This window comes from Gordonia sp. IITR100, from assembly GCF_002009645.1.
Taxonomy (GTDB): domain Bacteria; phylum Actinomycetota; class Actinomycetes; order Mycobacteriales; family Mycobacteriaceae; genus Gordonia; species Gordonia hongkongensis.
In genome coordinates this window covers 114,288-171,958 of sequence record NZ_MVKV01000002.1, presented here as the reverse complement: position 1 = coordinate 171,958, position 57,671 = coordinate 114,288, and the positions used below count along the sequence as shown (strand labels likewise).

Below are 57,671 nucleotides of genomic sequence, written 5' to 3'. Positions count from 1 at the left end.
CCGGTCGTCGAAGATGTTCCACGGTGGCCTCCGCTATCTCGAGCAGCTCGAATTCGGCCTCGTGCGTGAGGCTCTACGCGAACGCGAGTTGTCGCTCCGGTTCCTCGCGCCACATCTGGTCAAGCCGTTGCCGTTCCTGTATCCGCTCACGCAACGGGTGTGGGAGCGGCCGTATGTCGGAGCCGGCATCTTCCTCTACGACCGGATGGGCGGCGCCAAGTCCGTTCCCGGACAGCGTCATGTCACCCGATCGGGTGCCCTGCGCGTGGCCCCGGCACTCAAGCGCAGCTCGCTCATCGGCGGGATCCGGTACTACGACACCGTCGTCGACGACGCGCGGCACAGCCTCACGGTCGCCCGCACAGCGGCCAATTACGGTGCGGTCATCCGGACCTCGACCCAGGTCACCGGATTCCTGCGCGAATCCGACCGGGTGCTCGGAGTCCGGGTCCGCGACACCGAGAACGGCGACGTGACCGAGATCCGAGCCCACTGCGTGATCAACGCCGCGGGCGTGTGGACCGACGAGGTGCAGGCACTGTCCAAGCAGCGCGGGCACTTCAAGGTCCGGGCGTCGAAGGGGGTGCACATCGTGGTGCCGCGCGACCGGATCGTCAGCGAGACCGCGATCATCCTGCGCACCGCCAACTCGGTGCTGTTCGTCATCCCGTGGGAGACGCACTGGATCATCGGCACCACCGACACCGACTGGAACCTCGACCTCGCGCATCCGGCCGCCACCCGCGCCGACATCGACTACATCCTCGAACGCGTCAATGAGGTCCTGGTCACCAAGCTCAACCACGACGACATCGAAGGCGTCTACGCCGGCCTCCGGCCGCTGTTGGCCGGGGAGGACGACGACACCTCGAAGCTGTCCCGGGAACACGCGGTCGCGACCGTCGCGCCCGGACTCGTGTCGATCGCCGGCGGCAAGTACACCACCTACCGGGTGATGGCCGCCGACGCCGTCGACGCGTGCGACGACTTCATTCCCACCCGGGTGGCGCCGTCGATCACCGAACGCGTCCCGCTGCTCGGGGCGGACGGTTACTTCGCGCTCATCAACCAGTGCGAGCACCTCGGACGCCGATACGGGTTGCACCCGTACCGGATTCGCCGGTTGCTGAACCGCTACGGCTCGCTGATCGACGACGTGCTGTACTACGCCGACGGCGACAAGAGCCTGCTGCAACCGCTGGCCGCGGCGCCGCAGTATCTGCGCGTGGAGGTGGTGTACGCCGCGGTCGACGAGGCGGCGCTGCACCTCGAGGACGTCCTCGCCCGGCGGACCCGCATCGCCATCGAATACTCCCATCGTGGCGTCGACTGCGCCGACGAGGTCGCCGACCTGCTGGCGCCCCTCCTCGGCTGGACCACCGAGCAACGCGACTTCGAGGTGGCGACCTACGTCGCGCGCGTGGAGGCCGAGGTGGCCTCGCAGCAGCAACCCGACGACGACTCCGCCGACGCCCTGCGCGCCGCGGCCCCCGAGGCCCGGGCCGAGATCCTGGAGCCGGTGCCCGTTCCGAAATGACGGTGGCTCCGGTCGAGTCGGGACGTTGGCCTCTGTCTCCGCCCCCTGATGCCGCGGCACGATCGGGGTGGGGGAAGAAGGAGACGAGATCATGGTCGACGAATCGGTACGGGTACTCACCACCGACCAGGCCTGGGACCTGTTGGGAGGAACCGAGCTCGGTCGGATCGCATTGGCCGTCAACGGTCAACCCGACATCTTCCCGGTGAACTTCCATGCGCACGACGGCCGCATCCTGCTGCGGTCCGGCGAGGGCACGAAATTGTCGGAGCTGGCTGTGAATTCCCGGGTGGCGTTCGAGGCCGACGGACACACCGAGACCGACGGGTGGAGTGTCGTTGCCAAGGGGACGGCGCGGATCCTGGTGTCGCTCCACGAGATCGAGGCGGCCGACCAGCTGCCGCTGCGCCCGTGGATCGCCACGATGAAGTACAACTACGTGGAGATCGCGGTCGACTCGATCACCGCCCGCCGCTTCGAGTTCGGGCCCGAACCGGAGCGCTACCCCGTGTGAGGGGGCCTCGGTCGGATCACACCTGGCACCGTGGACACCAGTAGACGGATCGTTCGCCGCCGGGGGATTCGAGTTCGCCCCGCTTCACCGGGGTGGCGCAGCGCCGGCACAGCCGCCCGTGGCGTCCATAGACCCACATCCGCGCATTCGGCGACGTGTTGCCCGTGGTGGTACGAGCCCACCGCATCCGGTTCGCCCACAGCAGGCGTCGGCTGAGGTCCACGACCGGCCCGAGGTCGACCTCGCCGACCGGCCGGGTCGGCAGGACTCGCCGCAGGAAACAGATCTCGCTGCGGAAGACGTTGCCGATTCCCGCGATCAGCCGCTGGTCGAGCAAGGCCGCACCGATCGTCGCGTCCGGGTCGGAACCGAGGCGTCGGATCGCCTCCTCCCGATCGAAGTCGTCGGCGAGCAGGTCGGGGCCGAGGTAGGCGAGCGCGGCGTCGGGGTCGGCGAGCAGTTCCAGTACGCCGAGGTCGAAACCGACCGCCTCATGGTCGGCGGTGCGCAAGACGACGCGGGCCTGGTAGGCCGGGCGGCGCCACCGTTGCCCCCGCGGGTGCACGTGCCAGGCGCCCTCCATCTTCAGATGCGAGTGGATGCTCAGGGTGTCGCCGACACCCGGACCGCTCTCGGCGACGTCGATCAGCAGGTGCTTGCCCACCGATCGCACCGCGAGGACCTCGCGTCCGGAGAGGTCCGCGGTGGCCAGCGACGGGATGCGGAAGTCCGACGACTCGAGCACCCGTCCCGCGAGCCCCGCCCGCAGTCGTGCGGCGGCGGCGAAGACGGTGTCGCCCTCAGGCATGGTCCGCCTCAGGCATGATCACCGAAACGCAGCCGGATGCCGCGCGGGGTCGTCGAGAATCCCGCTTCGACGAGCACCCTGCCGAAGTCGGTGGCGCGCACGGGTTCCGAGTCGATGTGGTCGATCGTCAGACGTGCGATCCGGCCCTTCCGGACCAGTGCGACCAGCGCGCCCGCGGCCGACTCCAGCCGCGGGATCGAGTCGCTGAACGTCAGCAGCGTCTTGCCGCCGCGTTCGACGAAACACACCACGTCACCGTCGACGATGACCACGAGCGCCCCCGGTTTGCGGCCCGGGCGGTGACCGGCCTCGGTGTCGCGAGACGCCGGCCACTCGAGCGCCGCCCCGTAGGGATTGGCCGGGTCCGTCGCGGCCAGCACGGTTGCCTCGCGGGGCGCTTTGCGATCGGGCAGCGCGTGCCGGCGCAATTCGTCGACCGTGGCCGGCGAGGCGAACTGCGCCCCGCCGAGGCCGTCGACGTAATAACCGCGACGAACGTGTCCGTTGTCCTCGAAGACGGTGAGCGCCTTGTAGACCCGCGCGAAGCCGCCGGTGACCTCCTCCGAGACGACGCTGCCGCGCGTGATCACGCCGTATCGGGTGAGCAACTGATCGCAGAGGCCCTGTGTGGCGATGGTCGGCTCGGTGGATGGGTGGTCGAGGGCGAACCAGCGGCCACTCGCCGTCGGCGACACCGGGGGAGCGACGGAGTGTTCGGTGAGGTACCGGGCCGACAGGCGGCCGGCCCGGAGCCGGGGTGCGCGTCCGCGTGCCCGATGCGCGGGCGCCGAGCGCGGTGCGGACGGGCTGCGCCGCGGTTGCAGCAGGGCTCGGACGGGCGCGAAGCTGTCGTTGCTGACCCGCCCCGCCCACACGAGGTCCCACAGGGCGCTCTCGATGTCGGCGGCCGGCGTGGTGGTGCCGGTGCTGATGTCGGCGGCGATCTGTGGGAACCGCAGGGCACCACCGGGTTCGAGTGCGGCGGTGACCCCGTCGTGGACCGGGGTGGTGTCGATCTCGTCGGGGTCGGGCAGCGTCAGGACGGCGACGTCCGCGGGATGCAGCGCCACCCAGCCGTCGGAGTTCCCGATGCGGCCGTGTCCGGACCAGATGACCTCACCGGCGCTGAGAAGTTCGTCGAGCATCGGCGCTGCGTAATCGGACACCCGGGCCGGCAGTACTAGGGACTCCCACGCGGACGCCGGCAGCGGGAACCCGGCCAGCTGGTCGATGACCGTCGCCACTCCGTCGACACCCCGGAGCTGGGTGCCCGACGACGCGTGCTGCCAGTCGAGGAGGAATCGGGTGAGGACGTCGGTACCGACGGGAGCCACCTCGGCGCGGCTCGCCGCCAGGGAACCGCGTCGGATCTGACCCAGCACGTCGCTGTGACACCACTGGCCCTCGCGAGGTGTGGCCTCGCCGCTCTCCGGCAGGAAATCACCCTCGACGACGCGTCGCTCCGATGCGAGACGGTTGAGGGTGTCGCGCACGACCCCGGTCGCGATACCCAGAGCCGCGGAGGCCTCGGGCACGGTGAACGGGCCATGGGTGCGGGCGTACCGGCCGATGAGGTCTCCGACGGGGTCGGGCACCTCCTCGAGATAGGCCGCCGGGATGCCGAGAGGTGCGGGCACCCCGAGGGCGTCACGGAGGCGGGCGGTGTCGTCGATGGCCGCCCACAGCGCACGTGCGTTGTGGTTGACCGAGATGATCTGCCCGACCCGGTGCAACTCGGTGAGCAGGTCGGCGGCCGGCTCGTCGCCGCGATACCGGGCCGCGACCTCCTCGGTGGTGAGCGGGCCCAGCCATCGCAGCAGGTCGACGATGTCCTCGGCGTCGCGCGCCTGACGCTCGGGGGACAGGCGTTGGAGCCGGGCGATCACGTCGGCGATGACCGCCGGATCGAGGAGCTCGCGCAGGTCGACGCGCCCGAGCAACTGGGCCAGCAGGCTGGTGTCGAGGGAGAGGGCGGCCGCGCGGCGCTCGGCGAGCGGCGCGTCGTCGGCGTACATGAAGGCTCCCACGTACCCGAACAGCAGCGACGCGGCGAAGGGAGACGGGCTCTGGGTCTCGGTCTCCACCACCCGGATCCGGCGCGTGCGGATGCGGGTCAGCAGATCGAGCAGGGCGGGGAGGTCGTAGACGTCCTGCAGGCATTCGCGGACGGCTTCGAGCACGATCGGGAAGTCGGGGAATTTGGATGCGACGGAGAGCAGTTGGGCGCTGCGCTGGCGCTGTTGCCACAACGGGGCGCGCCGGCCCGGATCTCGGCGCGGCAAGAGCAGGGCGCGGGCGGCGCATTCGCGGAAACGGGACGCGAACATCGACGAGTCGGCCAGACCGTCGGTCACGAGTTGCTCGACCTCATCGGGGTCGAGGAGGAACACATCGGCTCCGGGTGGGGCGTCGTCGGTGTCGGGCATTCGCAGGATGATGCCGTCGTCGGAGGCGGTGGTGGCGCCCTCGATGCCGAGGGTCTCCAGCAGGCGCTGCGAGATGGCACTCGCCCAGGGGGCGTGCACACGTAAGCCGTAGGGGGAGTGGAGGATCACCCGCCAGTCGCCGAGTTCGTCGCGGAACCTCTCGACGACCAGCGTGCGGTCGGTGGGCAGGTGTCCGGTCGCCTCGCGCTGCTCGGCGATGAGTGTCGCGAGGTTGCTGCGGGCGTTGTCGGTGAGGCCGAGCCGGTCTGCCTGGTCGTCGAGCTTCCCGGGATCGGCGATCGACTGGGTGAAGGCGCCGATCGCGGCGCCCAGTTCGGCGGGGCGTCCGATCGCGTCACCGATCCAGAACGGCAGCCGGCCCGGTTGACCGAACGCGGGGGAGACGAGTACGCGGTCGTGGGTGATGTCCTCGATCCGCCAGCTGGTGGCGCCCAGCGCGAACACGTCGCCGACCCGGGACTCGTAGACCATCTCCTCGTCGAGTTCGCCTACGCGAGTGGCCTTCTCGCCGACCATGAACACGCCGAAGAGGCCGCGGTCGGGTATGGACCCGCCCGAGGTGACGGCGAGCCGCTGGGCGCCGCGCCGGCCGGTGATGACTCCGGCGTCGCGGTCCCAGTTCACCCGGGGGCGCAGTTCGGCGAACTCGTCGGACGGGAAGCGGCCCGCGATCAGGTCGAGGGTCGCGTCGAAGACGCCCCGGCCCAGTTCGCGGTAGGGCGCCGCGCGCCGGACGACCTCGTACCAGTGATCGACCTCGAGGTCGTCGACCGCGGCCGCCGCGATGGTCTGCTGGGCGAGGATGTCGAGCGGATTCTGCGGGACCTTGATCTCCTCGATCGCGCCGTCGAGCATCCGGCCCACCGTCACCGTGCAGTGCAGCAGATCGGTGCGGTGCTTGGGGTAGAGGATGCCCTGGCTGATCTCGCCGACCTGGTGCCCGGCGCGGCCGATCCGCTGCAGTCCACTCGCCACCGACGGCGGGGACTCCACCTGGATGACGAGATCGACCGCACCCATGTCGATGCCGAGTTCGAGTGAGCTGGTGGCCACCACACACGAGAGGCGGCCGGCCTTCAGGTCGTCCTCGATCTGGGCGCGCTGCTCCTTGCTGACCGAGCCGTGATGGGCGCGGGCGAGAACCGGCTCGGCGCCGGAGCTCGCGCCGCTGCCCATCACGAACGCCGGGGCGCCGCCCGCGACCGACGGATTGCCGGTCGGTTCGGCAGGCTCGCCGTGGCGCTCGGCGTGGATCTCGTTGAGCCGAGCGGTGAGTTTCTCGGCGAGGCGTCGGGAGTTGGCGAAGACGATCGTCGCGCGGTTCGCCTCGATCTGGTCGACGATCGAGGCCTCGACGTACGGCCACAACGAGCCGGCAGTCGGCGAGAATGCGTCGTCCAGCGCCGCGGGATCGGCATCGGACACCGGCGGCGGGATGTTGGCCATGTCCTCGACGGGGACGTCGACGCGCAGGTCGAATGTCTTGTCGGCCTTGGGTTTGACCACCTGGCACGGCGCGGCGCCGGACAGGAACCCCGCGACCACCTCGGGCGGGCGGACTGTCGCCGAGAGGCCGATCCGCTGGGCGGGTTTGTCCAGCAGTTCGTCGAGGCGCTCGAGGGTCAGCGCGAGATGGGTACCTCGTTTGGTCGCGGCGACCGCGTGGACCTCGTCGACGATGATCGCCTCCACGCCGGTGAGACTCTCCCGCGCGGCCGAGGTGAGCATCAGGTACAGCGACTCGGGGGTCGTGATGAGGATGTCGGGTGGGGTTTTGACCAGCGCACGCCGATCGGCGGCGGAGGTGTCGCCCGACCGCACGCCCACGGTGATGTTGGGCTCCGGAAGGTTCAGTTCCTGGGCCGCCCGGGTGATGCCGGTCAGCGGTGCGCGCAGGTTGCGCTCGACGTCGACGGCCAGCGCCTTCAACGGCGAGATGTAGACGACCTTGGTGCCCGCGGGACGGTTGCCGGCGTCGGCGGCGAGGCGGTCGAGGGCCCACAGGAACGCGGCGAGGGTCTTGCCCGATCCGGTGGGGGCGATGACCAAGGTGTGCGAGCCGTCGGCGATCGACGTCCACGCACCCTTCTGCGCGGCGGTGGGAGCGGTGAAGGCGCCGGAGAACCACCGTCGGGTGGGGGCGGTGAAGCGGTCGAGCACCGAAGCGCGGGGCATCTCTCCACTATGTCTCACGCGTACGACAGAACGCGGTATAGAGTCATCCCACGCCTGTGCGGGGAATCCGGTGAGAGTCCGGAACGGTCGCGCCACTGTGAACGCAGCCCAGATCGACACGGTCGACGTGACGGGGCATGCGTGAGTCAGGATGCCGTGCCGGCGTGCACCACCACCCGTGAACTCTCCGACGCGAGATCGGCGAAAGGACCCACCATGACAGCTCCCCGTACCGAGGCGGCATCACCGGTCGCCCCGGCCCGTGCCCTGGCCGTGCCGAACCTGTCGGTCGCCAGTGCCGCCCTCTGGCTCAGCCTGACCGTGCTCCTGGCCGGTCTCGCCTACTACTTCCTCGGCTACGACCAGGGCGTCGTGTCGGTCTTCGGCTCCGACACCCACGTGCACGAGTTCGTCCACGACGCCCGCCACTTCCTCGGCTTCCCCTGCCACTGAGTCGGCCTGAACCGACCACGTCCGACTCAGGAGTCAACTCCATATGGAGAAGAAGTTCATCGGCGCGGGCCTGCTGGCAGGACTGATCGCCGGCATCGTCTCGTTCGTGTTCGCCCGGTTCCACCTCGAACCCGTCGTCGGCAAGGCCATCGACTACGAGGGCCAGCGGTCCGAAGCCGAGGAGGCTCTCGCCCACGCTGCCGAACCCGGCGGTCACTCCCACGGCGAAGGTGGTGAGGTCGTCAGCCGCGCCATGCAGGAGAACCTCGGCGCCGGTGTCGGCAACCTCGTCTTCGCCCTGTGCATGGGCGCGTTCCTCGCGGTCGCCTTCACGGTGCTGTGGAGCTATCTCGGAAAGCGCTACCCGTTCATGGATCCTCGTTCGGTGGCGGGATCGCTCGGTGCGATCGGCTTCGTCGCGGTGTTCGGCGTGCCGTTCTTCGCCTATCCGGCGAATCCGCCCGCCGTGGGCGACGACGACACCATCGGTGAGCGGACCGGTGCCTTCCTGACGATCACCGTCGCCTCGGTGGTGCTCGCCATCGCGGCGGTGGTGTTGGCGTTGTGGCTGCGGCCGCGTATCGGTGGACTGGTGTCCTCGATCGCGGGAACGATCGCCTACCTCGTGGCGATCGCGATCACCATCGCCCTGCTGCCGTCGTACAGCGAGGTCCCCGAACCCGTCCGCAACGATGCGGGCCAGATCGTCTTCCCCGGCTTCCCGGGCGACGTGATTGGCGACTTCCGCGTCTACGCCATCACCAACCAGGTCATTTTGTGGACCGTTCTGACGGTCACCTTCGCGCTCCTGCTGGGCGCCCTGGCCCGGTCGTCGACATCCACCGACAACCGGTCGGTCGGCGCCGCGCAGGGCTGACGGCCCCGGCCGCATGCAGATCATCACCGCCGGTCGCACCGGCCCCAACCGGTCGGTGCGATTCGGCGGTGATGCTGTTCTGGGAGACCGTGGTCGCAGCTCCGTTCTCGGGCTCGCCGCGTCGATGACCCGGGCGGTCGACACCTGCGGACCGGAGACGGCAACCCGAGAGACCGCCGCGTTGCTGGGGGCGGCAGGAACAGTCGTCGTCGACGACGCGCTGCGGACGCTGGACGTCGGTGGGTGGGCGGGGTTGTCCCCAGAGGAGGTCGATCCCGTCGAACTCGGCGCGTGGTTCACCGACCCTCGTGCCCGGCCACACGGTGGCGAGAGCGTCGTGGATTTCGTCGACCGCGTCCACTCCTGGCGTAGCGGGCAGGCTGGGCCACGCGACCGCTGTCTGGTGGTGGCGATGCCGGTGGCGCAGGCTTTGCTGTGTTCCGACGCGAGCCGGTTCTTCGAGCATGACGTACGCCCGGCCACCCTCTACACCTGCACCGATGCTCGGTAGGAACAGATCCGCTACCACGTACCTAGACATCGGCAGTGACTCCTGACACAGTTGGGGGCGACAAAACTGAAACGTGTTCGCCGCTGCGCGGACACCGGTCTGGGAGTGTAACGATGTTCGAGTGGTCCGAAGAAGATCTGATGGTTCGGGACGCCCTGCGGGCGTTCATCGACAAGGAGATCCGGCCACATCTCGACGAACTCGAATCCGGCACGCTGCCGCCCTACGACATCACGCGCAAACTGCTGTCGAGCTTCGGTGTCGACGCGATGGCCAAGGACGCTCTCGAGAAGGAACTCGAGGCCGAGGCCAACGGGGAGAAGAAGAAGCCCTCGGGCGACGGCGGCGGTATGGGCGGCTCGATGTTCATGATGGTCAACATCGAACTGGCGGGGGTCTGTCTCGGTCTCGTCGCATCCCTGGGCGTGAGCATGGGCCTGACCGCCTCGACCATCCGCGGCAAGGGCACGCTCGCCCAGAAGAAGCGGTGGCTGCCCGAACTGGTCACGATGGAGAAGGTCGGCGCCTGGGCGATCACCGAACCCGACTCCGGATCGGACGCGCTGGGCGGCATGAAGACGACGGTCCGTCGCGATGGTGACGACTACATCCTCAACGGACAGAAGACCTTCATCACCAACGGTCCGTACGCCGACACCATCGTCGTGTTCGCCAAGCTCGACGACGGCAGCGGCACCCCGATGCGGGACCGCAAGGTCCTGTCGTTCGTCCTCGACAAGGGGATGCCGGGACTGACCCAGGGCAAGCCGTTCAAGAAGATGGGCATGATGAGTTCGCCGACGGGCGAGCTGTTCTTCGACAACGTGCGCGTCGGCAAGGACCGCCTGCTCGGCGAGACCGAGGACACCGGTTCGGACGCGCGCGGATCCGAAGGCGCCAAGGCCGGTTTCACCGCGGAGCGGGTCGGGATCGCCGCCCTCTCGCTGGGCATCATCAACGAGGCGCAACGGCTTTCGATCGACTATGCGAAGAACCGCAAGCTGTGGGGCCAGGAGATCGCACAGTTCCAGCTCATCCAGCTCAAGCTCGCCGAGATGGAGGTCGCGCGCATCAACGTCCAGAACATGCTCTTCAGTGCCCTCGAGCGGGGCAAGGCGGGCAAGCCGCTGAGCTTGTCCGAGGCGTCGGCGATGAAGCTCTACTCGTCGAAGGCGGCCACCGACGTCGCGATGGAGGCGGTGCAGTTGTTCGGCGGCAACGGCTACATGGCCGAGTATCGCGTGGAACAGCTTGCGCGCGACGCCAAGTCGCTGATGATCTACGCCGGCAGCAACGAGATCCAGGTGACCCACGTCGCCAAGGGCCTGCTGCGGGGCTGAGACTCGGCCGTCCGAGGCGTGGTCTACGAGGCCCGGTGTGGTTTCCACGCCAGGTACCACAGCTGGAGCCAGTCCAGTTGCGGTGGCGCGATCCGGGTCTCGGGGCGGTGCCGTGGGACGCGGACGCGCAGCGCACCGGGCGTGATCGTGCATAGCACCGGCGTCGTGAGCTGGAGCGATTCGCCGTCGACCCCGACCGGGATGACCTCGGCGTCGGCGTCGACGGTCACCTCGGTGGCGATGCGCTGGACGAGTCCGCGGTCGTGGGTGCGCCGCAGGAGGCCGACGGCCTGCCGGGTGTCGGACACCGAGACGGTGACGACCCCGAGCCGTCCCTCGTCGATGCGGGTGCGGCGACCGAGCCCGGCCACGTCGTTGGTGGCATAGGGGCCGTTGCTGACGAGGACGGCCTGTGGATCGGCGACGGTCTCGCTGCCGATGACGGCCCGCAGACCCGACCTCGTCCCTCTCCCCAGGAGGTCGGGAAGCATGCGTAACACCGTGCGTGTCTTGTCATCTCGATACTGCGGACTCTGGACCACCTCGGCGTAGATGCCGAACGACGCGTTGTTGACGAACGGCCGACCGTTGATGTGACAGAGGTCGACATGGAATTCGACGCCGTCGCGCAGCGCGTCGAGACACCGGGCGGGGTCCTGGCGGTCGAGCCCGAGATCGAGAGCGAAATGGTTTCGGGTGCCGGCACTGATGACCAGGAAGGGTACGCCCGCCTCGGCCGCGACTCCGGCGACGAGGGCCTGGGTGCCGTCACCTCCCGCGACACCGAGCAGGTCGGCCCCGCGCGCCACCGCGTCCCGTGCCAATTGCTCCACGTCGATCTCCACCGGCCCGTCCAGCAATACGACTTCGGCGCCGAGGGATTCGGCCTTGCGCTGCAGATCGAATCGGACGACCTTCCCGCCACCCGAACGCGGGTTCATGATGATGAACGGGCGGTGGACGTCCGGCGCCGGGTGTTCGGGCATCAGGGAGTCGATGCGCGACGGCCGCAGCGCGCGCCGACCGCATCCGACCGCGGCGGCCGCCAGCAGCGCGGCGGCGATCACGACCCAGAGCTGTCGCTCGCGAAGGAGGAACACCACGAGAACCGCCACCGGCAGGACCGCGAGAGCGGCCGAGACGATGCGGAGGACACCACGGCTGATGAGGAACCAGTACACCGCGGCGACGATGACGACGGCACAGACACCACAGATCGCCAGGAGGCCCAGCAGGCGGAGGAGGCCGGCGGCGGCCACCGGCAGCAGGATCGCGGCGACGGCCAGCGCCATGGCCGCGCGCGCCCACCATCTGCGTGTCGTGGGCGGCGCGACCTCGGCGGCGACCGACGCCTGACTCATACCGTCTCGACGGCCGGCGTCGCCGCGCCGGGCGTCTCCTGATCCGGCGGATCCGACTCCTCGTTCCGGTCCTTGGCGGCCCAGTCCTTCGCCGGCCTGATCACGAGTTCGAGGATCAGGAGTGCGAGGAGTCCGAAGACGGCGATGAGGAGGACCACCAGACCGGTCGGATAGCTCCAGAAGACGAGCAGCAGCGCCGCGATGCCGATGATCGCGCTGCGCAAGGCGATTCGCGTGCGGAACAGGCTCTCCTCGAAGGCATTCGGCGGCCGCGAGCGTCGTATCCGCTGTACCGAGTCGAGCCCTTGCCCGAATCCGCGCCGAACGGCCGTGGCCGAGGCGGACCCGCCCAACAGGTAGGCCCCGACGGCGACCACGAGCCCGAGGACCGCCACGGCACGTAGCGCCAACCGCAGCGGATCGAGCACCGTGTCGATGGTGGCGGCCGCGGCATCGGGGGCGAGGATGTCGGGCGGCATCGCGTCGAGATAGAGCGCTCGGCCGATCAGCAACGCGATGGCGAGGACGAGCATGGCGAGGACGAGTGACAGTCCGGCGAGCGAGAGGGCCCGCAGACGCCGACCGCGGGGTGCGACGGCCACGGCGGCGAAGGCGAGCGCGATCGTCAGCCAGGGCAGGACGTCGGCGGCGGTGTCGAGTGCCGAGACGGCACGCTGGGCGCGGACCAGTTCTGGTGAGCGGAACAGGACGAACTGCGTGTCGACGGCGGGGATCTTCTCGGCGAAGGTGAAGCCGCGGTCGAGGAGGCGTGCCTTGACGTTGTCGATCACGGTGCCGAGCGAGATGCTGACGGTGCCGGAGTCGTCTACGGTCACCGACGACGGTCCGACGTCGCCGGTCACGACCGCGACCAGGGCGGTGTGTGCGGACCGATTCGCCTGCAGCCACAGGGATTCGAACTGATCGCCGGCGACGAACGACGACACGGTCTGTTGCACGAAGCCGCGGGCCTGGCCGGCCAGGACGGGAGCGAGGCCCTCGACCGCCCGGTCGACGCGTGGTGCGTTCTCGGTGGCCGGAACCGCGTCGGTCAGGGTCGTCAGCGCCGCCGCGGTGAGTCCCTCGACGTCGATGCGACTGAAGATCTCACCGGTGATCGTGTTCGAGATCTCGGCTTGCACTGCGGGATCCGAGGCGAGCGGAGCGACGGTGCTGACGTAGCGGTCGGTGTCGAGGATCTCGCCACGGACGAATCGCGAAGTCACCGAGGTGATGGCGAGTACGGCGACGAGGATGCACAGGACCGCGACCGCGAACCAGCGCCACCGGGTCCGACGGGTCGGGTCGGGGGTCTTGGTGGCCGGCCCGGTGCCGGCCGCGTCGCGCAGGCGCGCGACCTCGGCTCGTAGTCGTTCGAGTTCGGCGCGCTCGGAGTCGGTGATGCATACGCTCGGCTCCGCGCTCTGTCCGTTGGTGTCCGTGGTCATCTCGACGCCGCCCTTCCGGCCGCTGATCGTCTGGGGTTCCGGTGCTGACAGAACGCGCTCCACCGCCGAGGGGTGCCTCGACGGTGCAGCGGGGGTCGGGATCTAGCGGTATTCGGCCTTCGGCGGCCAGGTCGAGACGGCCCAGATGACCACGATGTCGAGAGCGATGATCAGGATCGACCACCAGGGGTAGTAGGGCAACCACAGGAAGTTGGCGATGATCGACAGACCGGCGATCACGATCGCGGTGAACCGAGCCCAGGTCGCGCCGGTGACGAGTGCGATGCCGACGCCGGCCATCACGATCCCGAGGGCGATGTGAATCCAGCCCCACGTGGTGAAGTCGAGCTTGTAGACATACTCGACGCCGCGGACGAAGACCTCGTCTTCGGCGACCGCGGCGATGCCCTGGAAGAGTTGGATGACACCGAGGACGATGAGGATGATCGCGGCGCCGATGGAGGTCCCCGCGGCGATGTTCTGTGAGGTGGATGGACGGTTGTTCTCGTGGGTGGGTGCGGTGTGAGTCATGATGACGCCCTTCTCTGGACAACCTTGACTGTGGACTACACGTACAGGGGGAGTGTCCTCCGAGTCATGCCGCCCGGCAACCGTTTCGGCGAGAGCGGGCCCAGAATTGTGACCATGTGCGGGAACTCGATGCCGTTGCCGCGCAGAATCATTGCGCATTGCTAACGAAAAAAGGGTTCAGGTCTCTTGCCGAGCGAGTCGCCAGATGCGGTCGCGTGACATCGGCGTCTCACCGGGCCGGCTCCCGAGTGCGCGACGGATGGCGTTCGCGAGCGCCGGCGCCACCGGGTTGTACGGTGACTCGCTCATCGATTTGGCGCCGAACGGGCCGAGTTCGTCGCTGGTCTCGGCGAAGTAGACCTCCGTGACGGGGATGTCGGCCATCTGCGGGACGCGGTACACCCGGAAGACGTTCGTGATCGGCCGTCCGCCGTCGTCGATCATGATCTCCTCATAGAGCGCGGTGCCGATGCCTTGCGCGACACCGCCTTCCACCTGACCGCGGCATTGCTCGGGGTTCATCACGGTGCCCGCGTCGGCCGCGTGGACCGATTGCAGGATGCGGACGGTGCCGGTCTCGGTGTCGACCGCGACGCGGAAGGCCTGCACGTTGAACGCGATGGATCGCATCTCCCCGCGTTCGGCGCCCGCGGCGACGGCGCGCGGTCCCGCGGGGTGCTCGACCCGGTTCGGCGGATCGACAGCGCCGATGAGATCGGCGAACCCGACGATCCGGCCGTCGACGAGCGCGCCCTCCGCGCCGAGTCCGACCTGTGCCGGGTTCGTTCCGGTGAGCCGCGCCGCGGCATCGACAAGGGCGTCACGCAATGCGAGACATGCTGAGTGCAGCGCCTTCCCGGCCACGGTCGTGCCCGCCGAGGCGAACGCCCCGGTGTCGTGCACGACGGCATCGGTGTCGCCGTGCCACAGCGAGACCCGGTCGAGTCCGGTCGACAGCGCGGTGGCGACGATCTGGGCGTGGACCGTGGTCGTGCCGTTGCCGAACTCGGCGGTGCCCACGCCCACGTGGTACGTGCCGGCGGCGTCGACCGCGACGGTGACGTCGGCGAAGTGCCCGCGGGGGGCCATGGTGGCGATCGCGGCGATGGCCATGCCCTCGCCGACGCGCCAGCGGTCCCCCGACGGTGCCTCGACCCCGTTGCCGGCGTGCAATGCACGCTCGGCCAGATCGAGACACTGGTCGAGTCCATAGCTGCCGTAGACCAGGTCGACCTCGGGTTCGGCGCGTGCGATGAGGAGGGGATCGCCGTCGGCGACGGCGTTGCGGCGTCGGAACTCGAACGGGTTGATGCCGAGTTCGATCGCGAGTTCGTCCATCGCGCTCTCCACGGCGAAGACCACCTGGCCGAGGCCGTAACCCCGGAACGCGCCGGACGGCGGGTTGTTGGTGTAGACGACCTCCGCGTCGAGGCGCTTCACCGGGCAGTTGTACACCGACACCGATTCCGCGCACGCGTGGAACATCACGCCGATCGCGTGGTTGCCGTAGGCGCCGGTGTCCGACAACAGGTTCACGCGCAGGCCGGTGAGCCTGCCGTCCGCGTCGGCTCCGACATCGACGGTGACCCGCATCGGGTGCCGGTACGTGGTCCGGGTCAGTTCGTCGGTGCGGCTCATCTCGTAGGCGCAGGGTTTGCCGGTGCGGAGTACGGCCAGGGCGACGAGGTCCTCGGTCAGCATCTCCTGCTTGCCGCCGAACCCACCGCCCACCCGGGCGCTGAAGACCCGGATACGCTCCGGCGGCAGATCGAAGAGGAGCGCGAGCTCGTTGCGGACCAGGAACGGGACCTGGGTGCTGGTCCGGATGACGAGGCGCCCGTGTTCGTCGAACCACCCGATCGACCCGTGGGTTTCCAACTGGGCGTGGGAGACCCGCCCGCTGGACCAGGTGCCGTGCACAGTCGCCGACGATGCGGCGAGTGCGGCCTCGACGTCGCCGCCGAACCCCTCGTGAAAGGTGGCGATGACGTTGCGATGGGCCTCGGCGACCCGGTCGGCGGGAGTGCGATCGGGGTGCAGCAGTGGGGCTCCGGGGCTTCTGGCCGCTTCCGGGTCGAAGACCGCGGGCAGAACTTCGTAGGTGACGTCGATGAGCGCCAGGGCCTGGTCGGCGACGGCCGGGGACGACGCGACCACCGCGGCGACCCGCTGACCGACGAATCGCACCACCGGGTCGAAGACGAGTGTGTCGTCGGGATCCTCGAGGCGGCTCTCGTGGCGTCCCGTGGAAAACCGCGGAGTGGAGACGTTTTCGTGGGTGAGGATCAGCTCGACGCCGGGTAGCGCGGCGGCGTCGGTGGTGTCGATGGCGGTGATCCGTGCGTGCGCGTGCGGCGAACCGAGTACGTGGATGTGCAACGTCCCGGGCGTGGGGACGTCGAAGGTGTACGGCTCGGTTCCGGTCACCACGCGCCGGGCGGCGAGCGGAGCGACCGACTCGCCCACGAATGGCCGTTGCGCGGGCTCCGCGGGCGCAGCGGGGGACGCGGTGCCCGTGGCGGCCGCGGTGATCGCGTCCCGGATGGAGCGGTAACCGGTGCAGCGGCAGAGGTTTCCCTTCATCCGCCGCGGCAGGTCGGGGAGATGCTCGGCGGTGACGGTGGAGGCGGTCACGATCATTCCGGCGGTGCAGAAACCGCACTGGAATCCGAAGTTGTCGACGAAGGACTGCTGGACGGGGTGCAGGTCGTCGGGGGTGCCGAGCCCGGCCACCGTCGTCACCGACTTCCCGGCGGCGCGGTGAGCGGGATAGATGCAGGAGTGCACGGGCTGTCCGTCGACGAGCACCGAACACGCCCCGCAGTCGCCGGCGTCGCAGCCCTTCTTGACCTCGTAGTGTGCGTGTTCGCGGAGCAGCATCCGAAGGCACTGTCCCGCAGCGGGTTCGGCGTCGAGCGACTCTCCGTTGACCTCGAATCTCATGCGCCGGCTCCGAATCCCATGTCCTTGATTCCGTTCGTCGCCGACGACAACTCCGTGCGGATCTCCTCGCCCAGCACCGCCGAGACGCCGCGGCGCCAGTCGGCCGAACCCAGCGCGTCGGTGTAATAGCCACTTGCCGAGACGATGTCGTCGTGCAGCGCGTCGCGGGTCGGTAACCCGGTGTAGCGCAGAACGGTCGGCCATTCGGTGGCCGCGGTGATCCCGAAGGTGGCGGCGCCGTCGTCGTCGACCCGGCCGGTCACCACGGCCCCCGAGCGACCGAGCTCGGCGAGGGCGATCTTGCGCACGGAGGTGCGGGCGCGTAACGCGTGGGCGGGGAAGTCGATGGCGCGCAGGACTTCTCCCGGTGCCAGGAGGTTGATGCCGTTGCCGATGACCAGCTCGACGACGGGTAGATCGCGGTCGGTGCCATCGGGACTCCACACGTGGGCGGTCGCGTCGAGCCCGACCGCCAGCGAGACCATCGACGCCGCCGCGTACGACCGGCAGATGTTGCCGCCGACGGTCGCCATGTTCCAGATCTTGAACGACGCCAGCAGTGCGTTCGCGCACTGCGCGAACATCGGGTGGGCCACGAAGCCGGGGCGCGGGGGGAGTGCGACGAGTTCGGCGATCGTGCAGGTGGCCGCGATCCGGAGACCACCTCCCGGCAGGTCTTCGACAGGTGCCCAACCCATCTCGCTCAGGTCGACTAGTCCCGTGGTCGCCGGCTGCGGCTCGGAGAACACCCAGGTGCCACCGGCGACGATCTGTTCGCCGGGGGCGGGGAACGCCTCATCCCGCGTGCGCGCGAACCGGTAGTGGGAGACGGCGGTGAGGTCCATCAGCGTGCCTTGTCGAGGAGGCGGGATGCGGCGGTGGGTGGCTCCCACCGTACGAGGCCGATGCGCCCGTCGGAGCGGATCGCGGAGATCGACGTCGAGAGAAGCACGGCGTCACGCTACGTGCATCCGGTGCGGTCCGCATCTCGTGGGCCGGCGACCCGGCCCACAGGTGACCGGGTCGTCAGACCGGGGTCTCGGTGCTGCGGCCGTGCGCGGGAATCGCGAAGGCGACCACGGCGGCGATCGCACTCATGACGAGGGCGATGGCCGACGCCCACAGGTAGCCCTCGGCGGTCGGCACCTCGATCGCGGTGCCGTCGGCGACGGGAACCGAGATCATCGACCACGTCAGCAGCATGCCGACCGCGGCGGCGGCCGTCGAGGTGCCGATGATCCGCATGAGGGCGTTGACGCCGTTGGACTCGCCGGTCTGCTCGACGCTGACCGACTGCATGATGAGGGCCGGCATCGCCGAGTAGGCGATGCCGAGACCGGCGCCGATGCAGCAGGCGATGACCATCATGTGGATCCAGGTGAGGTCCCACGGGCCGGCGATGCCGACGATGAAGATCACGTAGCCGATGCCGATGATGACCGCGCCCAGGGCGAGGGAGATGCGGGCGCCGAAGACGGCGTTGATGCGACCGCTGATGTGTGAGAACACGAACATGACCAGACCGCTGGGCGCGAGGATGAGACTCGCGTGCACCATGTCGTACCCGAAGCCGTCCGGGCTGTCCGTCGGGGCCATCAGCAACTGGATCGGGATGAGTTGCATCGCGTAGAAGGCGAAACCGGTCGCGATCGAGGCCAGATTCGTCAACAGCAGCGGGCGCTTGCCCAGGATACGGAGATCGATCAACGGACTGTCGCGACGGAGTTCGACGAGGACCCACACGCCCAGCGACACGAGGAAGCCGGCGAACAGGCCGAGCGTCAGCGGAGCGGACCATCCCCACTCGGCGCCCTTGGACAACGGCAGCAGCAGACAGACGAGGAGCACCGTCAGACCGAGGGCGCCGAGCGCGTCGAACCGGCCGCCGGAGGGCTTGGCGGTGGAGCGGACCGTGAGGGCCACGCCGACACCGGCCAGCGTCGCGGCACCCGCACACGACCAGAACAGGGCGTGCCAGCTCACGTGTTGGGCGATGAGGGCGGCGACGGGGAGCCCGAGCGCACCGCCGATGCCGAGTGAGGCGCTCATCGTTCCCAGCGACGAGCCGAGGTGGCGGGGCGGGACGATGTCGCGCATGACGCTGATGCCGAGCGCGACGATGCCGAAACCCAGCCCCTGGAGACCGCGGCCGATGATGAACAGCGGGAGCGACGTCGCGACCGCGCAGGCCACGGAACCCGCTGCGACGAAGCCGAGACTGACCAGGATGGCGAGGCGTTTGCCGTACATGTCGCCGATCCGCCCGCCGATGGGGGTGGCGACCGCGCCGAGCAGCAGCGTGATCGTGATCGCCCACGTGGTGTCGGAGGCATCGGCGTGCAGCAGCGCGGGGAGCTGAGGGATGAGCGGCACGATGATCGTCTGCATCAACGCGACGACGATGCCGGCGAGGCAGAGCACGGCCACCGCGAGCCGCGGGTGGGGCTTCTCGGCGGTGGGATCGGGGGGCGGGAGGTCCGGAGTGCTGTCCGTCGTTCCGTCGGCGTCGGTGCGGCTGGTCACGCCGTCATCCCGCTGGTTCCGCTCATCGATTGTGCACACCTCCGAACGACCAGGATATCCGGCGGGCCGCGGGTGCAGACGTTCGCACCCGGCGGGAAGCCTCGGCGTCCGGGCTACGCGAGGTCTGCCAGGCCGACGGGACGGGGCCAGCGCGGGGTGAGTCCGTCGCCCGACGAGACGCCGCGGATGCGGCGCACCACCCAGGGGCCGAGAAAGGTCCGCGCCCACTCCGCGTTCTGACGCCGCTGCTCCCGCCGGGTGGCGACCGCGGCGGCGGCCATCGTCTCGGGCGTGATGTGGTGGTCGACGCCGAGCAGGTCGAGGACCCGGCCGGCCATCTGTGCGTGACCGAGCGGCGACATGTGCAGGCGATCGGCGTCCCACATGCGGTAGTCGTCATAACCGGCCATCCGCCAGAAGTCGCAGATCAGTGCACCGTGCTTCTCGGCGACCGCCCGGACGAGTTCGTTGTAGATGGCGACCCGTCCACGCAGCATCCGGAACACCGGAGCCCATCCGGTGTCGTAGGCGGTGAAGACGACGACGGTGGCGCCCGTCGCGGTCAGGTCGCGCAGGGCCTCGTCGTACCGCGCGATCATCGCGTCGAGGTCGAGGGACGGGCGCATGAGATCGTTGCCGCCGGCGTAGATGGTGACCAGGTCGGGCTCCAGGGCGATCGCCGGACCGATCTGCTGGGCGAGCACCTCGTCGAGCAACCGGCCGCGGATGGCCAGGTTCGCATAGCCGAAGCCCGCGCCGCCCTCGGCGGGCGCCGCGACGGCGAGTTGTTCGGCGACACGGTCGGCCCACCCGCGTACCCCGTTGGGTCGGGCCGGGTCCGGATCGCCGACTCCCTCGGTGAACGAGTCGCCCAAGGCGACGTAACGGGTGAAGCCCACGGCAACGCCTTCCGGTCGGATCGGAGTGGTTCCGACGACGCTAATCCCGTGCGCCGTCGGCCGACAAAGCGAGCCCGTGACAGAGCGATCGGTCGGCATTCCGACGGAGCGATCGATCGGCATTCGCGAATTCTCGACGCCGCGGATCTCTCATTGTCGAATCCTGCTGGAGAGTATTTCTCAACACTGCGGCAATGAGTGCCACGTACATTGCGCGGCAATTGTTTTCGATCACCTCTCCGGAGGCGTCACAGTGCCGTGCAGCCGCCTTTCCGACGCGGTGGACGGCGTCGGGGAGCACGGTTTCCGAGGGGGTCGAAGGCGGTGTGAGGGGGTGGCCGAACGGCCGGTCTCGGTGAGTAGGATCACGACGTGAACTGCCCGTGGAAACGGGTCGGCGTCGTCGGGACATTCGCGTCGATCCGTGCCCGCCGGGAGTTTGTTCGCGCGATCTCCACCGCGATTGTGCGAGTCGCTGAGCACGCGCCGGACCGGCGCAGGCGTGAGAGAAAGAGAACACCACGATGTTCGACAAGGTTCTGGTCGCCAACCGCGGCGAGATCGCCATCCGCGCATTCCGCGCCGCCTACGAACTGGGTGCGCGCACGGTCGCGATCTTCCCGTACGAGGATCGCAACTCCGTGCACCGGCTGAAGGCCGACGAGTCCTACCAGATCGGGGTGCCGGGACATCCGGTGCGGGCCTACCTGTCGGTCGACGAGGTCGTCGGCGCGGCGGTCCGGTGTGGCGCCGATGCGATCTACCCCGGTTACGGATTCCTGTCGGAGAACCAGGGTCTCGCCGCCGCGTGCGCGGCGGCGGGCATCACCTTCGTGGGCCCGAGCGCCGACATCCTGGAGATGACCGGCAACAAGGCGACCGCGGTGGCCGCGGCGAAGGCGGCGGGGATCCCCGTGCTCGCGAGCTCGGAGCCGTCGTCGGATCTCGACGAGTTGCTCGCCGCGGCGGAGGACATGCAGTTCCCGGTCTTCGTCAAGGCGGTCGCGGGTGGCGGCGGGCGGGGGATGCGCCGCGTCGACGAGCGTGCCGACCTCGCCGAGGCCATCGCGGCCGCGTCGCGCGAGGCCGAGGCCGCGTTCGGCGACGCGACGGTGTTCCTGGAGCAGGCCGTGGTCAACCCGCGGCACATCGAGGTGCAGATCCTCGCGGACACCTACGGCAACGTCATCCACCTCTACGAGCGCGACTGCAGCCTGCAGCGCCGCCACCAGAAGGTGATCGAGCTCGCGCCCGCACCGAACCTCTCCGACGAGTTGCGCGAGCAGATCTGCTCGGACGCAGTGGCTTTCGCGCGATCGATCGGCTACTCGTGCGCGGGCACGGTGGAGTTCCTGCTCGACGAACAGGGTCGCCACGTGTTCATCGAGATGAACCCGCGTATCCAGGTCGAGCACACGGTGACCGAGGAGATCACCGACGTCGACCTCGTCAGCGCGCAGCTGCGCATCGCATCGGGGGAGTCGCTGGCGGATCTCGGACTGACCCAGGACACGATCCGCATCCGCGGTGCCGCGCTGCAGTGCCGGATCACCACCGAGGACCCCGCCAACGGCTTCCGGCCCGATGTCGGGCGCATCACCGCCTACCGTAGCCCCGGCGGTGCCGGCGTCCGGCTCGACGGCGGTGCGAACCTCGGCGCCGAGGTGAGTGGCCACTTCGACTCGATGCTCGTCAAACTGACTTGTCGCGGACGGGATTTCCCGACCGCGGTGCGGCGTGCGCGCCGCGCCGTGGCCGAGTTCCGAATCCGTGGCGTCGCGACCAACATCCCGTTCCTGCAGGCGGTGCTCGACGATCCGGATTTCCGCGCCGGGCGCGTCACGACCTCGTTCATCGACGAGCGTCCCGGTCTGCTGACCTCGCGTTCGTCAGCCGACCGCGGTACCAAGATCCTGTCGTACCTGGCCGACGTCACCGTGAACAAGCCGCACGGTGAGCGGCCCACCACGGTGTACCCGCGCGACAAGCTGCCCACCGTCGAGCGGTCGGTGCTCGCCTCGCCGCCGAACGGCTCGCGGCAGCGTCTGCTGGAGCTCGGACCCGAGGGGTTCGCGCGCGACCTGCGCGAGAACCCGCGGCTGGGCATCACCGACACGACGTTCCGCGATGCGCACCAATCGCTGCTCGCGACTCGCGTGCGCACCAACGGGCTGCTCAACGTGGCGCCGTACGTGGCCGCGCTGACCCCCGAACTGCTGTCCGTCGAGTGCTGGGGCGGGGCGACCTACGATGTGGCGCTTCGCTTCCTGAAGGAAGACCCGTGGGATCGGCTGGCGCAGTTGCGGGAGGCGATCCCCAACATCTGTCTGCAGATGCTGTTGCGCGGCGCCAACACGGTCGGTTACACGCCGTATCCCACCAAGGTGACGACCGCGTTCGTGTCCGAGGCGACCGACGTCGGCATCGACATCTTCCGGATCTTCGACGCGCTCAACAACATCGACGCGATGCGACCCGCGATCGACGCGGTCCGCGAGACCGGTACGGCGGTGGCCGAGGTGGCGATGAGCTACACCGGCGATCTGTCCGACCCGGGCGAGGACCTCTACACGCTCGACTACTACTTGCGGCTGGCCGAACAGATCGTGGAGGCGGGCGCGCACGTCCTGGCGATCAAGGACATGGCGGGTCTGCTGCGCGCTCCCGCGGCGACCACCCTGGTGTCGGCGCTGCGGCGTGAGTTCGATCTGCCGATCCACGTGCACACCCACGACACCCCGGGCGGACAGCTGGCGACCTACATGGCCGCGTGGCAGGCGGGGGCCGACGCGGTCGACGGCGCCAGTGCCGCGCTGGCGGGCACCACGAGCCAGCCGCCGCTGTCGGCGATCGTCGCCGCGACCGCCCACACCGAGCGGGACAGCGGCATCGACCTCGCGCGGGTGTGTGACCTCGAGCCGTACTGGGAGGCGCTGCGAAAGGTGTACTCGCCGTTCGAGTCCGGTCTCCCGGCGCCGACCGGGCGGGTCTACTCGCACGAGATCCCGGGCGGGCAGCTGTCGAACCTGCGGCAGCAGGCCATCTCCCTCGGGCTGGGCAACCGGTTCGAGGCCGTCGAGCAGGCGTACGCCGCCGCTGATTCGATGCTCGGCCGACTGGTCAAGGTGACCCCGTCGTCGAAGGTCGTCGGCGACCTCGCGCTCGCGCTGGTCGGCCGCGGCATCACCGCCTCGGACTTCGCGGCCGACCCGGCGTCCTACGACATCCCGGACTCGGTGATCGGCTTCCTGCGCGGCGAGCTGGGCGACCCCCCCGGTGGCTGGCCCGAACCGCTGCGCACCCTCGCGCTGCAGGGTCGCGCGCCGGCCCCCGAGGTCACCCCACTGTCCGCCGACGACGAGGCCATCCTCGACAAGCCGGGTCGTGACCGTCAGGTCCGGCTCAACCACCTGCTCTTCCCCGGTCCGGCAAAGGAATTCGAGGAGCACTACGAGGCCTACGGTGACACGTCGAGGCTCTCGGCCAACCAGTTCTTCTACGGACTGCGCTACGGCGAGGAACACCGCGTCGAACTCGAACCCGGTGTCGATCTGCTCATCGGGCTGGAGGCGGTCAGCGAACCGGACGAGCAGGGCATGCGGACCGTCATGTGCGTCCTGAACGGTCAGCTGCGCCCGATCGCGGTGCGCGACCACTCCGTCGACTCGGCTGTCGCGTCGGCGGAGAAGGCGGACCGCTCCAACCCGCACCACATCGGTGCCCCGTTCGCGGGCGTCGTGTCGCTGTCGGTCGACGTCGGCGACGAGGTCGCCGCCGGCGCGACGATCGGCACCATCGAGGCGATGAAGATGGAGGCGGCGATCACCGCCCCGGTCGCGGGCACCGTGACCCGACTCGCCATCGGACAGGTGACGCAGGTCGCGCCGGGGGATCTGTTGATCGAGATCCGCTGAGCAGATCGGCGGCGGGGCGCCTGGCCCCGCCGCCGGTTCAGCTACCCCGGTACGTCGAGTAGGCGAAGGGGCTCAACAGGATCGGTACGTGGTGATGTCGCCCGGGATCGTCGATCTCGAAACAGACGTCGATCTCGGGATAGAAACCCTTGATGTCGTTGTCGGCGAACCAGTTACCGGTGTCGAAGACGAGATGGTAGATCCCGGGGACGAGCGCCTCGGTGTTCACTGCGGTGATGCGACCGTCCGAATCAGTGCTGCCGCTGGACAATTCGGTCCCCGACGCATCCTGGAGGGACACCTCGAGGCCGACGGCGGGTGAACCCGACACCGCGTCGAGGACGTGCGTGGACAGACCGGTCATCTCGAAATCCCTTCGTCGGCGGCGTGCTCGGTCGACAGCATACGGAGCAGGCGGGCGCGGTTGATCTTCGCCAGTTCCGCACGCAGTACCCGGCGTTCGGTGGAGGCGTCGTTGGTCATCCGCGTCCGGAGGATGGCGAGCAGCTCGTCGGCGGGCCGCCCGTTCGCGAAGACCAGGTAGACGTGCCCGAACCGCGCCTCGTAGGCGACATTAGCGTCTCTCAGCTCGGCGAGCACCGAGGCCGACGAGCCCGCCACCCCGGACTGTTCGCGCGCCGACGAGGCGTTGTCGGGCCGGTCGCCGATCCGCGGATGCCCGGCGAGCGCCTCGTCGAGGTCGTCCTCGCTGATCTCGGCCAGTGCTCGATCGGCGGCATCGGGCACAGCGGGTACATCGCCGAAGGGCCGCGCGAGCATCATGCGCTCGACCCAGGCCGTCGATGCGCAACAGCTGCGCAGCGCTGCACGGGCTTCGTCGTCGTCCATCTCGTTGAGCCGCATGATGACCAGCCTAGGAGGCGTGGTCGCTGACGGCGCGTGGAAGATGGGGCGATGGACGACGTCACCGGGACAGCGCCCCCGGACGACCCCGCGGGACGGGTGCTCGGTGTGGTACTCGCCGCCGGAGCCGGGACCAGGTACGGGATGCCGAAGATCCTCGCGCACGACGGCCGGTGGCTCGAGCGGGCGGTCGCGGCGTTGCGCGACGGCGGTTGCTCCGAGGTGACGGTCGCCATGGGCGCCGCGGTCGTCGAACCACCGGCCGGTGCCGAGACGCTGATCGTCGAGGACTGGGCCGACGGCGTCGGCGCCACGGTGGCGGCGGCCCTGCGGTGGGCGATGGCACGACCGGACGCGGCGGGGCTGACGGTGCACGTGGTCGACACCCCGGCCACGGGCGCCGACGTCGTAGCCCGCGTCCTGGGCGCGGCATCGGGTGACCGCGCACTTCTCGCGCGAGCGGTCTTCGACGGCAGTCCGGGGCACCCGGTGTACATCGGTGCCGACCATTTCGGACCGGCTCTGCGTGTGGTCGATGGTGACGTGGGTGCTCAGGTGTATCTCCGGTCCCGGGCGGTGACCCGCGTCGAGTGCGGGGATCTGGCGCCCGGCGTGGACACCGACGAGCGGCCCTGACCGGGGATCAGCGTGCCCATTTCGAGACCTTCTCGTCGCCGTTCCGGTGCACGGTGATCCCACGTGGGACGACGTCCATGTCTAGGGTGCAGACATAGCCGGGTAACGGAGCGCTATTCGTCGAAGCGGGTGATCACCGTGGCGCACGATCGTCGTCGACGCCTCACCGCGATTCTCGCCGCGCTCGTCGTGGGAGCCGGCCTCGCGGCATGCGCCACCGGGCCCGACGGACCGGAGCGGACACCGCCGGCCCACGCCGCGCAGGACGCGCATCTGCCGCCCGGATTCGACACCACCTTCCGCTGGACCGCGACCGGTGTCCTCGATCCACAGTCCGCCGAGGGCACCTTCGTCCGAGCCTTCACCGAGTCCTTCGAACTCGCCAACGCCGGACGGTCGGCGCGGTGGGGCTACCCCGGTTTCGCCGACGCCGCGCCGTCGAACATCGACCAGATGGTGACGGCGTACCCCCCGATCCAGTCGACCTCGGGCCGCGAGGTCGGCACCGCCTTCTATCAGGGGTTGCGCCGCGTCGACGACAACGGCTGGGCGCGAATCGTGATGTGCCGTCACGGGTATCGGTCGGTGCAGCAGAACGGCGAGTGGACCGTCGGGTACGACACCCCGCGGCCGGTGGAGATCGACATCCGCCGCGTGGGAACCGATCCCGCGGCCGCACCACGCGGGGGCGAGCGGACCCCCGGCGCCGACGTGTTCGGCGGCTGGTACACCTCCCGCTACGACTTCGCGGCCCTGTATCCGACGCCGACCCCGGATCAGAAAGCGTGCGCCGCAATGACTCCGGACGGTATGCCGCATTGGCTGCCGATGGCCGACACCGAGCCGTGGCCGGCCCAGCAGCCGGTACCGGGGTGGTCGAGCTATCCGGGCGCGGCCTGACTCCGCACCGCTGGGGCAGCGACTACTGGTCGGGCAGTCCGCCGAGCAGATCGTCGAGGTGCGCCGGCAGGTTCCGGGCCCGTACCCCGGTGGCGTTGTAGATCGCGTTGACCACCGCGGCGGCACTGCCGACGATCCCGATCTCGCCCGCACCGCGCGAACCCATCGGGGTGGCGTGCTCGTCGCGGTCGTCGAGGCAGATCGCGTCGACGTCGGCGATGTCGGCGTGCACGGGGATGTGGTACTCGGCGAGATCCTGCGTGACCACGTGTCCGAACCGGTGATCGCGGACGCTCTCCTCATGCAACGCCATCGAGATACCGAAGGTCATGCCGCCGATGAGTTGCGAACGGACGGTGCGCGGGTTGATGGCGCGGCCGATGGAGAACACCCCGAGCATGCGCGGGATGCGGATCTCCCCGGTGTCGATGTCGACGCCGACCTCGACGAAGTGCGCGCCGAACGAGGCCACGGTGAACTTCTCGAGATCGGGGTTGTCCGCCGCCTCCGCGCTGAGTTCGGCGTCCGGAGGCGGATCGTCGCCGAAACGTGCACGGAACTGATGCGCGGCGGTGACGATGGCCGATCCCCAGGACGAGGTGCCCGACGAACCGCCGGCGACGGTCGCGCTGGGCAGCGCGCTGTCGCCGATCTCGATGTCGACGACGTCGGTGGGTACGTCGAGCGCGTCGGCGGCGATGATCTTCAGGGTCGTCCACGCACCGGTGCCGATGTCGGTGGCGGCGATCCGGACCGTGTACCGGCCGTCGCGATGGGTGATTGACGCCGCGTTGCCCGGCTGCACCATGTGGGGATAGGTCGACGACGCGACCCCCAGGCCGACCAGCTGCCGACCGTTCCGGCGGGCCGCCGGCTCGGCCACACGCCGCTCCCAGCCGAATCGTCGGGCTCCCTCGCGGAAACAGTCGAGCAGCCGCCGCGACGACCACGGGTTGCCCGTCTCGGGGTCCTCGGGCGGTTCGTTGCGCACTCGCAACTCGATCGGATCGAGGTCGAGGGCATGTGCAAGTTCGTCCATGGCGACCTCGCCGGCGAACATCCCCGGAGCCTCGCCGGGCGCACGCATCCAGAACGGGACCGGGACATCGAGGGGGACGACGTGGTGATCGGTCCGCCGATGGTCGGCCGAGTACATCGATCGTGAGGTGACCGCGGCCTGCTCGGCGAACTCCCCGGCGTGTGCGCTGTGGGTGAATGCCTCGTGCACCATCGCGGTGATGTGGCCGTCCCGATCGGCGGCCAGCCGCAGACGGGATCGGGTGGGCGCGCGGTGTCCGACGTAGACGAACATGTGCTGCCGGGTCACCGCGAACTTCACCGGACGACCGGGCAGGCGCATGGCCGCCATGGCCGCGAGCACGTCGTGCGAGTGCGGCGAGCCCTTCGACCCGAATCCACCGCCGACGTGCGGCGCCATCACCCTCATCTGCTCGGGTTCGAGACCCAGCACCGGCGCCAGCGAGGACACCACGCCCTGGGTCGACTGGGTCGAGTCGTAGAGCGTGAGGACAGCGGCATCCGCATCCCAGGTGGCCACCACGGTGTGCGGCTCCATCGGGTTGTTGTGCTCCTCCGGGGTGGAGTACCACTGGTCGACCGTGACCGTGTCCCCGCCGGTGGTACTGGCCGCTTCGTCCAGGATTCGATCGGGGTCGCCGTCCTGTGAGGTGGGCTCGAACCCGCCGTTGACCTGTTCGGGCCGGTAGCTGTCGGGGTGATCGACGCGGAACTCGGTGTCGTGGGCGTCCTCGTCGTAGGTGACGGTCACCGCCGAGGCGGCTTCGCGTGCCGTCTCGGGACTCTCCGCGACGACGGCGCCGATCAGCTGCCCGCGGTAGGCGATTTCGGGCGACTGCAGGATCGTGAGGTCGCCGCTGGAGGTGTCGGCCAGTTCCGGTGCATTCTCGGGTGTGAGTACGTACAGCACACCGGGCGTCGATTCGGCTGCGGCCGTGTCGAATCCGGTGATGCGTCCGCGCGCGATGGTCGCGGTGATCGGCCACAGGTACGCGGCCTCGGTGAGGTGCTCGTAGGCATACGGCGCGGTGCCGCGCACCTTGTCGGCGCCGTCGATGCGGGCGTGGGAGGTACCGATCGCGGTCATCGAGTGCTCAGCTCCCGCAGGGTGGCGATCAGGGTGCGGCGGGCGAGGGGCACCTTGAACTCGTTGCCCTCGAGTGCACGGGCCTCGCCGAGTTCGGCATCGGCTGCCGCGGCGAACAATTCGGTCGACGGTCGCTGACCACGCAGCACCTCTTCGGCCCGCGCGGCCCGCCAGGGCTTGTGCGCGACACCGCCGAACGCGATCCGCGTTTCGCCGATGGCGTCACCGTCCATGCTCACCTCGGCCCCGACGGACACGAGCGCGAAGGCGTACGACGCACGGTCGCGCACCTTGCGGTAGGTCGACGACGAGTCCGGCAGGGGCGGTGGCACGTCGATGGCCACGATGACATCGTGCGGCTCGAGCACCGTGTCGCGCTCGGGATGCTCACCCGGGAGCCGGTAGAAGTCACCGATGTCCACCACGCGCTCGCCGTCGGGGCCTTGCACGACGATGCGCGCGTCGAGGGCGGTGAGGGCCACCGCCATGTCGGAGGGGTGGGTCGCGACGCAGGTCTCGGATGCACCCAGGATGGCGTGATACCGCGTGTATCCGCCGACGGCCGAGCAGCCCGAGCCCGGCGTCCGCTTGTTGCACGGGGTCGTGACGTCCTGGAAGTAGACGCATCTGGTGCGCTGCAACAGGTTTCCCGCATTGGTCGCGAGGTTGCGCAACTGCGCCGAGGCGCCCGAGAGCAGGGCGCGGGCCAGGACGGGGTAGCGGCGCCGGACGAGGGGATGGGCGGCGGTGTCGGCGTTGCGGGCGGTGGCGCCGAGCCGGAGCGAGCCGTCGGGGCGTTCGGTGATGTCGTCGAGCGGCAGGCGTGAGATGTCGAGCAGCGCCGGCGGGTCGGCGACGCCCAGCTTCATGTGGTCGACCAGGTTGGTGCCGCCGGCGATCAGCTTCGCGCCGTCGTGATCCCGCAGGAAGTCCACGGCGGTGGGGACGTCGGTCGCGCGCTCGTAGGTGAACGGGATCATCGATCGGCCGCCTGTCGGATCGCCGCGAGGATGTTCGGGTACGCCGCGCATCGGCAGAGGTTGCCGCTCATCCGTTCCCGGATCTCGTCGTCGGCCAGCGGACTCGCGTCGCCGCTCGACGACGGGTCGAGGTCCTCGGTGACGTGGCTGGGATACCCCTGTTTCGCCTCGTCGAGCATCCCGATGGCCGAGCACAACTGGCCGGGGGTGCAGTAGCCGCACTGGAAGGCGTCCTCGTCGATGAACGCCTGCTGCATGTCGTGTAGCTCGTCACCGTCGCCCAGGCCCTCGGCGGTGACGATGTCGCTGCCTTCGTAGGAGACGGCGAAGGACAGGCAACTGACGATGCGCCTGCCGTCGACCAGCACGGTGCACGAACCGCACTGGCCGTGATCGCATCCCTTCTTGGGCGAGAAGATGCCCAGCCGGTCACGCAGACCGTCGAGCAGTGTTGTTCGCGTGTCCACGACGACGTCGTGTTCGGCACCGTTCACGGTCAAGGAGACTTTGGCTTCCACGTCGCGAGGCATACCCGTCCGTAGAGGCGGTAAACACCCGCCGAGAACCGCGAAATGTCTGGAACAATCGGTCGAATGGCCCCCTCGAGACCCAGAGTTGTTGTGATCGGTGCCGGATTCGCGGGTATGCACTGCGCCCGCAGGCTCAAGAACGAGCCGGTCGACGTCACCATCGTCGACCGCGGGACCAGCCATCTGTTCCAGCCGCTGCTGTACCAGTGCGCCACCGGTCTGTTGTCCGAGGGCGCGATCTCCAGCCCGGTTCGGCATCTGACCCGTCGGCACAAGAACCTCGACGTCGTCCTCGGCGAGGCGTCGGCCATCGACGTCGAGGGTCACGAGCTGACGGTCGACCGCATCGACGGGTCGTCGTTCCGTCTCGGCTACGACTACCTCGTGGTCGGCGCCGGCATGCGCACCGCCTACCGCGGCAACGAGACGTTCGCGGAGTTCGCGCCCGGGATGAAGACGCTCGATGACGCGCTGTCGATCCGCCGCAAGATCATGGCCGCGTTCGAGATGGCCGAGACGATCACCGACCCGGAGGAGCAGCGGTCGTGGCTCACCTTCGCGGTGGCGGGCGGCGGCCCGACCGGCGTCGAGCTCGCCGGACAGATCCGGGAGGTCGCGACCCTGGCGCTCGAGCGCGAGTTCGACGCGATCGATCCGGCGCAGGCGCGGGTGCTGCTGCTCCACGGCGGCGACCGCGTGCTGCCGTCGTTCTCGACGCGGCTCTCGGCCAGCGCCCAGCGCACGCTCGACAACCTCGGCGTCGAGACCCACCTCGGCGTGCACGTCACCGGGGTCGGAGAGGACCACGTCGAGACGACCCGCAAGGCCGACGGGACCAAGAACGTCTACCCGGCGCGCACGACGCTGTGGACGACGGGCGTCGAGGCCGTCCCCTTCGCCACCACACTCGCCCGGTCGCTGGGTGTCGAACAGGACCACGGCGGGCGGATACCGGTCGAGGACGATCTCTCGGTCCCGGGCCATCCCGACATCTTCGTCTGCGGCGACATGAGTTCCTACCGAGACCTGCCCGGGGTCGCCGAGGTGGCGATGCAGGGCGGCCGGCACGCCGGGGCGGTGATCGCGGAAACCGTTGCAGGGCAACAGGAAAGAAGTCCGTTCAGATACCGCGATCTGGGTACCGCGGCCTACATCGCCCGCCGCCACGCGATCGTCCAGTCCGGCCCGCTCCAGCTGTCGGGGTTCCTCGGCTGGGTGGCCTGGGGCGTCATCCACATCGCCTTCCTGGCGGGTGTCCGCAACCGGATGGGGACCGTCATGACGTGGGGCGCAACGCTGCTCACCGACACTCGGCGGGAGCGCGCCATCACCTACGGCAGCCCGGAGACGGCGAGGCAGCCCTACGGGCAGTGACCGGGTAGATTCGGCCCGCTCGCTTCGCTCCCGGCGCCGGGTCGATTCGGCCCGCTCGCTTCGCTCCCGGCGCCGGGACCCGAGTTCTCCCCGATTGCTTGTCCGTGACCGCCTCGCCTGGTATTGAGAGTAGAACACGTTCTAATTTTGGTTGTTCTTCTGACGGGCGAGGAGTCCTCCATGCACACCCCGATCTGCGACGAGCTCGGTATCGAGTTCCCGATCTTCGCGTTCACCCACTGCCGGGACGTGGTGGTCGCGGTGAGCAAGGCGGGCGGTTTCGGAGTGCTCGGCGCGGTTGGCTTCACCCCCGAGGAGCTCGAGATCGAGCTCAAGTGGATCGACGAGCACATCGGCGACCGTCCCTACGGCGTCGACATCGTCATCCCGAACAAGTACGAGGGCATGGACTCGAACATGTCGGGCGAGGAACTCACCAAGATGTTGCAGTCGATGGTGCCGGCGGAGACCCTCGACTTCGGACGCAAGCTCCTGCGTGACCACGGCGTGCCGCTCAACGAGGACAGTGACAACTCCCTGCAGCTTCTCGGTTGGACCGAGGCCACTGCCACGCCGCAGGTCGAGATCGCGCTCCAGCACCCCAAGGTCACCCTGATCGCGAACGCCCTCGGGACGCCACCCGCCGACATGATCGAGAAGATCCAGTCCGCCGGCCGCAAGGTCGCCGCGCTGTGCGGATCGCCGAAGCAGGCCCGCAAGCACGCCGATGCGGGTGTCGACATCATCATCGCCCAGGGCGGCGAGGGCGGCGGTCACTGCGGCGAGGTCGGCTCCATCGTGCTCTGGCCGCAGGTCGTCAAAGAGGTTGCGTCGGTTCCGGTTCTGGCCGCCGGTGGCATCGGCAGCGGTGAGCAGATCGCGGCGGCGCTGGCCCTCGGGGCGCAGGGCGCGTGGACCGGATCGCAGTGGCTGATGGTCGAGGAGGCCGAGAACACCCCGGTCCAGCAGCAGACCTACATCGACGCCTCCAGCCGGGACACCGTACGGAGCCGATCGTTCACCGGCAAGCCGTGCCGCATGCTGCGCAACGACTGGACCGAGGCCTGGGAGGATCCGAAGAATCCCGATCCGCTGGGGATGCCGTTGCAGTACATGGTCTCCGGGATGGCGGTGGCCGCGACGCACAAGTACCCCGACGAGAGCATCGACGTCGCCTTCAACCCGGTCGGGCAGGTGGTCGGGCAGTTCCGCAAGGTCGAGAAGACCTCTGCGGTGATCGAGCGGTGGGTGACCGAGTACATCGACGCCACGAGCAGCCTGGACTCGTTCGCCAACGCGAACGCCTAGCCGGGGCTAATTCGCGCGGCCTCGTTTCCGTCCCGCTGATTGGATTCAATCAGCGGGACGGAAACGGCGACGCGGGAGCCGGGGAGTGGCCGGCGCCGTCCTCGGCGATCGTCGCGAGAGGGAGCGTCACCTGGACGGTGGTTCCCGACGGTTCGTTCGGCAGGTACCGGATCGTCCCGCCGTGGCGTTCGACGATGTGCTCGGAGATGATCAGCCCGATTCCCGAACCGTCCTGCTTGGACGAGAACGCCCCGGACGCGAGGCGGTCCGCCGGTACGCCGCCGGTCATGCCGCGTCCCTGATCGCGGATCCACACCGAGGCCAGTCCGTCGGCTTCACCGGTCTGGATCGTCAGTTCCTTCACCTCGGTTGTCGGACGGACGATCTCGTCGAGTGCATTGACGCACAGGTTGATGATGACCTGTCCGATGAGCACGTTCTCGCCCTGGATCGGCAGGTCGCGGTCGGGGATCTCGGCGTACACGCGCACGCCCTGCTCGGCCGCGCGTAGTCGCACGAAATACAGGCTCTCCTCGACGGTCTCGTTGAGATCCATGAGCGTCGAGGTGCTCTCGATGCGTCGTACGTAGCGGCGGACCGATGCCACGATGTCGGCGGCGCGGCGGAGTTGCTTCTCGATCTGGTCGATGCCGTAGGCGAGGCTGCGGGCGTCGACGGTCTCGGCGGAGACGCGGGCCTTGAGTCCGCTCAGGTAGTTCGTCGACGCCGCGAGCGGCTGCCCGAGCTCGTGGGCCAGGATCATCGCCATGTCACCCATCGCGTGGTAACGGCTCAGATATTGGAGGTTGGCCTCCTGGTAGGCGTTGCGGCGTTCCCATTCGACGCGGTCGGTCACGTCGCGCACGGTCAGGACCCGCGAGGAGATGCCGTCGTGGGCGACGATCTCGAGTTCGCCGGCCAGCCACACGGTGCTGCCGTCGTCCTTGATGATCTCCTGTTGGATCTCGACCGAGCCCGCTCCGTCCGTCAGCCGTTCGACGACGGGGTCACTGGTCAGCCGGGGCTCACACCGGCCGAGGTCTTCCAGATGGACGCCCGACAGCTCCGCGGGGGTGCGGCCGAACAGCTTGGCGGCCAGTGGGGAGATGTCGTCGATGCAGTTGTCGTCGTCGAGCACGACGATCCCGGCCGACGTGTGGGTCATGATGCGCTGCAACGACTCCGACACCCAGGTCAGTTCTTCCTGCAACTCGACCTCGTCGGAGATGTTGCGGAACTCGACCATCACGACCGGCCCGTCCTCGCAGCGCACCAGGGTCGCGCGGGCATCGGTGAGGAACTCGGTGCCGTCCTTGGCGCGGTACTTCCACTGTTTGCGGCTCGACCCGTGCACCACCGCGGACTGGAGCCATGCCACGCCGACCTCGCGGCGGTACTGACGCTCCTGGGCGCTCATGTGGTGTGCCTTGAGGGGCTTGAGTTCCTCCAGGGTGAACCCGAAGATCCGGCACGCGGCCGGGTTGGCCCACAGGATGTTCTTCGAACTCGCCTCGTGGATGAGGATGCCGGTGCCGGTGTGCAGGATCATCTGCTCGAAGTCCCGACGGGCGGGGAACATCGCCATCACCTCACCTTCGCCGAGTTCTCGTCTTCGCCCCCGCCACGATGCCATGCGGGTGAGGACACGCAAGTAAGGAATTGCTTACCCGCGGCGCGGGAAATCCCGATACCGCGTCGGGTCCCGCGTCCATAGTGTCGGACTCGAGATCGAGAGTCGATTCCGAACGGAGACAGTGATGACCGCGGAGAGCCTGACCGAACGGGTGTGTGCGGAACCGGCGGGGGCGGCGCGCGACGCCGCGTTCGACCACGCGCTCGACGTGCTCCGGGATCGTCGGGACGAGTTCAACTCGCAGCGCTACGTTCCCGCCGACTTCATCGCGTTGCTGAAGCGTGCCGGCATGTACCGGGCCTCGACGCCGGCGGCGTTCGGTGGCGAGCCGATGGCACCGTCGGATTTCATGTCGCTGGTCGAACGCATCTCCGCCGTCGACCCCGCCACCGGGTGGGTGTCCAGTTTCGGATCGTCGCTGGTCTACTTCGCCGCGCTGCCGGCCGAGACCCAGCAGAAGATCTACGCGCACGGTCCCGATGTCGCCTACGCGGGCGGGCTGTTCCCCATGCAGGAGGCACAGCGGGTCGACGGCGGCTACCTGTGCTCGGGGGTCTGGCAGTTCGCCAGCGGATGTCGCGGCGCCGACCTCCTCGGGATCGGTCTGGCCGGCGGACCCGAGACCGGCGGCAAACCGCTGACCGCGCTGGTCGATCCGGCCGAGGTCGAGATCGTCGACAACTGGGATGTCGCCGGGATGAAGGCGACCGGCTCCCATGCCATCCGCGCCGACCGCGTGTTCGTGCCCGAGGAGATGACCTTCGTGCGCGGCGGCGCTCCGCAGATCGACGAACCCCTGACCCGGTACCCCGCGCTGGCCTACGCCGCGCAGGTGCTGGCGGTGGTGACCCTAGGCGCGGCCCGGGGCGCCCTCGACTACGCGATCGAGGTCGGCGCGGCGCGGACCTCGATCACCGGAGGTGCCAGCAAGGGCAACCGGCCGGCGTACAAGAGCGGCCTGGCGGTCGCCGAGGCCGAATTGCGTTCGGCGCGAGCGTTCTTCTACGACAGCACCGACCGGGTGTGGGCCAAGGCCGTCGCGGGACAGCACATCTCGACCGACGATCAGGCCCTGTTGCGGTTGAGTGCCACCCACGCCGCGCACGTCGGGCGCAGCGTCGTGCTGCAGGTGTTCGACCTCGCCGGCACCGGGGCCATCTACGAGACCCATCCGCTGCAGCGGTTCCTGCAGGACGCGTTGGTGCCCGCGCAGCACGCGATGCTGCAGACCAACACCTACGAGGCCGCCGGTGCACTGCTTCTCGGCCTCGAGGCCGGAATCCCCAGCTTTCCCTGACCCACCCGTCATCCAGCCCAGACGTCACGACCGCGAGGAGACCATCACCCATGTTCGACGAACCGTTGCGCACGCTGTTCTGTGTCGGGAACAATCAGAACTTCTTCGACCTGCCCAAGGCCGACATCGGTCCGGTGTGGGAGGCCACGATGGAGTTCCTCACGAGTCTGAAGAACCTCGACGGTGTCGAGATCATCGGGACCTTCGACGACGACGCCCACATGGTCGGCCCGTCCGACGGCTGGCCGTGGACGTTCTACGTCCTCGCCGACGTGCGCGACCAGCCGACCGTCCGGGCGGCCTGCAACCTGTTGCGCACCATCATGGTCGGTGAACATGCGCTCTGGAAGTACTTCAAGGTCGAGGCGCGGATGGGACGAGCCCTCACCATCCGCGACGACGTCCCCTCATGAGCACCGCCTCCTGATCTCTCGCGCACCGACAGCCCCTCTCCGCGCCCCGGCGCGGTCGACACACGAAGGAACATCGATGACCACCATCGAGCGGCCGACCCGCGGCTTCGCGGACCTCGCCGAGAAGGACCGCGTCGCCGGTCAGCTGTACACCGATCCCGAGATCTTCGCCGAGGAGATGCGCAAGATCTTCTACCGCACCTGGGTGTGGGTCGCGCACGAGAGCGAGGTCCCCGAGGCGGGCTCGTTCAAGACCACCCAGGTCGGGGATCAACCGGTCATCGTGACACGGGATCGCAAGGGCAACTTCAACACCCTGCTCAACCGGTGCCGGCATCGCGGGGCGACGGTGTGCGACCAGCGCAGCGGCAAGGCCAACGGCTTCACCTGCCCGTACCACAACTGGTCGTACACCCTCGACGGTCGACTGCGCGGCATCCCGTACCCGGACGGTTACGAGGGCGTCGTCGAGAAGAACGACTTCCCCCTGCAGAAGCTGCGCACCGAGAGCTATCTCGGCATGATCTTCGCGACGTTCAACACCGAGATCGAACCGCTCGAAGACCACCTGGGTGATGCGAAGATCTGGATGGAGCGATTCCTGAAGCAGTCCAACGGATTCCCCACCAAGGTCCTCGGCAGTCACAAGTTCCGGTTCAAGGGCAACTGGAAGATCCAGCTCGAGAACACCACCGACGGTTACCACTTCCCGATGGTGCACAAGTCGTGGATGGCCTCTGTCGACGCCGAGACCGCGAACATGATGTCGTTCATGGACGATCCGGCCGCCGAGACGCACGCGCTCGGCAACGGTCACAGCGTCGCGATCATGGCGGCCGCGCACGCGGACCTCGACATCGACGACGGTTCCGAGGAGGTGCAGCCGCGGTTCCAGCATCTCGTCGACGAACTCGCCGAGGCGGGGGAGAGTCCCGAACGCATCCGTCGCTACATGCGCTCGATGCACGGCTGCGGGTTCAACCTCAACATGTTCCCGAACATCGCCATGTCGTCGTCGTTCTTCCGGGTCCTCATCCCGATCAGCGTGGACGTGACCGAGGTGTGGCACATGGCGATCGGCATGGACGGCGGGCCGGAGAGCATCAACCGCGAGCGCTTGCGGATCCACGAGCACTTCCAGGGCCCCTTCGGCTTCGGCAGCCCCGACGACGCCGAGGGATGGGATCGCGTCCAGATCGGCGCCGGTGGCAACCCGAACATGCCGATCCTGGTCAACCGCGGGGAGAACCGCGAGTACACGACCGAAGAGGGTTGGCCCACATCGCATGTCACCGACGAGACGGGGATGCGTGAGTCCTACGCCATGTGGAAGAAGATGATGAGCGATGACTGAATTGCACAGTTTCAACGACCCGCGCGTCCTGCGCGCGATCGCGCTCGTGTGGAAGGAAGCCGAACTCCTCGACGCCAAGGACTACCCGGCGTGGGAGGCCCTCTACACCGATGACGCGCACTACGTCATCCCGATCGATCCCGACACCGACGATTTCGACTCGTCGCTGAACATGGTGTACGACGACCAGCGGATGCGGCGCCTGCGCGTCGAACGGATGATGCAGGGTTACGCACCGTCGGCGGTCGCCGCTGCCCGCACGGTCCGGGTCATCTCGCGGTTCACCGTGTCGGACGTCAGCGACGACACCGTCATCCTGCGGTCCGCGCAGATCCTCAACGCGTTCAAGCGCGATGCCTTCTCGACGATCGGCGCCGAGCTCACCCACACCATCAGCCTCGGTTCCGACGGTAACGACCGGATCAGTCTGAAGGTGGCCCGTCTCATCGACAGCGAGGACGCGGTCAGCGCCTCCGGTTACCTGGTGTGAGGACGGACCTGGACATGAGTTCGACGAACAAGGGGATCGCGGTCGTCACCGGTGCCGCCGGCGGCATGGGTTCGCACATCGCCCGCCGGCTGCACCGGGACGGTCATCGCGTCCTGCTCACCGACATCGCCCTCGATCCGGCCCAGCGCATCGCCGAAGAACTCTCGCCCGACGGGTCGGCCGCACGGGCGGCCGTCCTCGACGTGGCGCACCGGCAGGGTTTCGTCGACGCGCTGGCGCATGTGCAATCCGTCTGGGGCACACCGACGATCGTCGTGAACAACGCGGCATTGACCCAGGCGGCCGATCTCATGACGCTCGACGAGCCGGACTTCACCCGCGTGCTGAACACGAACGTCAACAGCATCTTCTTCGGCTGCCAGGTCTTCGGGGCCGCGATGGCCGACGAGGGGTACGGCCGCATCGTCAACATGGCGTCGCTGGCCGGTCAGAACGGCGGCACCGCCACCGGCGCGCACTATGCCACGTCCAAGGGCGCGATCCTGACGGTCACCAAGATCTTCGCCAAAGAGCTTGCGGCCAAGGGTGTCACGGTCAACGCGATCGCGCCCGGGCCGCACGACCTGCCCGTCGTGAAGGCGACCGTGCCGCCGGAGAAACTCGACGCCGTGATCGCCGGCATCCCCGTCGGGAAGCTGGGCCGCCCCGAGTTCATCGGGGACATGGTCGGCCTGCTGACCGCCGAGAACGCCTTCTTCGTCACGGGTGCGTGCTGGGACGTCAACGGCGGGCTCTTCGTCCGCTGATCGCACCTCGAGAATTATTCGCCACCACCAGGAGCACCGCCATGGCCCTCACCGACGTCGTCGTCTCCGCGATCGTCCAGGAGACCCCGAGCATCAAGACCTTCTACCTGTCGAGGCCCGACGGCTCGACGATGGGGGAGTACACGCCCGGAGCGCACATCGATGTCGTCGGGCCGACCGCCATCACCCGCCAGTACTCGCTGTGCAGCCGGCCCGACGGGCGGGAGTCCTTCGCCGTGGCCGTCAAGCGCGAGGATCAGTCCCGAGGTGGTTCGGCCGCACTGCACGAACTGCGCGTCGGCGACCGGCTGCAGATCAGCGAGCCACGGAACCTGCTCGGGATCGATTCCACGGCAACGCATCACGTCCTGGTGGCGGCCGGCATCGGGATCACCCCGATGCTCAGCATGGCGCGCTACATGGACGTGCACGGGATCAGCTTCGAACTGCACTACTTCGCCCGGACGGTCGATGACGCGGCGTTCCTGCCGCTGCTGCGGGAGCGTTGCCCGGAGAAGCTGCACGCGCATGTCGGCGTCGGTCGTGAGGCCCACGGACCGATTCTGACCGCCGCGCTGGAATCGGCGCCGCAGGGCTCGCATGTCTATGTCTGCGGCCCGGACGGGTTCATGACCAAGGTCCGCGAACTGGCGGAACAGTACATCCCGGCCGACGCGGTCCACTTCGAGAACTTCCACGCCACCGATCAGCCGGATGCGTCGGAGAACACGTCCTTCGACGTCGAACTCGACGGCGAGACCTATCACGTCCCGGCCGACCGGAGCATCGTCGAGGTCCTCGAGGAGAACGGCTGCGACGTCGACACCTCGTGTCAGGAGGGCATCTGCGGTACCTGCATCATGCAGGTCCTCGCCGGTGAGCCCGAGCACCGCGACAACGTGCTGACCAAGGCCGAGCGAGAGTCCGGAGAGGTCATGGCGGTCTGCGTCTCGCGGACCACCGGCGAGAAGATCGTGCTCGACTATTACTGACCCCGATCAAGGGTTGGTCGGCACCTCGACGTCGAACCGCAGGATGTCCCGGACCAGCGTGCTGATGCTGTCGGCGTCGGTCTTGCTCTTGATCCGGGCACGGTGCACGTCCACCGTCTTGACGCTCATGTCGAGGCGGCGGGCGATGTTCTGGCTGGGTAGACCTTCGACGACCAGCGCGAGGATCTCGCGTTCCTGCGGGGTCAACAGCGCGACCTTCGATTCCACCCACCGCTTCTGCGCGTGGGTGCGGAAGCGTTCGACCGCCTTCTCCATCCCCGCCTGGACGGCGTCGAGCAGCCGCTGCGGGTCGTAGGGCTTCTCCAGGAAATCCATCGCGCCGGCCTGCAGGGTGGACACCGACATCCGGATGTCGCCGTGCGCGGAGACGAAGATGATGGCGACGTGCGGTGCTAACTCGTTGAGCTTCTCCTGCAGCCGCGGGCCGCTCATCGTCGGCATGCGGACGTCGAGCACGATGCACGCGGGGGTGTCCCCGGAGTACTGCGCGAGGAAGTCGTCGGCACTGTGGCAGATCCGCGGCGAGATCCCGATGCTGCCGAGCAGCCAGTCGACCGATTCGCAGAGTTCCGGGTCGTCGTCGACGACGTACACCGCCGCGGTCACATCCGATGCGGTCACGTCCACGCCGCGTCGGCCGTCCAGTAGTTCATCCCGACGGCACTCACCTGATGGCGCCACTCCGACGTCCGGTTGAGCCAGGGTTCCTCGCGCCGGACCGACTCGTCGGCCGCCTCCGGGCCGTCGGCCTCGACGGTCCAGTGCACCCAGTTGACCTCCCGGCCGTACTCGTCGTGCACGAACAGGTCGACATGGTGCCAGCCGTAGTTGAAGGTGTCCTCGTAACACGTGAGGAACATCCGGTGGTGCGTCTCGGGACGGGGTTTGACTGTCATGCAGATCTTCTCTCTCGCAACCGGATCAGACCGGGACGACCGGATGGGACCGGAGCTCGTTCTCGAGCACCGCGGCGACCTCGAACAGGGCCGACTCCCGCCCCGGCAAGCCGATCACCTGTAGTCCGAGGGGCATCCCGGAGTCCGTGGTCGCCCCCGGGACGACGACGACCGGGCAGCCGAGCAGCTGCCACGGTCGGCTCAGGACCGGCGACCCGGTCGCGTCGAGGCCGCTCGGTGCGGGGCCGGGTGCGGCGGGACCGACGATCACCGTGTGATCGCCGAGCGTCTCGGCCAGCAGATCCCGCGAGCGGTCGCGGCGGATGAGGGCGGCCGCGTGGTCCGCGGGCCGGACCGCGCGGCCGGCGTCGACGAGGTCGAGCAGCGCGGGGCTGAGCGCGGCCGCATGGTCCCGGACGACATCGTCCAGGGTCTCGGCCGCCTCATGGGACATGACGGTCACGTGGTCGTCGGCCAGGGTGCGGACATGATCGTCGAATTCGAGTGCGCGGGTCTCGACGTCGGCTCGCTCGAGCAGGTCCGGCAGCCGGTCGACCAGGTCTGCCATTGCCGGGTCGATCGGGTGCAGGTCGCTGCCGCCCCACACCACCACGGTCCGGACGGTGGAGCGACCGGGAACGATCGGCGAGCGGCCGGTGAAGGCGGTGTACACGTACTGCAGGTCGGCGATGTCGCGGGTGAGGATGCCCAGCGAGTCCAGCGACTCCGAGAGTCCGGTGACGCCGGACAGATCCGTCGAGCCGTGCGCGAGGACCATGCCCGCGGCGCCGCAGTAGGCGGCCGGCCGGGTCAACGAGCCGGCGGTCTGCGTACCCAGCGCCACCGGGATGACGCCAGCCCCGACGGCGGCGGCCGAACCGCTCGACGACCCGCCCGGCGTGTGCCCGGGGTGGTGCGGATTGCGCGTCGGCCCGGGCGAGAAGTAGCCGAACTCGGTCGTGACCGTCTTGCCCTGGATCACCGCGCCCAGATCGCGAAAACGACTGACACAGGGCGCATCCGACGCCGCCGGCGACGACGACGTGACGGGTGAACCGGCACGGGTCGGCAGACCCTCGACGTCGATGAGGTCCTTGACCCCGAGCGAGACGCCTCGCAGGGGCCGGCGACCCGGTATCCCATCCTGCCGTCGTGCCTCGTCGACGACGCCCGGGGACAGCTCGACCCACGCGCGCAGATCGGTGTCGGTGCCGACGATCTCCTCACGGACCTGTTCCGCGAGAATTTCCGCCGACACCACCTTCTCGTGGACCGCGGTCGCCTGCTCACTGATGGGCTGTTTCCAGTAGGCCGAGCTCACCGTTCCTCCTTCATGTGCTGGGACCAGTCTGCCCTGTCGCGCATCGCGGCGACAGTAAAGATTTCCCTCGTATCCCCGTAGGGACGGGTGGCCATAACGTCGTTGCCAGCCCCCGACAGCCCGGCGTCTTCGCACCCTGCCAGTCCAAGGAAACCCAATGAGCCTCAGAGAACCCGCGGTGACGACGCCGTCGTCGCCGACCGCCCCCGATCGACGAATCGACTTCGGCCGCATGTCGAGACGGGCCTGGATCGTCACCGGCATGCTCGTGCCGTTCCAGATCATCGCCTTCGCCGACAAGGCGGTGCTCGGCCTGGTCTCGGCCGACGCGATGCCCGAACTCGGCTTGACCGCAACCGAATTTGGATTCATCGGCAGTGCCTTCTTCTTCCTGTACGCGATCGTCTCGGTCGTCACCGGGTTCCTGGCGTCGAAGATCTCGGTGAAGTGGATCCTGTTCGCGATGGGCGTCACCTGGGCGGTGCTGCAATTCCCGATGCTGCTCGGCGGCGGCGCCGCCATCCTGCTGGTGACGCGGATCATCCTCGGCGGCGCCGAGGGACCCGCGACGGCCATGTCGCTCACCTCCGCGCACACCTGGTTCTCGCCCACCCGTCGTGCGCTGCCGTCGAACCTGATCGCCGCCGGCTCCACGCTGGGACCTGTCTTCGCGGCGCCGCTGCTGGCCTGGGTCATCGCCGTGTGGGGTTGGCGCTGGGCGTTCGGTGTTCTGGGAATCATCGGCCTGGTGTGGGTGATCGCCTGGTGGGCGATCGGCGCGGACGGTCCCTACCGTCCCAAGAAGGCCTCGTCGCCGGACGAGCCGGCACTCGACACCGACGAGACGGTTGACGATGCGAAGGAGGTCGCGACCTCCGCGGTCGACGAGCAGAAGCCGGTCAAGATCTGGCGTGCGCTGCTCAGCTTGGCGTTCATCTCCGCCGTGATCGGCGGGGCGTCGAACTTCTGGGTGCAGGGCTTCCTGACGACCTGGCTGCCCCAGTACCTGGGCACCGTGGTCGGGCTGTCGCTCGGTGAGGTCGGTGCGGTGACCACCGTGCCGTGGGTGGTCGGCGCGCTCGTCCTGCTCGGACTGGGTGCGCTCGGGCACCGGATGCTGCACCGGGGGAGTTCGGCACATCGGGCGATCGCCGTCCCGTTCGGCTGCGCCGCGGTCCTGGCCGGGTTGTGCTTCATCGCCATCCAGGCGTCGTCGGGGATCACGGCGGTCGCGCTGCTGTGCCTCGCCGGTGGATGCAGCCTGGCGTTCCCGATGACCGCCACCGCGATCGGTTATGCGGTCGGCGCTCGGCAGCGACCGATCCTCATGGCCACCCTCGGCGGCGTGGCGTCGTTCGGCGCGGTCATCTCGCCGATCCTGGTCGGCTGGCTCATGACCGACGCGGGGTATGTGTCGCCGCCGAAGGGTGAGAAGCCCAGCGCGGAGATGGCCGACAACATGGCGGCCGGCGTGCACCAGGCGTTCACGATCACCGGCATCGTCCTGCTGGTCGGCGGCGCACTGTGCATCGCCTTCCTCCGGCCGGAGCGACTCGGTGCCATTCTGCAGAAGCGTTACGTCCAGGAGCCGGTCGAGGCCCGGTCCGCCTGAGTGCCCGACCACCGCGACGATTCGATCCCAGGAGAAGACATGTCCGACAATGTGATCAGTGCCATCGACCCAGGCATCTTCCGAAATGTGATGGGGCACTATCCCACCGGCGTGGTCGTGGTGACGGGACGCGGTGACGACGGCTCCGTGCTGGCCATGGTCGTCGGGACTTTCAGCTCGGTGTCGATGGACCCGCCGTTGGTGTCCTTCATGCCGATGAAGACCTCGCGCACCTTCGAGAAGATGCGGGCCTGCGAGTCGTTGTGCATCAACATCCTCGGCGGTGAACAGGAGGACGTCGTCCTCACCATCGCGCAGCGTTGGGAGGACAAGCTCGCGGGCATCGACTGGTTCCCTTCGCCGTCGGGCGATCCGGTTCTCGCGGATTCGGTGGCCTGGATCGACACCCGCATCAGCAACGTCGTCGAAGCAGGCGATCACTGGATAACGCTCTGTGAGGTGCGGGATCTGGCCGTGACCAACCCGGTGTCGCCGCTGATCTTCTTCCAGGGTGGTTACGGCAGTTTCGTGTCGACGTCCCTGATGGCCCGGATGGACCACGAGATCCTGCCGACGATCCATGCCGCACACGCGGCGCGCCCGCAGGTGGAGGCATTGGCGACGTCCGTCGGCTGCGAGGTGTCGGTCCTCACCGCGGTCAGCCGCGACGAGATGGCCGTCGTGTTGTCGGCCACCGCGCCGGGCGTCGACCGTGACGAAGGCCTCGCGTACCGCATCCCGATGGTGCCGCCCATCGGGGACACGTACGTGTTCGACCAGGACGACGAGACCCGGGAGCGGTGGCTGGCGAAGCTCCGGCATGCCGACGATGATGTGCGACAGGTACATCGCGACCGTCTCGACTTCGTGCGGCGGCACGGTTACCTGGTGTCCTTTCTGCCCGATGCCTCATCGACTGCGTACGAGGAGATGCGAGAGGCGACGAAATCCTATGAGCGGGGCCGGTTGACGCCTTCGCAGGAACGCGAGATCTGCGAGTCCATCGGGAAGTCGGCCGTCGACTATCGCCTCCGCGAGGTGCGACCCGATCAGACCTATGACGTCGGTTCCGTCGTGCTGCCGATCCGGGACGCACGTGGCGGATACTCGATGACGCTCCGGTTGTCGCAGTTGCCGCTGGGCGTGAACGGCTCTGAGGTCGAGGCCTGGATCTCGGAGGCGCGTGCGGTGGTCGAGGTGCTTGGCCGATGAGCGACGACGATGCCAGGATCTCGGCGCTCGTCGCGCGGGTCGAGATTCTGGAGGCCGAAGCCGAGATCCGACGAATCCAGGCTCGATACATGTTCCTCTGTGACACCCCGTGTCCCGAACCCGGTCTCGCGGATGACGCCGAGCGCATCGAGCGCATCCTGGACCTCTACACCGACGACGCGGTGTGGGAGGGCGTCGGCGAGTACTACGACGGACAGTTCGGGCGTGCCGAGGGCAAGCCGGAGATCCGCGAACACTTCCAGCGCTTCTGGGATGAGAAGCGGGACCCGGCACTGGTGCTCAACGCGCACTACCTGACTTCGGAGCAGGTCCATGTCGACGGCGATGACGCCGAGGGACAGTGGATTCACATGCAGCCGTGGCTCTTCGGCGACGGCTCGGCCCTGTTGCGGTCGAGTCGGCTGAACAACGCCTTTCGCAAGCACGACGGCCGGTGGCGGATCACTCGTACCCGCACCGAGAACGTCTTCATCGCGCCGCTTCCCGACGGATTCGCCGAGAGCTACCCCTCGGCGTCGGCGTTGATGGGCTGAGGCGTTCGACGCCGGTGACGGGTCACGCGCCTGTGGTCAGTCGGATCATGTAGACCGTAGCCGCCACGCCGAGGAGCAGGAAGGCGCCCGGGAACGCGATGTTGTAGAAGACGCGGGCCCGCACATGGGCGATGACCGCGCCGACGAAGAACAGAGTGAGCCCGGTTCCGGCGGCGACGCCGATCCAGGGTTCGATCGTCAACCCGAGGACAAGCCCTGCTGCTCCGGCGGCCTTGAGTGTCGCGAGGTGGGGCAGGAACCGAGGTGGGACGTGGACCTCGGCCGAATTGGCCAGCACGAACTCGGCCCGGGCGAAGTCGGCGATGGCGATACCGCCATTGGCCACGATGCAGATGATCGTGGCGACGAACAGGGTGGTGGTCATCGCCGGGGGCCCTTCGCTGGTCGGGTTCCGCCGCGCGGTGGCCGGGTCGGTACGGTCGACATGTGTCCTCCTCTGAGGTGGGTTGTCGGATGGACGATGTGAGTGTGGTGCTCTCATCCGTACCGACGTCCTACCCCACGAGAAGGTGACATCCGGTGGTACCGACCTCAGAGTTCGAAGATCTACGACCGCAGCTGACCGCCATGGCGTTCCGGATGCTCGGCTCGATCCACGACGCCGAGGACGCCGTGCAGAGCACGTGGCTCAACTCGCTGCGTGTCGACGGCACCGAGATCCGCAACCCTGCCGCATGGTTGACGACAACACTCACCCGGGTGTGTCTCGATCAGTTGCGCGCCCGCGGCAGACGACAGGAAGATCCGCTGTTCGCCGACGCTCTCCCCGCGGAGGCTGTCGCGGCCGACGAGCTCTACCTGCAGCGCGAGAACGTGTCACGTGCGCTGATGGTGGTCCTCGATCGGTTGACGCCGTCGCAACGCGTGGCCTATGTGCTGCATGACCTCTTTGCGGTTCCGTTCGGTGAGGTCGCAACGATCCTCGACACCAGTGTGGACGGTGCGAAGAAGCATGCGAGCCGGGCACGCGGACGGATCGCGTCTTCGCGGTTGAACTCCGAGCTGGACCCTGAACTGCCGTCGGGTGATGCGTCCCTGGTCGTCGACGCCTTTCTGGCCGCGGCGCGCGGCGGCAGTCTTGATGCGATGGTCGCGCTGTTGGGCGAGGATTGCATCCGTGTCGCCGACCGGTCACTGGTACCGCCGGACACACCGACCGTGGTCCGGGGCGCCCGGGCGGTCGCGGAGGAGACCCGATTCTTCGCCGACCGTATCCGGGCAAGCACGCCGATGTGGCTGGGAGGTCGGATGGTTCATGTGATCGCACCGGGCGGTCACCCGCTCGCCGTCATCGATGTTGTTGTGGTCGACGGCCGCGTCGCGAGAGTCGACATCCGTCGCATGACATTTGCCACCGTGTCAGAGTGGTCCTGACCGGCGATATGGGGAGCTGCTCCGTCCGGAGCGGAATCTCTAGAACGGTGGCGGGTTGGCGTCGTTCCAGCGCTTCTCGGCGCGTTGGTGGCGCCGGAAGTCGTTGTCGCGCTGCGTGTCGAGTCTGTCGCGGGCGGGATGATCGGGTGACCGTCTGGGGAAGAGCTTGTTGAACAGGTCGCGTCCGCTGAAGGCGTTGCCGACGAACATGTGCCCGGTGGGGGTGGTGAACCAGGCGGTGCGGGACTCGTCTTGGTGGTCCTGCCAGCTGGTGAAGGTCTTGATGCGGTGATGGAACCGGCACAGCGGTTTGAGGTTGCGCGCATCGGTCGGGCCACCGCGACGCGGGTCGGTGTGATCGAAGGGTTCGGTGTGGTCGAGATCGATCTGCCAGACCGGGGCGTTGCAGCCGGGGAAGGTGCAGCACAGTTCGCCGGCGCGCACCAGCGCCTGGAGCTTCTTCGAGGGGGTGTATCGCGTTGTCGAACTGTCCGCCTCGGGAGGCGATACCGGTGGCGCGTCGGGCGCGGCGGGGTTCGGTGCGGGATGGATGTAGGTGCGTCGGGCTTCGGCGAGCAGCTGCCGGGCGGTGTCGGCGTCGAGGATGCCGTGGCGGTCGAGGAATGCGGGGTCGTTGTCTAGACCGATCAGGGTCGACAGGTTCACCACGATGTGAAAGGTCGCGCGCGGCGCCGGCGATGACGACGGCGACGCGTCCGGACCCGGAGGGTCGGCGACAACCGTGTCGCTGTCCGGGGTGTCGGTGTCATCGTTCCCGGAGTGGCGCGCGGGTGCCTCAGTCGTGTGGTCGGCGGTGTCCACTGTCGCTGCGTCGACGTCCCCGGTGGTGTCGGCTTCAATGTCCATTGCGGCAGGTCGGCAGTCGTCGCATTCGCACGCGATAGAAGCTTCGCCCCGCGCGAGCGCTTTCAGAGCATCGACTCGGCGGTTGGCCAACTTTCGAGGGTCACCGGCGTGGACCGCGGTGGCCATCGCCGTCAGGCGGGCGTCGAACTCGGCGGCATCAGCAGTGGGCAGCGTGCCGGAGATCCGGGACTGCCCGGGTGTGAACCGGTCGGGGGTGACGGTCACCTTGCGGTCGGATTTCACTCGCTCCTTGCGTCGGCGGATCGCGTCGGGTGCCCACTTGGCGACGATGGAATCGACCATGGCGGTGAACCGGGCCGTGGACATCGGTGCGCGGGCGAAGATCGCCTCGGCGAGATGGGCGTCGACGGTCTGCATCTCTTCGTCGTCGGTGATGAGGTCGGTGCGTTTGAGGGCGATGAGGAAGCGGCGCTTGTCGATTCGACCGCACGCGAGTGCGTGTCCGGTGAAGGAGAGTCGGTAGCGCAGTGCGTCGCCGGCTTCGATGAGATCTTTCGCCTCGGCCGGCGTCACGGTGAGGGTGGCACCGACTTCGGCGATGGCCTGTTCGAGACCGTTGGGCCCGAACTGCTCGTAGGGATTCTCACCAGCGGCCACCCGCGCGGACAGGTGCTCGAAGGCTTCGATGGAGTCGAGTTCGCCGCTGTGCGTCTCGGCGCGCCGCTGCGCGTAGTCCATCTCGCGTTCGTCGTGAATGAGGCTGGCAACGACCATCATTCGATGCGCCGACGCTGCCGCCAAACCCGCGCAGTGGTTGAGGACCTCGACGAGTTCGGCAGCGGAGAGTTCATGGTCGGGACGAAAGCGCGGCTCGACCGACTCCTGTGATGGGTCCACAGATGTAGTGGACCCGGCCCCCGCCCCCGATGACATACCTCCACGATACTCGAATATATGTTCGAGTCAAGGGTGTATTTGTTTCTCCTTCGAATATCCGATGATGCAACCACGACGCACCGACAGGTCATCCTCAGATCGAGGTCAGCGATGTCCGCGTGGCAGGCCGATGCGGATCAGGCGTGGGTCCTGCGTGATCTCGCGTACCTCGAATGTCGGGTCCATCTCCTCCGCCACCCGATCGACGATCAGAGAACCGTTGCTGTCGAACCCGATTCGGTGGTGAGTCAACCTGGTCGTGAACTTCCAGACGGCCATCGCTTCGACCTCAGTGGTGACCGAGTCTTCGCATCGGACACAGTCGAGTGCTGCGTCACTGTCCGGATCGTCGGCGTGTTCGTCGCATGGCTCCCAGTCCGAGGTGACGAGGTATCCGGGGTCCCACAGGGAGCCCTCCGTCGGCGGCCATTCCACCGAGTACCACTCGCCGGCAGCGATTCCGTACGTTCCGATGGCCTCGTCGAGCACGGCCTTGCGGTCGGCTTCGGTCCATTCGATCCGGGGTGGAATCGCCACGTCCTCGATGGGGTCGATTCCGGCGTAGTCGGCGGGATCGCCGAGCAGTTCGGTATCGGTGGCCTCGTGCTGCGTTGCCCGACCGACGGATTCATGTGTGTCGAGCACTGCGGCCTCGGCTGTCGCAGCGTCGATATCCGCTGCCAGGTAGGCGGCGGAGTTCATCCGCTCATGAACCGCTCTCGCCGGGATCCGCGAGACGAGTTCGTCGACCACCGCTTGCTCGGCGTCGTAGAGCGCTCCGGATGCCAAGCGGAGTGCCGTCTTCCCAACCGGCACAGAGATTCCCGATGTCCGGCAGTCCCACAACTCGGCGGCGATCCGATCGCGCCGGTCGACCAACTCCCACGCGAGAGCTCTGGCTTCATCTGAGGGTGTCGAGTGAGGGATCAGCGACTGCGCCTGCGACTCTGCGATGATCCGAGTGAACCGATCGGGGCCCTCACAGGACGAATCGATCCACTGGTCAGTCGTCTTCATCGTGCCCATCGCGGTCATCTCCTCCGGGGTGTCCCGTCCGGGTCGTCATTACTACGCCGAGAACCTACTCGGTGCCGGTGACATCAACCGTGGAGTGAGCTGTGGCAGTTGGACGACGATCTCTGACAGATGTCGGTGCTGCGTCGCATTCTGTTGACGGAAGCCGACGCGTCGAGTCGGCCGAACCGAGCGGAGGCGACATGACCAACTCGAAAGCCCGCGCACATTCAGATGATTCGGTCGAGGCCGCCACCTTCGCGGGTATCGTTCGCAAGATCGGTGAGATGCGCCGAGCCGACACCGCCGCCGATCGCCTGCGATCCGACTCCAGGAGCGCACTGACGGGCGTGGATTCCGAGGGGCCCGCGGAGGCCGAGCGAGGCGTCGCCTGATGGCGCCCGAACCCGTCCGACTCCCCGCCGCGATGGCGTCCCCGGTAGTCGACTGCACTGTGAACGCCGGCTGGTATCCGCTCTTGGTTCGCCTCCATCGCCGGCTCTCAGCCGTCACCGACGACTTCACCTACGCGCAGATCAAGGAGAAGTTCGGGGTTGTGCGCTGCTACCTCAATTACGGAGACTCGGTCGACGATTTCACGTGGAGCCTTTGCGAGCTCCTGGTCGACGCGACAACCGACGAGTCGAGCACCGTATGCGAATTCTGCGGCGACCGAGGAGAAATCCGGTACGACCTTTCCTGGATCAAGACGACCTGCGGAGATTGCTGACCGTAACGTTCGGCGGTGAGCAAGACCTGGGTCATCTGAAGCGGCGCGCAGATCGCCGAATGGACGAAGATCGCCCCGGGTACGACGAATGGTCGTGTGCTGACTCCGCGTCTCAGCCGATCCCGCGCGACAGCATTTGCCCGACAACCAGACCGAGTGCACCCTCGGCAAACCTCGAGACCGGCCCGACGGCGGTGTCCAGCGCCTCGTCGTAGCCGTCGCGTGCCTCGCCCCACAGGCGGCCCGACGAGCCGTTCGGCGTGACCCCGATCAGGGCGATGAGCTCACCGGTGGTGGGGATGCAGATCGCCCAGACGAATCGTGTCTCCGACTCCCAGTCACGCTGCGCCGCAGCGACGTACGCGGCGGGGTCGTCGACCTCGAGATGAGACAACGCCGGGACGTCGGTGATCCGCTCGTCCGCACGAAGCGCACGCAGATACCACGTTCCGGCGTTGATCTCGACTGGTTGCACAACGTCCCTTCGATGCGCTTGCGCCCACTGTTCCCTGAGGTGCGAGCGAAGTGAGCCACGAAGGGCTGGCGAGATCGTCTCACCAGGCCTTCGTGGCTCGTCGCTATCGCTCCTCGCACCTCAGGCAGCGAGGGAGCGGTGTGTCTTACTTCAGCTCGAGCAGCACCGTGCCCTGGGTGACGGCAGCGCCGGCCTCGATGGTGAGGCCGGTGACGACGCCGTCCTTGTGGGCGGTGACCGGGTTCTCCATCTTCATGGCCTCGAGGACGACGACCAGATCACCGGCGGCGACCTCCTGGCCCTCCTCGACGGCGACCTTGACGACGGTGCCCTGCATCGGAGCTGCCACGGCGTCGCCGGAAACGGCTGCGCCGCCACCCTTTTTACGCGAACGTGCCTTCGGCTTCTTGCGGACGACGCCGTTGGCCGAGCCACCACCGCCACCGAGGGCGAGATCGCCGGGCAGCGACACCTCGACGCGACGGCCGCCGACCTCGACGACGACGTTCTGCCGCGGGGCGGCCTCCTCGTCCTCGATGGGCTCGCCGCCGGTGTACGGCTCGATCGGGTTGTCCCAATCGGTCTCGATCCACTTGGTGTAGACGTCGAACTTCTCGCCGTCGCCGATGAAGGCGGGATTGGAGACGATGTGCCGGTGGAACGGGATGACCGTCGCCAGGCCCTCGACCTCGAACTCGGCCAGTGCACGACGCGAACGCTCCAGCGCCTGCTCGCGGGTCTCGCCGGTGACGATCAGCTTGGCCAGCATCGAGTCGAACTGGCCGCCGATGACGTCGCCCTCGACGACGCCGGAGTCGACGCGGACGCCGGGGCCGGTCGGCTCCTTGTAGACCGAGATCGGTCCCGGGGCGGGCAGGAAGTTGCGGCCGGCGTCCTCACCGTTGATGCGGAACTCGAAGGCGTGGCCGCGCGGGGTCGGGTCCTCGGTGATCTCCAGTTTCTCGCCGTTGGCGATGCGGAACTGCTGACGCACCAGGTCGATGCCCGCGGTCTCCTCGGTGACCGGGTGCTCCACCTGCAGGCGGGTGTTGACCTCGAGGAACGAGACCAGCCCGTCGCTGCCGACCAGGAACTCGACCGTGCCGGCGCCGTAGTAGCCGGCCTCGCGGCAGATGGCCTTGGCGGACTCGTGGATCTTGGTGCGCTGCTCGTCGGTCAGGAACGGAGCCGGGGCCTCCTCGACCAGCTTCTGGAATCGACGCTGCAGCGAGCAGTCGCGGGTGCCGGCGACGATGACGTTGCCGTGCTGGTCGGCGATGACCTGGGCCTCGACGTGGCGGGCCTTGTCGAGGTAGCGCTCGACGAAGCACTCCCCGCGACCGAACGCCGCGACGGCCTCGCGGGTGGCCGACTCGAACAGGTGCGGGATCTCCTCGATCGTGTAGGCGACCTTCATGCCGCGTCCACCGCCGCCGAATGCCGCCTTGATGGCGACCGGCACGCCGTGCTCCTGGGCGAAGGCGACGACCTCGTCGGCGTCCTTCACCGGATCCTTGGTGCCGGGGGCCATCGGTGCGTCGGCCTTGAGCGCGATGTGGCGCGCGGTCACCTTGTCGCCGAGGTCGCGGATCGACTGCGGTGACGGACCGATCCAGATCAGCCCGGCGTCGATGACGGCCTGCGCGAAGTCGCCGTTCTCCGACAGGAAGCCGTAACCCGGGTGGATCGCGTCGGCGCCGGATTTCTTGGCCGCGTCGAGGATCTTGTCGAAGACCAGGTACGACTCCGCCGATGTCTGCCCGCCCAGTGCGAAAGCCTCGTCGGCGAGTTTGACGAACAGTGCGTTCGCGTCGGGCTCGGCGTACACCGCGACGCTCGCGATACCTGCATCCCGGGCGGCGCGGATCACGCGGACAGCGATTTCGCCACGGTTGGCGATGAGGACCTTGCTGATTGCGGACGGAGTGTTCGCAGAGGTACTGGGCACTTGTTCTCCTGGGCCTTACTCGTACTCAGGTGCACGACGCGGTAGCGCACGCGACACGTTTGGCGGACGTCGGTCAAGTCTGGCGGCCCGCCGTCACCGGCCAGGATGCGGACGGCGAGGGCGATGCGACACCTTCGCGGTGCAGGTGTCGTGACCTTCCGGGCAATACCCTAGCCCACCGAGCAATCGTTCGGTGGAGCCCTGGGTCACAACGCCGGAGAGAATGTGCTCGCATCACCGAGGCGTCGGACCAGTTCGGCGAAAGCACGCAGGTAGGCGTGGACGGGACCACCTGTCGGGTCGATCGCCCAACCGTCTTCGGAACGGGCCTCGGCGGCGGGAAATGTGACGTTTCCCTCATGTTGTGCACCCGGGGTGTTCGCCGAGGCGGCGACGCCGAGCTCACGCAGTGGCGACTCGCGCGGGAACCGGGCGGAGTACCGCAGCCCCGACGGGGTGCGGTTGATCCAGATGTACACCTCGTCGGGCGAGTAGCTGTGACTGCGGAGGACCTTCGCACGCCCCGCGTCGGCGGCCCCGGCGCCCGGCGCATAGCGCGTGTCGATGAACGAGATGACGAACCGCGGGCCACCCTCGTGCCCGATCAGGTCGGCCACCCGCAGGAACGGCAGCGAAGCGCCCTGACGCCCGTGCTTGAGCGCGGCGGTGGATCGGACGACGGCCTGGTCGAACGTCGGGGAGTCGGACATGTCCAGACAGAAGGGAGCGACCCCGACGAACCAGCCGAGGGAGGTCAGCCAGCGGGCGTCGTCGCGCGTGTGCCGCGGCAGCACACACCGGAACTGCCGATCGCCGGTCAGTTCGTGGTGCACCACGGCGAAGGCCGCCAGCACTCCGGCGGTCAGCGTGCCGCCGGCCTCCGAGCAGATCGCGGTGAACCGGTTGGCCGTCGCGTCGTCGGCGACGACACCCCACAGGGACTCCTGGGGGAGTGCCGCGGCCGTGTCGACATCGTCGGGGGCGGCATCGTCGGGGGTGCGGTGATCGTTGGCCGGGTCGGCCGTGTGCAGGCCGGGCATGTCACCGTTGCCGGCGGCCAGGAACTCCGACCACAAGCCGACGGCCGGATGATCGCGCCCGGTCTGGTCGGCGAGCCGGCGTTCCTCGGCGCTGAAGTCGACATAACTGCCGACCTCGGGCAGATTGGCGCCGCGATGCTCCCGCGCCGCCCGGTACATCGACACCAGCTCCTGCTGGGCCATGATCAGCGAGTACCCGTCGACCAGCGAGTGATCGGCGGCGAAGAGGAGCGTGAACGAGCGTTCGCGTCCGACCGTCGCGAACCGGTAGGCCGGCCAGTGCAGCGGGGCGGTGGCGCGATCGAACGAGCCCGCCAGTTGCTCGACGAGCGGACCCGACTCGGCGTACCAGCCGACCCGGCCCATCTTGAGTTTCACGGTCCCCGGCGCGGTGGTCAGCCGCTGCAGGCCGGAGCCCTTGATGACGACGTGACTACGCAGCACCTCGTGCCGGTTGATCCACTGGGTCAGCACCGACCGGATGGCCGGAATCGACAGCGGCTCGTCGAACTCGATGCTCAACCCGAGCCAGGCCTCACGTCCGCCCTCGCGACGCGTGCGGACCCGGTACTCGAACGCCGCGCGCAGATGCTGCTCGTGATTATGCGAGGTCAGGCGCGAGTCGTAGTCCCAATCGCCCAGTCCGCCCGGCACATACGGCGTCCACTCGACGAGACCGCCGGGCGCGATGGGTTCGTCGCGGATCTGGATGAACTTCATGCCCCGGGCGTGTCGGGCACCTGGGCGCGAACCTGCGCCTTGATGCGGCCCAGCATGCCCGCCATACCCCGCAGGCGCAGCGGACTCACGGCGCTGCCGAGTCCCAGGTCGTAATAGAAATCCGATGGCACGTCGAGGATTTCGCGCGCCGACGCGGTGTCGAGTCCCTGATGCAGGATGGCGGCGAAACCGCGGGTCGTCGGCGCCTCGCGCGGAGCGCTGAAATACAGCCGCACCGACGACGGGTCCGCGGCGTCGACGGACAGGAAGACCGGCGACTGGCACTCGGGTACCGGTTCCATCGCATCCTGCTCGAGATGCGCCGGTATGTCCGGCAATTCGCCGGCGAACTCGAGCAGGAGCGTGACCTTGTCGGAGTCGCCGAGTGCGCCGAAGTCGTCGACGATCTCGGCCAGGGCTGGAGGCAGACTCATCGTGCGGTCGGGTTCACTCGGTGCCGGGAACGGCGCCCGGCTCCTCGCCGACGGCGATCGGCACGCGCACCGCGTTGCCCCACTCGGTCCACGATCCGTCGTAGTTGCGGACCGCGGTGTGCCCCAGCAGATGTGTCAGCACGAACCAGGTGTGGCTCGACCGCTCACCGATGCGGCAGTAGGCGATCGTGGGTGTCTTCGGGTCGAGCCCGGCGTAGATCTCGTCGAGTTCGGCGCGGCTGCGGAAACGGCCGTCGGGGGCGGCGGACTTCGCCCACGGGATCGAGATGGCGGTCGGGATGTGCCCGCCGCGCAGCGCGCCCTCCTCCGGGTAGTCCGGCATGTGCGTGCGCTCGCCGGTGTACTCCTGCGGGGAACGGACGTCGACGAGGGGCTCGGTGCCCAGGGCCTCCAGGACCTGCGGCGCGAACGCGCGGATCTTGGCGTCGTCGCGCTCGACCACCGGGTAGTCCGACCGCGGGTAATCGGGGACGTCGAAGGAGGTGTCACGGTCCTCGGCCATCCAGGCGTCGCGGCCACCGTCGAGCAGGCGGACGTCCTCGTGGCCGAACAGGGTGAAGACCCACAGCGCGTAGGCGGCCCACCAGTTGCTCTTGTCGCCGTAGATCACGACGGTGTCGTCGCGTTCGATTCCCTTGCTGCGCATCAGTTCCGCGAACTGCTCGCCGTTGATGTAGTCGCGCGTGACCGGGTCGTTGAGATGAAGGTGCCAGTCGATCTTCTGAGCGGTCGGGATGTGGCCGATGTCGTAGAGCAGCACATCCTCGTCGGACTCGATGATCTTGAGTCCTTTGGCGCCGAGATGCGCCGACAGCCACTGGGTCGTCACCAGCCGCTCGGGGTGGGCGTAGTCGGCGAAGGCCGGATTCGGGTCGGTGTCAACGCTCACGGTGCTCTCCAGCTCGCTGTTCGGACGTTCCGCGTGGATCACGCGCGGACCATCTGCGGTCCCGCTGATAAAGCGTAGGGCATCGGCCGGACCGTGCTTCGATCAGACGACAAACCCCAGGTGAAGCGGGTCCCGCCTGCTACGTTCGCCGAATGATCGATCGACGCGGGCCCCTCGCGATGCGGTGGGCGGTCGCTCTGGCCGCCGTGGTGACACTGACTGTCGGAAGCGGATGCGCACTCATCCCGTCCGAGGATTCCGGGGAGTCCCGTCCGTCGTCCGCGTCGACAAGCAGCGCACCGAGTCCGACGCCGTCGCGCTCAACGGGCCCGACCGGCGACGCCGACGCGGCGCAGTGCCGGCCCGACGACTGCCCGAAGTTGCCGACGCCGACCGCGGAACTCATGACCAGCGGGGTCACCCCGGCCAACGTGGACACCGCGGTGCCCGACTACCTGACCACGCTCCTCGACGACCTCGACCAGACATGGGGTGGGTGGTTCGACGAACTGGGCTGGGGCGACCCGGCACCGGGACGGGTGCTGATCGAGTCCGGCACCTCCTTCGCCACGGAGTGCATTGCCGGCGACGAGGATTCGGACCCCGTACCGATCCCGTCCGACGAGGCCAACGCGTTCTTCTGTGGAGTGGACACCGAACCGAACGGAGAGGGCACCCCGACCGAGGGCAGCATCGTGCTCCCGGTCGACACCTTCGCGGCCATCTGGGACGGCAACGTCTTCGGGGTGCCGTCGCCGATCGTCGGCGACTTCACCGCGGCGATCGTGGTCGCGCACGAGTACGGCCACAACGTCGTGTTCCGGATGGCCGAGGCGTTCGACATCCCCGACAGCCGTCTCCCGGCCGGCAAGAACAGCGAGCTCATCGCCGACTGCCTGGCCGCGAACTGGGGTGCAACCGCCTACCAGCGTGATGCGCTCGGTGCGCGGGAGATCCTGCAGGTCGCGACGCTGCTGCCGATCATCGGCGACACCGGCGGCGCCTCCGGACACGGCTCGGCGCGCGAACGTGCGGTGGCGTTGACGGTCGGACTGACCGGCCCGCAGTTCAACCGCCAGGGTCAGCCGGTCGACTGCATCGAGCGGTACTGGCCGGAGTTCTTCGAGGTGGAGTAGGGCCACCTCAGGGAGCCGTGGTCAGTGGCGCCAGAAGTCGGTGACCGAGAGCCCGACGTCCGCCAGGAGCGTGCGGACCAGCGGCAGGCCGATACCGATGACCGACGACGGGTCGCCCTCGATGCGCTCGATGAGCCAGCCACCCAGACCGTCGAGGGTGAAGGCGCCGGCCACCTGCAGGGGTTCACCGCTGGCGACATACCGCTCGATGACGTGGTCGTCGGCGGCGGCGAAATGGATCGTGGTGGAGCTCGTCCCGCCGGCGGTCGCGGGCCGGTCGAGGCGGATCAGGTGATGGCCGGTCAGCAGGTCCGCGCTACGACCGCCCATCTCCGACCACTGCGCGACGGCGCGTTCGGGGGTGTGCGGTTTGCCGAGCAGCCGGCCGCGTAGATGGAGCATCGAGTCGCAGCCGATGACCGCCACGGGGCTGCCGGACCCGGCGAGTTCGGCGATCTCCGGAAGTGCCGCAACGGCTTCCGCCTTCGCGCGGGCGAGTTCGGCGACCACCACACCGGCCGGTGTGGAATCGGGGAGCGCGGCGA

The 57,671-nt window shown here is 68.4% G+C and carries 51 protein-coding genes and 1 riboswitch (2 of these 52 cut by a window edge); of the genes, 24 read left to right on the top strand and 27 right to left on the bottom strand.

Features of this window, described 5'->3' with window-relative positions; translation table 11 throughout:
* Together glpD and B1818_RS04605 are read left to right on the top strand one after the other, a co-directional pair.
* Positions 1–1,537: the 3' portion of a glycerol-3-phosphate dehydrogenase gene (gene glpD, locus B1818_RS04610; protein ID WP_078112060.1), read on the top strand. It extends 206 nt beyond the left edge of the window; only the last 1,537 of its 1,743 coding nucleotides appear in the window; the start codon falls outside the window, past its left edge; its stop codon occupies positions 1,535–1,537.
* A gap of 91 nt (positions 1,538–1,628) precedes the next feature.
* The gene (locus tag B1818_RS04605) at positions 1,629–2,051 is read left to right on the top strand and encodes a pyridoxamine 5'-phosphate oxidase family protein (protein ID WP_058250643.1); all 423 of its coding nucleotides are present in this window, start codon (positions 1,629–1,631) and stop codon (positions 2,049–2,051) included.
* A 16-nt stretch (positions 2,052–2,067) separates the two neighbouring features.
* Here the strand turns inward: B1818_RS04605 and B1818_RS04600 are convergent, their stop codons facing one another.
* Both B1818_RS04600 and B1818_RS04595 read right to left on the bottom strand, forming a co-directional pair.
* Complete coding sequence (locus B1818_RS04600) at positions 2,068–2,859, bottom strand: DNA-formamidopyrimidine glycosylase family protein (RefSeq protein WP_078112059.1); 792 nt, start codon at positions 2,857–2,859, stop codon at positions 2,068–2,070.
* A gap of 8 nt (positions 2,860–2,867) precedes the next feature.
* Positions 2,868–7,481, bottom strand: a complete 4,614-nt coding sequence (locus B1818_RS04595; RefSeq protein ID WP_078112058.1) for an ATP-dependent helicase — start codon at positions 7,479–7,481, stop codon at positions 2,868–2,870.
* Between the two features lie 61 nt (positions 7,482–7,542).
* Positions 7,543–7,637, top strand: a riboswitch (cobalamin riboswitch).
* Positions 7,638–7,697: 60 nt separating this feature from the next.
* On the opposite strand from B1818_RS04595, the gene B1818_RS04590 reads away from it, so the two are divergent.
* The 4 genes from B1818_RS04590 (at position 7,698) to B1818_RS04575 (ending at position 10,662) form a co-directional block, all read left to right on the top strand.
* On the top strand, positions 7,698–7,934 hold the full coding sequence (locus tag B1818_RS04590) for a CbtB-domain containing protein (RefSeq protein WP_078112202.1): 237 nt from the start codon (positions 7,698–7,700) through the stop codon (positions 7,932–7,934).
* Positions 7,935–7,977: 43 nt separating this feature from the next.
* The gene (locus B1818_RS04585; protein ID WP_078112057.1) at positions 7,978–8,811 is read left to right on the top strand and encodes a CbtA family protein; all 834 of its coding nucleotides are present in this window, start codon (positions 7,978–7,980) and stop codon (positions 8,809–8,811) included.
* A 13-nt stretch (positions 8,812–8,824) separates the two neighbouring features.
* Complete coding sequence (locus B1818_RS04580) at positions 8,825–9,322, top strand: histidine phosphatase family protein (protein WP_078112056.1); 498 nt, start codon at positions 8,825–8,827, stop codon at positions 9,320–9,322.
* Between the two features lie 113 nt (positions 9,323–9,435).
* Positions 9,436–10,662 (top strand): acyl-CoA dehydrogenase family protein, encoded by a 1,227-nt coding sequence (locus B1818_RS04575; protein ID WP_058250638.1) that lies wholly within the window; start codon positions 9,436–9,438, stop codon positions 10,660–10,662.
* A 23-nt stretch (positions 10,663–10,685) separates the two neighbouring features.
* On the opposite strand, the gene B1818_RS04570 is transcribed toward B1818_RS04575, so the two are convergent.
* From B1818_RS04570 to B1818_RS04540, 7 genes are all read right to left on the bottom strand, one after another.
* On the bottom strand, positions 10,686–12,023 hold the full coding sequence (locus B1818_RS04570; RefSeq protein WP_078112055.1) for a diacylglycerol kinase family protein: 1,338 nt from the start codon (positions 12,021–12,023) through the stop codon (positions 10,686–10,688).
* A complete protein-coding gene (locus B1818_RS04565) occupies positions 12,020–13,471 on the bottom strand; it encodes a hypothetical protein (protein ID WP_176455883.1) in 1,452 nt (483 codons plus the stop codon). The genes B1818_RS04570 and B1818_RS04565 overlap by 4 nt, the downstream gene beginning before the upstream one ends.
* Positions 13,472–13,573: 102 nt before the next feature.
* A complete protein-coding gene (locus B1818_RS04560; RefSeq protein ID WP_078112053.1) occupies positions 13,574–14,002 on the bottom strand; it encodes a hypothetical protein in 429 nt (142 codons plus the stop codon).
* A gap of 177 nt (positions 14,003–14,179) precedes the next feature.
* Positions 14,180–16,945, bottom strand: coding sequence for a molybdopterin cofactor-binding domain-containing protein (locus tag B1818_RS04555; RefSeq protein WP_078112052.1), 2,766 nt, complete (start codon positions 16,943–16,945; stop codon positions 14,180–14,182).
* Positions 16,942–17,790 (bottom strand): FAD binding domain-containing protein, encoded by an 849-nt coding sequence (locus B1818_RS04550; protein ID WP_078112051.1) that lies wholly within the window; start codon positions 17,788–17,790, stop codon positions 16,942–16,944. The genes B1818_RS04555 and B1818_RS04550 overlap by 4 nt, the downstream gene beginning before the upstream one ends.
* A gap of 181 nt (positions 17,791–17,971) precedes the next feature.
* Positions 17,972–19,468, bottom strand: coding sequence for an MFS transporter (locus B1818_RS04545; protein WP_078112050.1), 1,497 nt, complete (start codon positions 19,466–19,468; stop codon positions 17,972–17,974).
* A 113-nt stretch (positions 19,469–19,581) separates the two neighbouring features.
* Complete coding sequence (locus tag B1818_RS04540) at positions 19,582–20,367, bottom strand: SGNH/GDSL hydrolase family protein (protein WP_078112201.1); 786 nt, start codon at positions 20,365–20,367, stop codon at positions 19,582–19,584.
* 524 nt (positions 20,368–20,891) lie between these two features.
* On the opposite strand from B1818_RS04540, the gene B1818_RS04535 reads away from it, so the two are divergent.
* On the top strand, positions 20,892–24,281 hold the full coding sequence (locus tag B1818_RS04535) for a pyruvate carboxylase (RefSeq protein WP_078112049.1): 3,390 nt from the start codon (positions 20,892–20,894) through the stop codon (positions 24,279–24,281).
* Between the two features lie 37 nt (positions 24,282–24,318).
* On the opposite strand, the gene uraH is transcribed toward B1818_RS04535, so the two are convergent.
* Both uraH and uraD read right to left on the bottom strand, forming a co-directional pair.
* Entirely contained in the window at positions 24,319–24,645 is a 327-nt protein-coding gene (gene uraH, locus B1818_RS04530; protein ID WP_055475092.1) for a hydroxyisourate hydrolase, read from the bottom strand.
* The gene (gene uraD, locus B1818_RS04525) at positions 24,642–25,145 is read right to left on the bottom strand and encodes a 2-oxo-4-hydroxy-4-carboxy-5-ureidoimidazoline decarboxylase (protein ID WP_078112048.1); all 504 of its coding nucleotides are present in this window, start codon (positions 25,143–25,145) and stop codon (positions 24,642–24,644) included. The genes uraH and uraD overlap by 4 nt, the downstream gene beginning before the upstream one ends.
* 51 nt (positions 25,146–25,196) lie before the next feature.
* Between uraD and B1818_RS04520 the strand changes: the two genes are divergently transcribed.
* Complete coding sequence (locus B1818_RS04520) at positions 25,197–25,781, top strand: NTP transferase domain-containing protein (RefSeq protein ID WP_078112047.1); 585 nt, start codon at positions 25,197–25,199, stop codon at positions 25,779–25,781.
* A gap of 129 nt (positions 25,782–25,910) precedes the next feature.
* Entirely contained in the window at positions 25,911–26,681 is a 771-nt protein-coding gene (locus B1818_RS04515; RefSeq protein WP_078112046.1) for a hypothetical protein, read from the top strand.
* 22 nt (positions 26,682–26,703) lie between these two features.
* Here the strand turns inward: B1818_RS04515 and B1818_RS04510 are convergent, their stop codons facing one another.
* The 3 genes from B1818_RS04510 to B1818_RS04500 are packed head-to-tail and all read right to left on the bottom strand — an operon-like array spanning position 26,704 to position 30,304.
* On the bottom strand, positions 26,704–28,806 hold the full coding sequence (locus B1818_RS04510; protein ID WP_078112045.1) for a xanthine dehydrogenase family protein molybdopterin-binding subunit: 2,103 nt from the start codon (positions 28,804–28,806) through the stop codon (positions 26,704–26,706).
* A complete protein-coding gene (locus B1818_RS04505) occupies positions 28,803–29,786 on the bottom strand; it encodes a xanthine dehydrogenase family protein subunit M (protein ID WP_078112044.1) in 984 nt (327 codons plus the stop codon). Before B1818_RS04505 ends, B1818_RS04510 begins: the two co-directional genes overlap by 4 nt.
* Positions 29,783–30,304, bottom strand: a complete 522-nt coding sequence (locus B1818_RS04500; RefSeq protein WP_055475121.1) for a 2Fe-2S iron-sulfur cluster-binding protein — start codon at positions 30,302–30,304, stop codon at positions 29,783–29,785. The genes B1818_RS04505 and B1818_RS04500 overlap by 4 nt, the downstream gene beginning before the upstream one ends.
* 75 nt (positions 30,305–30,379) lie before the next feature.
* Here B1818_RS04500 and B1818_RS04495 point away from each other — a divergent pair, with 75 nt between their 5' ends.
* Positions 30,380–31,690 (top strand): NAD(P)/FAD-dependent oxidoreductase, encoded by a 1,311-nt coding sequence (locus tag B1818_RS04495; RefSeq protein WP_055475086.1) that lies wholly within the window; start codon positions 30,380–30,382, stop codon positions 31,688–31,690.
* Positions 31,691–31,870: 180 nt separating this feature from the next.
* Positions 31,871–32,998, top strand: a complete 1,128-nt coding sequence (locus B1818_RS04490) for a nitronate monooxygenase (protein ID WP_078112043.1) — start codon at positions 31,871–31,873, stop codon at positions 32,996–32,998.
* A gap of 49 nt (positions 32,999–33,047) precedes the next feature.
* Here the strand turns inward: B1818_RS04490 and B1818_RS04485 are convergent, their stop codons facing one another.
* The gene (locus B1818_RS04485; protein WP_091344278.1) at positions 33,048–34,577 is read right to left on the bottom strand and encodes a PAS domain S-box protein; all 1,530 of its coding nucleotides are present in this window, start codon (positions 34,575–34,577) and stop codon (positions 33,048–33,050) included.
* 178 nt (positions 34,578–34,755) lie between these two features.
* Between B1818_RS04485 and B1818_RS04480 the strand changes: the two genes are divergently transcribed.
* The 6 genes from B1818_RS04480 (at position 34,756) to B1818_RS04455 (ending at position 39,944) form a co-directional block, all read left to right on the top strand.
* Positions 34,756–35,928: an acyl-CoA dehydrogenase family protein gene (locus tag B1818_RS04480; protein WP_065632763.1), complete on the top strand. Its 1,173-nt coding sequence runs from the start codon at positions 34,756–34,758 to the stop codon at positions 35,926–35,928.
* Between the two features lie 50 nt (positions 35,929–35,978).
* Positions 35,979–36,341, top strand: a complete 363-nt coding sequence (locus B1818_RS04475) for a hypothetical protein (RefSeq protein WP_058250620.1) — start codon at positions 35,979–35,981, stop codon at positions 36,339–36,341.
* A gap of 76 nt (positions 36,342–36,417) precedes the next feature.
* A complete protein-coding gene (locus tag B1818_RS04470; protein ID WP_055475082.1) occupies positions 36,418–37,695 on the top strand; it encodes a Rieske 2Fe-2S domain-containing protein in 1,278 nt (425 codons plus the stop codon).
* The gene (locus B1818_RS04465; protein WP_055475081.1) at positions 37,688–38,185 is read left to right on the top strand and encodes an aromatic-ring-hydroxylating dioxygenase subunit beta; all 498 of its coding nucleotides are present in this window, start codon (positions 37,688–37,690) and stop codon (positions 38,183–38,185) included. The genes B1818_RS04470 and B1818_RS04465 overlap by 8 nt, the downstream gene beginning before the upstream one ends.
* A 14-nt stretch (positions 38,186–38,199) precedes the next feature.
* Positions 38,200–38,952 carry an SDR family NAD(P)-dependent oxidoreductase gene (locus B1818_RS04460; protein ID WP_058250619.1) on the top strand — a complete coding sequence of 251 codons (753 nt, stop codon included), beginning with the start codon at positions 38,200–38,202 and terminating at the stop codon, positions 38,950–38,952.
* Positions 38,953–38,993: 41 nt separating this feature from the next.
* A complete protein-coding gene (locus tag B1818_RS04455) occupies positions 38,994–39,944 on the top strand; it encodes a PDR/VanB family oxidoreductase (RefSeq protein WP_058250618.1) in 951 nt (316 codons plus the stop codon).
* A 6-nt stretch (positions 39,945–39,950) separates the two neighbouring features.
* Here the strand turns inward: B1818_RS04455 and B1818_RS04450 are convergent, their stop codons facing one another.
* Genes B1818_RS04450 through B1818_RS04440 form a run of 3 tightly spaced genes read right to left on the bottom strand, consistent with a single transcriptional unit; the run spans position 39,951 to position 42,182 of the window.
* Complete coding sequence (locus B1818_RS04450; RefSeq protein WP_078112042.1) at positions 39,951–40,592, bottom strand: response regulator transcription factor; 642 nt, start codon at positions 40,590–40,592, stop codon at positions 39,951–39,953.
* The gene (locus B1818_RS04445; protein WP_058250617.1) at positions 40,583–40,861 is read right to left on the bottom strand and encodes a hypothetical protein; all 279 of its coding nucleotides are present in this window, start codon (positions 40,859–40,861) and stop codon (positions 40,583–40,585) included. The genes B1818_RS04450 and B1818_RS04445 overlap by 10 nt, the downstream gene beginning before the upstream one ends.
* Before the next feature lie 25 nt (positions 40,862–40,886).
* Positions 40,887–42,182, bottom strand: a complete 1,296-nt coding sequence (locus B1818_RS04440; protein WP_058250616.1) for an amidase — start codon at positions 42,180–42,182, stop codon at positions 40,887–40,889.
* A 157-nt stretch (positions 42,183–42,339) separates the two neighbouring features.
* On the opposite strand from B1818_RS04440, the gene B1818_RS04435 reads away from it, so the two are divergent.
* From B1818_RS04435 to B1818_RS04425, 3 genes are read left to right on the top strand one after another with little or no spacing between them, the layout of a single operon-like run.
* A complete protein-coding gene (locus tag B1818_RS04435) occupies positions 42,340–43,794 on the top strand; it encodes an MFS transporter (protein WP_078112041.1) in 1,455 nt (484 codons plus the stop codon).
* 39 nt (positions 43,795–43,833) lie between these two features.
* On the top strand, positions 43,834–45,006 hold the full coding sequence (locus B1818_RS04430) for a flavin reductase family protein (RefSeq protein WP_058250865.1): 1,173 nt from the start codon (positions 43,834–43,836) through the stop codon (positions 45,004–45,006).
* Entirely contained in the window at positions 45,003–45,560 is a 558-nt protein-coding gene (locus B1818_RS04425) for a nuclear transport factor 2 family protein (RefSeq protein ID WP_058250614.1), read from the top strand. Before B1818_RS04430 ends, B1818_RS04425 begins: the two co-directional genes overlap by 4 nt.
* A 22-nt stretch (positions 45,561–45,582) precedes the next feature.
* Here B1818_RS04425 and B1818_RS04420 read toward each other — a convergent pair whose 3' ends face one another.
* The gene (locus tag B1818_RS04420) at positions 45,583–45,945 is read right to left on the bottom strand and encodes a DoxX family protein (protein WP_058250613.1); all 363 of its coding nucleotides are present in this window, start codon (positions 45,943–45,945) and stop codon (positions 45,583–45,585) included.
* A 155-nt stretch (positions 45,946–46,100) separates the two neighbouring features.
* On the opposite strand from B1818_RS04420, the gene B1818_RS04415 reads away from it, so the two are divergent.
* Complete coding sequence (locus B1818_RS04415; RefSeq protein WP_078112040.1) at positions 46,101–46,955, top strand: sigma-70 family RNA polymerase sigma factor; 855 nt, start codon at positions 46,101–46,103, stop codon at positions 46,953–46,955.
* A 39-nt stretch (positions 46,956–46,994) separates the two neighbouring features.
* On the opposite strand, the gene B1818_RS04410 is transcribed toward B1818_RS04415, so the two are convergent.
* Both B1818_RS04410 and B1818_RS04405 read right to left on the bottom strand, forming a co-directional pair.
* On the bottom strand, positions 46,995–48,680 hold the full coding sequence (locus tag B1818_RS04410; protein WP_254859566.1) for an HNH endonuclease signature motif containing protein: 1,686 nt from the start codon (positions 48,678–48,680) through the stop codon (positions 46,995–46,997).
* A 144-nt stretch (positions 48,681–48,824) separates the two neighbouring features.
* The gene (locus tag B1818_RS04405) at positions 48,825–49,508 is read right to left on the bottom strand and encodes a hypothetical protein (protein ID WP_139114192.1); all 684 of its coding nucleotides are present in this window, start codon (positions 49,506–49,508) and stop codon (positions 48,825–48,827) included.
* Positions 49,509–49,936: 428 nt separating this feature from the next.
* Between B1818_RS04405 and B1818_RS04400 the strand changes: the two genes are divergently transcribed.
* Both B1818_RS04400 and B1818_RS04395 read left to right on the top strand, forming a co-directional pair.
* Positions 49,937–50,128, top strand: coding sequence for a hypothetical protein (locus B1818_RS04400; RefSeq protein WP_058250609.1), 192 nt, complete (start codon positions 49,937–49,939; stop codon positions 50,126–50,128).
* The gene (locus B1818_RS04395; protein ID WP_058250608.1) at positions 50,128–50,463 is read left to right on the top strand and encodes a hypothetical protein; all 336 of its coding nucleotides are present in this window, start codon (positions 50,128–50,130) and stop codon (positions 50,461–50,463) included. The genes B1818_RS04400 and B1818_RS04395 overlap by 1 nt, the downstream gene beginning before the upstream one ends.
* Positions 50,464–50,575: 112 nt before the next feature.
* Here the strand turns inward: B1818_RS04395 and B1818_RS04390 are convergent, their stop codons facing one another.
* The 5 genes from B1818_RS04390 to B1818_RS04370 form a co-directional block, all read right to left on the bottom strand.
* Positions 50,576–50,938, bottom strand: a complete 363-nt coding sequence (locus B1818_RS04390) for a GNAT family N-acetyltransferase (protein WP_055475055.1) — start codon at positions 50,936–50,938, stop codon at positions 50,576–50,578.
* A 145-nt stretch (positions 50,939–51,083) separates the two neighbouring features.
* Positions 51,084–52,886, bottom strand: a complete 1,803-nt coding sequence (locus tag B1818_RS04385; RefSeq protein WP_078112038.1) for an acetyl/propionyl/methylcrotonyl-CoA carboxylase subunit alpha — start codon at positions 52,884–52,886, stop codon at positions 51,084–51,086.
* Positions 52,887–53,092: 206 nt separating this feature from the next.
* Entirely contained in the window at positions 53,093–54,646 is a 1,554-nt protein-coding gene (locus B1818_RS04380) for a condensation domain-containing protein (RefSeq protein ID WP_078112037.1), read from the bottom strand.
* Positions 54,643–55,080 (bottom strand): SufE family protein, encoded by a 438-nt coding sequence (locus B1818_RS04375; protein WP_058252692.1) that lies wholly within the window; start codon positions 55,078–55,080, stop codon positions 54,643–54,645. Before B1818_RS04375 ends, B1818_RS04380 begins: the two co-directional genes overlap by 4 nt.
* Before the next feature lie 13 nt (positions 55,081–55,093).
* A complete protein-coding gene (locus tag B1818_RS04370) occupies positions 55,094–55,990 on the bottom strand; it encodes a sulfurtransferase (protein ID WP_055475116.1) in 897 nt (298 codons plus the stop codon).
* A 152-nt stretch (positions 55,991–56,142) separates the two neighbouring features.
* Between B1818_RS04370 and B1818_RS04360 the strand changes: the two genes are divergently transcribed.
* The gene (locus B1818_RS04360; protein ID WP_254859564.1) at positions 56,143–57,126 is read left to right on the top strand and encodes a metalloprotease; all 984 of its coding nucleotides are present in this window, start codon (positions 56,143–56,145) and stop codon (positions 57,124–57,126) included.
* Between the two features lie 21 nt (positions 57,127–57,147).
* Here the strand turns inward: B1818_RS04360 and B1818_RS04355 are convergent, their stop codons facing one another.
* Positions 57,148–57,671: the 3' portion of a nucleoside triphosphate pyrophosphatase gene (locus B1818_RS04355; protein WP_078112035.1), read on the bottom strand. 145 nt of this gene lie beyond the right edge of the window; the window shows 524 of its 669 coding nt (coding positions 146–669); its start codon lies off the right edge, out of view; its stop codon occupies positions 57,148–57,150.

Bases quoted from the DNA above. Each gene is read 5' to 3' on its own strand.
- B1818_RS04605 (WP_058250643.1), top strand. From the start codon at position 1,629: ATGGTCGACGAATCGGTACGGGTACTCACCACCGACCAGGCCTGGGAC.
- B1818_RS04600 (WP_078112059.1), bottom strand. From the start codon at position 2,859: ATGCCTGAGGGCGACACCGTCTTCGCCGCCGCCGCACGACTGCGGGCG.
- B1818_RS04595 (WP_078112058.1), bottom strand. From the start codon at position 7,481: ATGCCCCGCGCTTCGGTGCTCGACCGCTTCACCGCCCCCACCCGACGG.
- B1818_RS04590 (WP_078112202.1), top strand. From the start codon at position 7,698: ATGACAGCTCCCCGTACCGAGGCGGCATCACCGGTCGCCCCGGCCCGT.
- B1818_RS04585 (WP_078112057.1), top strand. From the start codon at position 7,978: ATGGAGAAGAAGTTCATCGGCGCGGGCCTGCTGGCAGGACTGATCGCC.
- B1818_RS04580 (WP_078112056.1), top strand. From the start codon at position 8,825: ATGCAGATCATCACCGCCGGTCGCACCGGCCCCAACCGGTCGGTGCGA.
- B1818_RS04575 (WP_058250638.1), top strand. From the start codon at position 9,436: ATGTTCGAGTGGTCCGAAGAAGATCTGATGGTTCGGGACGCCCTGCGG.
- B1818_RS04570 (WP_078112055.1), bottom strand. From the start codon at position 12,023: ATGAGTCAGGCGTCGGTCGCCGCCGAGGTCGCGCCGCCCACGACACGC.
- B1818_RS04565 (WP_176455883.1), bottom strand. From the start codon at position 13,471: ATGACCACGGACACCAACGGACAGAGCGCGGAGCCGAGCGTATGCATC.
- B1818_RS04560 (WP_078112053.1), bottom strand. From the start codon at position 14,002: ATGACTCACACCGCACCCACCCACGAGAACAACCGTCCATCCACCTCA.
- B1818_RS04555 (WP_078112052.1), bottom strand. From the start codon at position 16,945: ATGAGATTCGAGGTCAACGGAGAGTCGCTCGACGCCGAACCCGCTGCG.
- B1818_RS04550 (WP_078112051.1), bottom strand. From the start codon at position 17,790: ATGGACCTCACCGCCGTCTCCCACTACCGGTTCGCGCGCACGCGGGAT.
- B1818_RS04535 (WP_078112049.1), top strand. From the start codon at position 20,892: ATGTTCGACAAGGTTCTGGTCGCCAACCGCGGCGAGATCGCCATCCGC.
- uraH (WP_055475092.1), bottom strand. From the start codon at position 24,645: ATGACCGGTCTGTCCACGCACGTCCTCGACGCGGTGTCGGGTTCACCC.
- uraD (WP_078112048.1), bottom strand. From the start codon at position 25,145: ATGCGGCTCAACGAGATGGACGACGACGAAGCCCGTGCAGCGCTGCGC.
- B1818_RS04520 (WP_078112047.1), top strand. From the start codon at position 25,197: ATGGACGACGTCACCGGGACAGCGCCCCCGGACGACCCCGCGGGACGG.
- B1818_RS04510 (WP_078112045.1), bottom strand. From the start codon at position 28,806: ATGACCGCGATCGGTACCTCCCACGCCCGCATCGACGGCGCCGACAAG.
- B1818_RS04505 (WP_078112044.1), bottom strand. From the start codon at position 29,786: ATGATCCCGTTCACCTACGAGCGCGCGACCGACGTCCCCACCGCCGTG.
- B1818_RS04495 (WP_055475086.1), top strand. From the start codon at position 30,380: ATGGCCCCCTCGAGACCCAGAGTTGTTGTGATCGGTGCCGGATTCGCG.
- B1818_RS04490 (WP_078112043.1), top strand. From the start codon at position 31,871: ATGCACACCCCGATCTGCGACGAGCTCGGTATCGAGTTCCCGATCTTC.
- B1818_RS04485 (WP_091344278.1), bottom strand. From the start codon at position 34,577: ATGTTCCCCGCCCGTCGGGACTTCGAGCAGATGATCCTGCACACCGGC.
- B1818_RS04480 (WP_065632763.1), top strand. From the start codon at position 34,756: ATGACCGCGGAGAGCCTGACCGAACGGGTGTGTGCGGAACCGGCGGGG.
- B1818_RS04475 (WP_058250620.1), top strand. From the start codon at position 35,979: ATGTTCGACGAACCGTTGCGCACGCTGTTCTGTGTCGGGAACAATCAG.
- B1818_RS04470 (WP_055475082.1), top strand. From the start codon at position 36,418: ATGACCACCATCGAGCGGCCGACCCGCGGCTTCGCGGACCTCGCCGAG.
- B1818_RS04465 (WP_055475081.1), top strand. From the start codon at position 37,688: ATGACTGAATTGCACAGTTTCAACGACCCGCGCGTCCTGCGCGCGATC.
- B1818_RS04460 (WP_058250619.1), top strand. From the start codon at position 38,200: ATGAGTTCGACGAACAAGGGGATCGCGGTCGTCACCGGTGCCGCCGGC.
- B1818_RS04455 (WP_058250618.1), top strand. From the start codon at position 38,994: ATGGCCCTCACCGACGTCGTCGTCTCCGCGATCGTCCAGGAGACCCCG.
- B1818_RS04445 (WP_058250617.1), bottom strand. From the start codon at position 40,861: ATGACAGTCAAACCCCGTCCCGAGACGCACCACCGGATGTTCCTCACG.
- B1818_RS04435 (WP_078112041.1), top strand. From the start codon at position 42,340: ATGAGCCTCAGAGAACCCGCGGTGACGACGCCGTCGTCGCCGACCGCC.
- B1818_RS04430 (WP_058250865.1), top strand. From the start codon at position 43,834: ATGTCCGACAATGTGATCAGTGCCATCGACCCAGGCATCTTCCGAAAT.
- B1818_RS04425 (WP_058250614.1), top strand. From the start codon at position 45,003: ATGAGCGACGACGATGCCAGGATCTCGGCGCTCGTCGCGCGGGTCGAG.
- B1818_RS04420 (WP_058250613.1), bottom strand. From the start codon at position 45,945: ATGACCACCACCCTGTTCGTCGCCACGATCATCTGCATCGTGGCCAAT.
- B1818_RS04400 (WP_058250609.1), top strand. From the start codon at position 49,937: ATGACCAACTCGAAAGCCCGCGCACATTCAGATGATTCGGTCGAGGCC.
- B1818_RS04395 (WP_058250608.1), top strand. From the start codon at position 50,128: ATGGCGCCCGAACCCGTCCGACTCCCCGCCGCGATGGCGTCCCCGGTA.
- B1818_RS04380 (WP_078112037.1), bottom strand. From the start codon at position 54,646: ATGAAGTTCATCCAGATCCGCGACGAACCCATCGCGCCCGGCGGTCTC.
- B1818_RS04375 (WP_058252692.1), bottom strand. From the start codon at position 55,080: ATGAGTCTGCCTCCAGCCCTGGCCGAGATCGTCGACGACTTCGGCGCA.
- B1818_RS04360 (WP_254859564.1), top strand. From the start codon at position 56,143: ATGATCGATCGACGCGGGCCCCTCGCGATGCGGTGGGCGGTCGCTCTG.